We start from the raw sequence: 52,529 nt of genomic DNA on the forward strand, positions 1-52,529 counted from the left end.
GGTGCGTATCACATCCAGCACGTAAACGGGTATCACCATCGGTTGAAAGCGTGGATGGATCGATTTCATGGTGTGGCGACCCATTACCTGAGGAACTACCTGGGTTGGCGCAGGATGCTGGAGCGCTACGGAAGGGGAGTAAATATCAAAGCGTGTTTGCATGAGGCGCTGGGGCACCCCATGCAACACGTAATTGGGACATAGCCTTTTTTATTCATCGTATCGACGGCCAGAACCTGTTCACGATTTGTCACGAGAGGCTGTCAGCAAGGTGAAGAGCCGCGGAGGAACCGGAGTGTGTAAATACACATGAGCCCCTTGGTTTCACATAAGCGAGCAGCACATGAGCCTTGATCACAGCCTCGCAGTAAGATCGTGAGCGGGTTCTCAGCTGATGCGCTCGATCCGCGCCATATAGAAACCGTCAAAACCGGTCGCGGACGGGCTGACGGTGTGGTCATCCCGCAGACGGTAGTTGTCGTTGGCCGCCAGGAATTTGTCCACCTGCTGGCGGTTCTCCTGGGGCAGGATGGAGCAGGTTGCATAGACCAGCAGACCACCGACCTTCACCATCTGGCTGTAGCGCTGCAGTATCTCTTCCTGCAAGGCCACCAGTACCGGCAGCCGCTCAGCGGTGTCACGCCACTTGGCATCCGGGTTGCGCTTGAGCACGCCAAGGCCCGAGCAGGGCACATCCAGCAGCACGCGATCGGCGGTGCCTTTGAGGCGTTTGACAGTCTTGCTGCTCTCGATGACGCGGGTTTCCACGTTGTGGGCACCGGCGCGGCGGGCGCGTTGCTTGAGGTTTTCCAGCTTCCACTCTTCCACATCCATCGCCAGCAGACGGCCCTTGCCGTTCATCATGGCGGCGATGTGCAGCGTCTTGCCGCCGGCACCGGCGCAGGCGTCGATGACCCGCATGCCCGGGCTGACTTCCAGCGCGGCAGCCACCAGCTGGGAGCCCGCATCCTGCTGCTCGAACCAGCCATCGGCAAAGGCCTTGGTGCGGAACAGGGCGGCGTCAGTGGTGACTTGCAGCGCGGTGGCGACACCTTCCACCGGGATGGTCGAGATGTGTTCCTTGGTCAGCACGGCTTGCAACTCTTCCCGCGTCCCCTTGAGGGTGTTGACCCGCAGGTAACGCTTGGGCATCCAGGCCAGCGCGGCGCGCTCGGCAGGCCAGGCCTCGCCGAGTTGCTCGCTGCCGAGTTTTTCCAGCCAGCTGGGGCAACCGTCCATCAGCACCGGGTTCTTCTTCGCTTCGGTCAGGCGGCGACGAAACGCCTCTTCGTTGAAGCGATCCAGCGTCGGATGGTTGGGTTGAGCTATCTTGTGAAAAGCGTGCCAGCTGTGCAGCAGCGGCCAGACATTCTTCTCGGCCTGACGAACCTGAATGCCGGTCAGGGCGCAATAGAGGCTGAGGCGACGCAGCAGATCGCCAGTGACCAGAGCAATCCTTGCCTGTTCTTGCGGTTTGAGTTCGATGCCGGAGAAGTGACGGGCATAGGCGCGGTCCAGAGTGAGACCCTGGCCCAGCACATCGTCAACGATGGCAACGATCAGGTCCCCGAAACGGGGCAACAGTGGGGATTTGAGCATGAGATTAACCTTGGTCAGATAAAGACGAACCGTCGTCATGGTGACGCAGCTCTAAAACTGATAAATCCGCGCAATGATAGGGGCTAGACAGGGTTGGTGCAACACTCCCCATTCGGGGAATATACAGACGATGGTGCTGGACTAAACGGACCAGCAGGAAAATGATGCCGGTTGCAGTTCAGGTGAGTGCATTTTAAAAGGACTAAAAAGATGCAGTTGATGAAATATTCTCCCTTGGCGCTGGTGGTTGCCAGCCTGATAAGCTCCGGCGGCCTCGCGGCCAAGGAGTGGGACACGGTGGCGGCACGCGCCACTGTGGCGGACGGCTATGAAGTGCGAGCCAACCAGTTCCGGGTGGCCAAGGTGCCCCTCGACTATTTTGCCGGACTGCAGGCCGGGGCACGCCAGCTGACCCTGCCACTGCCGGACGGGGGCGAGGTGATCTTCACCCTGCAGGCCTATGATCTGCTGCCCGCCGATCTCGCCGCCAAGTATCCCGATATCCTGACCTTCAAGGGCCATAACCCTGCGGCGCCGGTGGAGACGGGTCGCTTCGATCTGGGCCCGCAAGGTTTCCACGCCATGTTCACCCATCAGGGCAAGACGGTGTTCGTCGACCCGCTGCGCAATGCAGACGGTTATGCCGTCTATTACCAGCAGGATGCCTACAGCCGGCTGGAGGAGGAGGCAGACAAGGTGATCGGCAGTGATGCCAGCAGGGCGTTGGCGCACAAGGTGCAGGTGGATGGCAACGTGCGCAAGCGTTATGTCATCGCCATCTCGGCGGCCGGGGAGTATACCCAGTTCCACGGTGGCTCCAAGGTGCTGGCCACCGCGGCCATCGCTACCCTGCTCAACCGGGTGAACGAGGTGTACCAGCGGGATGTGGGAGCCGAGTTCCAGCTGGCCAGTGGCAACGACGCCGTTATTTTCACCGATCCAGCAACGGACCCTTTTTACAACGGTGATAACCCTGACTACGTGATCGGGGTTAGCAGCGTCTATGAGGAAAACGACACCAGCAAGAACGTTCTGGTGCAGAGCGACGCCTTCGCCAACGGCGATCTGGGGGCATTTGATATCGGCCATGTGGTCAACACCGGCGGTGGTGGCCTGGCTGGCCTGGGTGTTTTGTGTACAGCTGAAAAGTCTGCTGGCATGACCGGCTCGACCACCCCGGTGGGGGATGCCTTCTTCATCGACTATGTAGCCCATGAGATCGGCCATCAGTTCGGCGCCGACCACACCTTCAACGGCACCACCAACAGTTGTGGTAGCGGCAACCGGGTGGCGGAACAAGCCTGGGAGCCGGGCAGCGGCACCTCCATCATGGCTTATGCCGGCATTTGCGGGGATGAAAACATTCAGCCGCACAGCGATCCCTATTTCCACAGCAAGTCCATTGAGCAGATGCGTGCGCACATGGCGACCGTGCCGGCCTGCGGCACCACCCTCAGCCTCGTCAACAACGCGCCCCAGGCGGCGGCCGGTGCCAGTCATGTCATTCCGGCCAACACACCGTTCGTGCTCAAGGGGGCTGGCGCCGATCTGGACAGCGATCCCCTGACCTACACCTGGGAGCAGATTGATCTGGGGACGGAGTCGAGCAGCCTGGCCACCATGGTGGACGATGGCAGCCGGCCGCTGTTCCGGTTCGTGTCGCCGACCAGCTCGCCGGAGCGGATCCTGCCGAGCCTGCCATCCCTGCTCTCCGGCTCGTTGGCCAAGGGCGAGGCCTGGCCCACCATCAACCGGGATCTCCACTTCCGGCTGACGGTACGTGACGGCAAGGGCGGTGTCGCCAGCGATGACATGAAGGTGCAAGTAGTCAACACCGGCAGTGCGTTCCACCTGACCAGCCCCCTTGGCGTGATGGTGACGCCGGGTGCCAGCCAGGCGGTCGGCTGGGATGTGGCGGGCACCAACGCAGCCCCGATCAACTGCAGCAAGGTAGACCTGTTCGTGACTCAGGACGAAGGGGCAAACTGGGCGACCCTGGCCACCAGCCAGCCCAACAGTGGCTCGGCCACCGTTACCCTGCCGGCCAACCTCACCAGCAGCATCAGATTGAAAGTGGCCTGCAGCGACAATATTTTCTTCGCCCTCAGCCCGCTCAAGTTGCCTGTGGTGCAAAGTGGCGGCAGCTCGGGCGGTGGTGGTGGCGGTGCGCTCGGTTTCTGGGCCCTGGCGCTGCTCGGCTGGCAACGGAGGCGGGCATGAGAGTCACCGGCTTGCTGCTGTTCACGCTGCTCGGGGGCTGTCAGGCGGATGCCGACACCCTGGAGCAGGCGATCAGCGCCAGCCTTGCCAAGCAGGATTACCGACTGATTGTACGGGCCGGGCGCGGCGAAGTGGCGCCCGGTATTGCGGCAGGTGAGCAGGAAGCGGCCAAGGCGCGCTGTGGCGTGCGCTATCTGGAGGGGTTGGGGGATGTCATCAAACCCGATCAGAAAGAGGCCCAGGCCAAGCTGAGGGCCTATGCGGCAGAGTATAACCAGCGCATGCTGTCACATTGCCCACCGGCCGCCGGCAAGAAGCAATAAGTCTGAAGTCGGGGATTGGCAACAAAGGGAGGCGCAAGCCTCCCTTTGTTGTTTGGCACCGCCATTTGGCCGCCCTGAGGCTTGTACCCATGGCGTGCTCGTCGCACAATGCCAGCACGCATGGCCGCATCGGCGGCAAGAGAGAAGGAAAATCAAGATGATGGATGTGGCTGATCTGCGCCGTGAATATACCCGGGGCGGATTGCACCGGGCCGATCTGCCGGTCGAACCCCTTGCGCTGTTCGAGAAGTGGCTGGCCCAGGCCTGCGAGGCCAAGTTGACCGATCCCACCGCCATGGTGGTGGCGACCGTGGATGCCGACGGGCAACCCTGGCAGCGTACCGTGCTGCTCAAGCACTACGATGCCGAGGGCATGGTGTTCTACACCAACATGGGCAGCCGCAAGGCGCACCAGCTGGAGGGCAACCCCCGCATCAGTCTGCTCTTCCCCTGGCACACCCTGGACCGCCAGGTGCACGTGACCGGCCGGGTGGAGAAGATGAGCACCTTCGAGGTGATGAAGTACTTCCACAGCCGCCCCAAGGACAGCCAGATAGCCGCCTGGGTTTCCAAGCAGTCGACCCGCATCTCGGCGCGCGGTGTGCTGGAGGCCAAATTCCTCGAGCTCAAGCAGAAGTTTGCCAACGGCGAAGTGCCGCTGCCGAGCTTCTGGGGGGGGTATCGGGTACGGATAGACACGGTCGAATTCTGGCAGGGTGGCGAGCATCGTCTGCACGACCGCTTCTACTACAGCCGGGAAGGGGAAGGCTGGCACATAGAGCGGCTGGCGCCCTGATCCCCCGTTTACCCTCTGCAACCCTGTGCTGACAAGGAGTCTGTATGCGTCTGTATGGCGATCTGAGATCCGGCAACTGCTACAAGGGGTGGCTGCTGGCCCGCTGGCTGGCATTGCCTCTCGACTGGATCCCGGTGGATATCCAGGCCGGTGACACCCAAACCCCGGCCTTTCTGGCCATGAATCCCAACGGCAAGATCCCGGTGCTGGCCATTGATGACGGCGATGCGCTGGCGGAATCCAACGCCATCCTCTTCTATCTGGCGCAGGGCTCGGCGCTCTGGCCGGCGGAGCCGCGTCAGCAGGCCGAGGTGCTCAAGTGGCTGTTCTTCGAACAGTACAGCCATGAGCCCTACATCGCCGTGGCGCGCTTCATCGTCCATTATCTGGGCCGCCCCGAGTCTCAGGAGGCGCGACTCGACGGCCTCAAGGCCGGTGGCGAGCGGGCGCTGGCGGTGATGGAGCAGCAGCTGAAACAGAGCCCCTACCTGTGCGGCGAGGCACCGACCATCGCCGATATCGCCCTCTATGCCTACACCCATGTGGCGGAGGAGGGGATATTCTCGCTGCAGGGCTGGCCCGCCATCCAGGCCTGGATTGCCCGCATAGAAGCCCATCCTCGCCACCTGAGCCTGCTTGCGGCCTGTCAGGCCGGCTGATGGAGCTGCTGATCGAACGGGCGCTGTGGCAACCCCATTGGACCCAAGTGCTGCAGGCCTGGCAGCGGCAGGGCCATCGCTGGCAACTGCTGCTCAGCAAGGAGGCAGAGTCCCATCTGGCAGAGGAGGATGATCTCTGGTCCACCTGCCGACCCGATGGCCTCCTTTCGGCTACTTCGCTGCTGGCCGCCTGGCTCGACGGCGATCTGAGCGCGGATGTGCAGGCGGACCCCAGCCGCCAGATCCTCATCAGCGCCTCGGCCTCCCTGCTGACCCTGGCCAGGGAGAGCGGTCTGCTTACCCTTGGCCCGCTCGGGGCCGATCTGGTGCTGACCGCGGACGACGACATGGGCGCCGTGCTCAAGCGGCTGCTCGCCCGCCGTTTGACCGTGCCCCTGCTGCGCGAGCCCGCTGCTGCGTCCTCCTCTTCTGCGCTGGTGCTGCGGCCGCTGCTGGCCGACGACGAGGCCGAGGTGGTGCGCTACTGCGGCGACGAAGCGCTCTCCCGCTATACCCTCAACATTCCCCACCCCTACCCGCCGGAGGGGGCCCGTGACTGGCTCGTCGGCAGCTGGCGCAAGGCGGCGCTGGGGCTGGGCTGGAGCTGGGCCATGACGCTGCCACAGGAGGATGAGGTGGCCCCGCTGGTCGGGGTGATCTCGCTGCACTGGAACGGCGAGCTGGCCTGGTGGGTCGGCGTCCCCTGGCAGAATCAGGGACTGGCCACCCGGGCGGCGCAACGGGTCAAGTCCTTTGCATTCGACACCTTGCAGCTGCCGGCACTGACCGCGCGCCACATGCCGGGCAACCTCGCCTCCGGCCGGGTGATGGCCAAGCTCGGCATGCATTATCGCGGGTTGCGCGGCCGAACCGCCCAGCAACCGTGCGAGGTGAGCTATTGGCGACTGGACAGGGCCATCCCCCTGCCCGAACCTGTGACCCGGCAACTGGCACCTTGGCTGGTGGACGAGTGGGTGGCCGTGGCCATCCTGCAGGGTGCCGAAGCACAGGTCGGGTTGGGCCATGGTCGCCCGTGGCAGCTCACCCTGTTTCTGGATGAGCAGGGCCCCGATCCCGTCTTGCCGAGCGTAGAGTCTGCGGATGAGACTCGGCTCGATGTCATCTGTTATCCGCTCGGTGAGCTGGCGCAGGCCGAACCCGAGCGGCTCCCTCTGCTGGGGGGCGTGCTGCTCAAGGACAGGGACGAGCAGGGGCTTGCCTGCCTGCTGCAACTGGCCGGCCTGCGGCGCCAGGGGCCCGTCCTGCTCACCCGCGCGCAGCGACAGCAGCGGCTCGGCTGGATTGGCAAGATGGCGCGTCGCGCCGGCCTGCCCGCGACCGGGGCCAGTGCTGGAGACGCTGTGGCGGGGCGCTATCGCCAGCTCTGGCTGCTGGTGGAGCTGCCTGCCCTCATCGATGAGCTGGCCGGGCATTGGCATCAGGGACCCGAGCATACGCTGGCCCGGCTTGAGCAAGACGATACCGGGCTGTTTGCGGCCTACCGCGAGGCCATTGGCACTCTGACGCCGGCGGCCTTGCTGGGGTTGCTGCGGCAACTTGCGGCTCGTTTTCCTGAGTCCACCCTCCCATTTCTGGACAAAGGTGCTCAGGCTGACCGGCACTTTGTGGAATAATGCCCGCTCTGCTGTACGAGGAGTAACGCTGTATGCTGAGAACCGAGCGCCCCGGCGACATGTTGCCGGTCTATGAACTGGTGAGCGCCGCCTTTGGCCGTTCCGATGAGGCCGAACTGGTCAACCGCCTGCGCGAGTGTGGCGCCGCCGTGGTGACCATGGTCGAAGAGGAAGAGTACGAGTTCATGGGGCATCTGATGCTGAGCCCGATCACCATTAACGGCCTGGAAGGGCCCTGGCTCGGTCTGGCGCCGGTAGCCGTGCATCCGGACTGGCAGGGGCAGGGCATAGGCTCGGATCTGGTGCGTGAAGGGCTGGATACGGCGCTGGAGATGGACTGGAAGGCGGTGGTGGTGCTCGGCGACCCGACCTATTACGGCCGCTTCGGTTTTCGTCCCGCCAGTGAGTTCGGCCTGCACTGCATCTACGAGGTGCCCGCCGAGTGCTTTATGGCGATGGAATTGCAGGAGGGAGGCCTGGCTGACGTTCAGGGGGAAGTACTCTACCACCCCCTGTTTGATGAGCTGCCTGACGAAGTGGCGGAAGAGTCACACTCATAATGAAAAAGCCCTCATCGAGGGCTTTTTCATTTCACCATGTCGTCCCTGACAGCGGCCGCTCAGGCGACGACGTCGAGCAGGGTTCCCTTGCGTTTGTCTTCACCAAGCATGCTGCCCATCTGCTGACCGAGCGGACTCTGCTGGAATTGCAGATAGTCGGCGAGGTCCTGCTGGCGCTGGTAGCGATTTTCCATCCGGTAGATGTCGGTGGCGCTGGGGGCGGTTGTTTCACTGGTCTCCTGCCCGCTTGCTTGCAGGTAACGCTCCACCACGGCTTTGTCCTGCTGGTGGGCGGTATAGGAGACAGCCATGGTTCTGCGGGCGGTGGCTTTCTCCTCGCTCTGTGCCTGCACCTCATCCTTCTTGTCCAGCGCCTGGTTGCGGGCCTGATTGATCTGCTCCGGCGTTACCTCTGGGTAGGAGGGATATTTGCTGTAATCGGGCAGTGGCATGGGTTGGGTGCTGATCCGCATGGTGACGCTTCTCTTTTGAACAGGGACGAACGCATGATACTGGTCCTGTTTCGCTCAATAAAGCAGCATTCACGGGTTCGTCAAGAGTGGGTTCAGCTTCGCGAGTCGATTGTTATTTGAACGCCTGCCAAGTGACAAAAAAGGCGCCATCAGGCGCCTTTTTTGTTTCTGTCAGTCAGCCAAATCAGCCGAAGAACCAGTAACCACGGTTGACCAGCCGGGTCAGCAGTTGCAGGAAACCGGCCTGATCGGCAAGCTCCACCATGTCGGCCTGAGTAATGATGTCCCTGTCACACAGCAGGGAAATGGCGGCTGCATCTTCGCTTGGCAGAGTCCAGGCTTCGCCGTCGATGTAGCAGGTACGGCTCTCGCCGCTGAACCAGACGGTGCGCAGGCCAGGCACCTTGATGGCTGGCTCGCCCTGGGTCAGCAGGTCGGCGACTTCCTCGGCGCTGTAGTCAGGCTCGACCGGATTGACGTCCAGATCGTGTTTGGCTTCGGAGATCATGGTGCCGAACCACTCTTTGAACAGGGTCTCGTCATCAAGCGCCTGCTGCATCAGCTCGCGCAGACGGTGCATCTCATGGGGCAGGATCTCGCCGTGGCGGGCGCGGGGCTTGAGATCCCCATCGCCGTAACGCTCGGTGCGCACCTCGTTGTCGATTAGGTGATCGGCAAAGGAGGAGATGAGCGCCTTGGCATCCGGCGCCCGGAAGCCCACGGAGAAGTTCATGGAAGGCTCGATGGCGTAGCCTTCGTGGGGGAATCCAGGCGGAATGTAGAGGATGTCGCCCGGCTCCATGATGACGTCGATGATCGCCTCGAACGGTTCGCAGTGCAGCAGCGCAGCGTGGGCGGCAAACTCGTTGAGCGGCTTGGCATCGCCGACGCGCCAGTGACGCTTGCCCAGGCCCTGGGTGATGAACACATCGTAGTTGTCGATGTGGGGACCGACACCCGCATGGGGGGTGGAGAAGCTCACCATCACATCGTCAAAGCGCCAGCCCGGAATGAACTGGAACGGCAGTGCCAGCTCGTTGACCTCGGGGGCCCAGTGGTTGCAGGCCTGCACCAGAATGGTCCAGTTCTCTTCGCCCAGATGGTCGTAAGATTCGAAGGGGCCGTGGGCCGCTTCCCACTTGTTGTCGAAGCGGGTCACCAGACGGGACTCGATAACCTCTTCCATGGCCAGACCCGCCAGCTCGTCCGGGCTGATGGGATCCTGAAAATTCTTGAAGCCGCCCTTGATAAGGAGCGGGCGCTTCTGCCAGTAATGCTCGAGGAAGTGAGCGATATCCAGATTGAGTTCGTACATAGGTCTTCTCGTCAAAGGGTTCGACAAAGGTCAAGAGAGGTCTTGCCAGAGGCGGCTGCCGGCCTCGGGCAAGCCCTCTTGCAAACTGTGTATAGGGTGTCACATAAAATAACCGGGGCCCTGTTGCAGATCATGCACAGGGCCCCGGTAACGTCATTTATCCGCTTATTTCAGCAGATCAACCAGACGCTGAGCCTGACCGATATAGTTGGCCGGGGTCAGTTTCTTCAGCTCGACCTTGACCGCTTCCGGCAGTTCGAGGGTATCGATGAAGGTACGCATGCCTTCGGCATCGACGCGGCGGCCACGGGTCAGCTCTTTGAGCTTCTCGTAGGGCTTCTCGATGCCGTAACGGCGCATGACTGTCTGGATCGGCTCGGCCAGCACTTCCCAGTTGGCATCCAGATCGGCGGCCATGGCACCGGCGTTGGCTTCCAGCTTGGAGATGCCCTTCAGGGTCGCCTGATAGGCAATCAGGGAGTAACCAACCGCCACACCCAGGTTGCGCAGCACGGTCGAATCGGTGAGATCTCGCTGCCAGCGGGAGATGGGCAGCTTGGAGGCCAGGTGCTGGAACACGGCGTTGGCCAACCCTAAGTTGCCTTCGGAGTTCTCGAAGTCGATGGGGTTGACCTTGTGCGGCATGGTGGAGGAGCCGATTTCGCCCGCCACTGTGCGCTGCTTGAAGTGACCCAGCGAGATGTAGCCCCACACGTCCCGGTCGAAGTCGATCAGGATGGTGTTGAAGCGAGCCATGGCGTCGAACAGCTCGGCGATGTAGTCGTGCGGCTCGATCTGGGTGGTGTAGGGGTTCCAGTTCAGGCCGAGCGAAGTGACAAACTCCTCGGAGAACTGGTGCCAGTCCACTTCCGGATAGGCGCTGACGTGGGCGTTGTAGTTGCCGACCGCACCGTTGATCTTGCCGAGGATCTCCACCGCCATGATCTGCTTGAACTGGCGCTCCAGGCGATAGGCGACGTTGGCCATCTCCTTGCCCATGGTGCTCGGGGTCGCCGGCTGGCCGTGGGTGCGCGACAGCAGCGGCATGTCACGGTACTCATGGGCCAGACGCTTGAGCTCGCTGATGAGCTTCTCGCAGTAAGGCTTGATGACCTCGTCACGGGCGGTTTTCAGCATCAGACCGTGGGAGTTGTTGTTGATGTCTTCCGAGGTGCAGGCGAAGTGGATGAACTCGCTGACGGCCGCCAGCTCGGGGTTCACTTCGACTTTCTCTTTGAGGAAGTACTCCACCGCTTTCACATCATGGTTGGTGGTGCGCTCTATCTGTTTGATGCGGGCGGCGTCACTCTCGTTGAAGTTGAGGACTATGCCGTCGAGCAGGGTGTTGGCGGCCGCGCTCAGGGCAGGGACTTCCGGGATCCCGGCGTGGCTGGCCAGTTTCTGCAACCAGCGCACCTCAACTTCGACGCGAAAACGCAGCAGGCCGAATTCGGAGAAGATAGGGCGCAGGGCATCGGCCTTGTCGCCATAACGACCGTCAATCGGGGAAACAGCAGTCAGCGCGGACAGCTCCATGGGGTGAACTCCTGATGTTTGGTGTGGGGGATTCGTATCCACTCGCGCTCCGGTTGGGGGCTTATCAAGGCTGATGTGCGGCTGTTCACCTTGTTGTTGTCCCCCTGCTCGAGCGCGAGCCAATGATTAGTAACGCTTGGCCAGCTCCACCATCTTCTTGCGAGCGAAGATGATCTGGGTGCGGCTGCCACCGAGCTGGCGCCACAGCACGCAGGCACGGATACCCGCCAGCAGCAGGGCGCGCACCTTGTGCTGCACCAGCGGTTGCTGCAGGAACAGCGGGGTGCCCGCCACCTGGATGCGCGGCCCGATGGGGCTGATGAGATCGCTGTAGATACTCGCCATGTTTGCCAGGATCTGCTCGTCGAGCAGATCGAAGTGCTGTTGCTGGCGGCCAATCTGGCTGATCCGCTCACCCAGCATGTTGAGGATGTCCTTGCGCTTGGCCAGCTTGCGCTCCAGCGCGATCAGGCTGACCACGTAACGGGTCAGCTCGGCGTTCTTCTGGCTGCCGTCGGCGCCCAGCTGTTCGACCAGGGCGCGATAGCCATCACGAATGGCCAGGTGGTTGCCGAACACCTCCAGCGGCTGCTTGGGATCGGTCACCAGCACGCTTTGCAGGCTCTCGCGCAGCGAGGCCTCATCACAGCTGCCGTCGCGGGCCACTTTCTGTACCAGATAGGCTGCCTGGCAGATGCCGGCAAAGGCCATGGTTCTGTCTTGAAATTTGTCGCTCATATGTTCACGGCCCTGTTTCGTTCATTCACTGGCTGATACCGCAGCAGGCCATGATCCGGCCTTGGAATTTGTCAGTCATCTATCGTTGCTTTGTGCTGTTCGTTCAAACAGCGCCATTCTCGTTATTCAGTAGCGAGCCGTTTGGTATCGCTGCATCAATCAGAGCCTTCTCCCACGGGGGGAGAAGGGCGTCAGGTGCGCGGGCGCCTGGCCGGTTTACACCGGATGGCTGAAACGCTGCTCTATGATGCCGCCGCCCAGACACACTTCCCCGTCGTAGAAGACGGCGGACTGGCCAGGGGTCACGGCGGCCTGTTTCTCGTCGAAGATGACCCGTATGGTCTCATCGTCGATGGGCTGAATGAGGCAGGGAATATCCTGCTGGCGGTAGCGGGTCTTGACGGTGCAGCGGCGCGGGGCGCGGATCGGAGTGCGATCCACCCAGTGCAGCTGGCTGGCAACCAGACCGTCGGAGTAGAGGCGGGGATGCTCGCCCTGCGCCACCACCAGCACGTTGCGCTCGACCTCTTTGTCGACCACGTACCAAGCCTCTTCGGTGGCGTCTTTGCGACCACCGATGCCGAGCCCCTTGCGCTGGCCCAGGGTGTGATACATCAAGCCCTGATGCTCGCCGATCACCTTGCCATCCACGGTTTCGATGGGGCCGGGCTGGGCGGGCAGGAACTTGGCCAGGAAGTCCTTGAATTTGCGCTCACCGATGAAGCAGATGCCGGTGGAGTCTTTCTTCTTGGCGGTGATGAGATCCAGCTGTTCGGCGATGCGGCGCACCTCCGGCTTCTCCAGATCCCCAACCGGGAACAGGCTCTGACCCACCTGCTTTTCGCTCAGTGTGTAGAGGAAGTAGCTCTGATCCTTGTTGGTATCGAGACCGCGCAGCAGGCGCGGGTGGCCTGTGCTGTCGTCACGGCGCACATAGTGGCCGGTGGCGATGTAGGTGGCACCCAGCTCTTCGGCGGCAAATTCGAGGAACGCCTTGAACTTGATCTCCTTGTTGCACAGGATATCCGGGTTCGGGGTGCGCCCCGCCTTGTACTCTTCGAGGAAGTGCTCGAACACGTTGTCCCAGTACTCGGCGGCGAAATTGATGGTATGCAGCTTCATACCCAGCTTGTCGCAGACGGCCTTGGCATCAGCCAAATCCTGGGAGGCAGAGCAATACTCGTCCGTGTCGTCTTCTTCCCAGTTCTTCATGAACAAGCCTTCGACCTGATAACCCTGCTGCTGGAGCAGGTAGGCCGAGACGGAAGAATCCACGCCGCCGGACATGCCGACGATCACCTTGATTTGGCTGTTGTCTGTCATTAGTCGAAGTTACCAGTTCGTTTAAACGGGGCGTATTCTACCAGAATTTCGCGCCCCCGGTCACATATCCATGCCAGCGTCCCGTAGTGGGTTGTCGTGGCAGGAAATCGTTTTTCTATTTGTCGGCACCATGATAAAAAAATGGTGCCAAACGACCTCAGATGGCCTGTTCACGATCTGTCACGAGAGGCCGGAAGCTCGGTAAAGAGCAGCGCAGGAACCGGAGTGTGTAAATACACATGAGCTTTCCTGATTACAAACAAGCGAGCAGCACATGAGCCTTGATCACGGCCTCGCAGCAAGATCGTGGGCAGGTTCTCAAATAAAGGCCTTGAGCGCCGACAGTGGCAAGCGGGTGCCGGCCAGATAGTCCTGGATGCACTGCCACACCAAGGGGCTGCGCAGCGCGGGTTTGCACTCGGCTATCTCCTCCAGGGTGAGCCAGTGGCAGGCCAGCACATCGCCGTCAGGATCCTCTGGATGGTGCTGGCCCGGCGCCTTTTCAAGGTCGAAGATGATGGCGGTGCGCACAAAGGTGGCCTCGCTGTCGGCTGGTTTGAACAGATAGGTGCCCAGCCACGCTGTCGGCGTGGCGGTCAGACCCGTCTCCTCTTTCAGCTCGCGGCAGGCCGCTTCAATCAGGTTTTCGCCCGGCTCTACATGGCCGGCGGGCTGGTTGAAGCGGCGCTGGCCCTTGATCTCCTCTTCCACCAGCAGGAAGCGGCCCTGCCAGTGCACCAGGGCGGCAACCGTCAGGCGCGCCTCCATGCGGGCATGGCTGGTGGTCGATTGCTCTGCCTGATTGCTCATCATGACTCCTTGTCGCTGCTGTTGGGATTAGCCGTGCGTGCGGGTCTGCGTGCCGTACCGCGCCCGCTGCTGCGCGGTTTGCCGCCGGTCGGGCTCGCGGTTGAGGTGCGGGGACGCGCGTCCCGTCCCGGCTGGTTTGCCCGCCGTGGTGCGTCGCCTGCCGGTTTGGCTGCGCTGCCCCCCGAGCGGGGAGATGAAGGTTTGCGTTGGCCCCGGGCCGGCGCCAGCTCGGGGGCAGGCAGGGCGCGGCTCTGTCCGGGGGCCAGGCCATCGAGCGTCCAGTCGCCGATGGCGTAGCGAATGAGGCGCAGGGTGGGGTGACCGATGTGGGCGGTCATCCGCCGCACCTGGCGGTTGCGCCCCTCCACTATCTTGATCTCCAGCCAGCGAGTGGGGATCTCCTTGCGCTCGCGAATGGGCGGATTGCGTGGCCACACCGCAGGCTCATCCATGATGCGTGCCCCGGCGGGCAGGGTCATGCCGTCGTTGAGCTCCACCCCGGCGCGCAGGGCGGCCAGCGCATCCTCACTTGGGATCCCTTCCACCTGCACCCAATAGGTCTTGGGGGTCTTCTCCCCCGGCTGGGTGAGACGCGCCTGCAGCTTGCCGTCGTTGGTGAGCAGCAAGAGCCCCTCGCTGTCGCGATCCAGCCGACCGGCGGCATAGATACCGGGCTCGGTGATGTAATCCTTGAGAGTCTCGCGGCCCGCCTCGTCGGTGAACTGACACAGCACCATGTAGGGCTTGTTCAGCAACAGCAATTTGCGATCGGCGGGGTCCACCTGCGGTTTCTGCCCGGCCTGTTCAGCCTCGTGTGCATGCCGGGTGCCGGCGCGTGAGCGGGCAAGACCGGGCCGGTTGGCGTCATCCTGTGCAGTGCGGCCTTGGAGGGAGAGGCGGGGGCGGGCAGATTTCATCGCATGCATACCAAAAACAGGGGATGGCGCAGTGTATCACAGAGGGCTGGGTGGATGGGGATGTGGGAAGCCTCCGGGGAGGGGCTGCTTATTCGCCTAGCTCAATAGTCCTTCGATGACGATGGCCTGACGGGCGGGGGCCGAGCCTGCGTGCAAGAGCGCCGTGCTGACCACCTCGTCCATCATGGCGCGAGCCAGCCGGGTGAGGGGGCGCAACTGCGCGGGGGCGAGCCCGGCCGGAATGGCCAGCAATATGATGGTCTGCACCGGCCCGAGCGCCGATCCCCACTCGATGGGCGCGGCGCAACTGAGCAGCGAGAGTGCGGGCTGGCGGATGGCGGGGCAGATCACGTGGGGCATGGCGAGGCCGGGCCGGATGATGGTGGCGGCGATCTGCTCGCGATCGGCGATGGCCTGTTCAAGCGCGGGCCTGTCGCGCACCAGTTCGGCGGGCAAGAGATCGACCAGCACTGTCAGGGCCAGGGATTTGTCCAGCGATGCCGCCGCGTGCCCCAGCTGGGCGAGGGAAAAACAGTAGTCGGGCTGGGCGAGGCCAAGGCGCTGCTCGGCCAGCGCGGCGGTGGCGGGGCGGCCAAGGGGCTGGCCCAGCTCCACGCACCAGCAGGTGAAGGCCATGTGGGCCAGTTCGGCATCCAGCCCTTCGATCAGCAGCAGACAGAGATCGCCGGGCTGGGTGGCCAGGGTGAGCAGGGAGAGCTGGTTGGTCGCCTCCACCGTCTGGCGACGACTGACGTTGATGAACTGGATATGGGACTTGAACAGTCCGGCCAGCCGGCTCAGCTGCTTGGCCTGGGTGATGGTCAATCCCAGCCGGCAGAAGAAGGTGAGCTCGCGGGTGAGCATTCAGGCGCCGACGGTGGCGGTTTTGAGCACGGCGCTGGCGTCCAGCAGCACGGATTCCAGCGATACCTGGCGGATCTGGCAGCCGAGGAAGCGATCCTTCTGCTCAATCTCGATGTCGGAGGCGATCAGTACCAGATCGGCGCAGGCGATGTCCCGCGCGGTGAGAATGTTCTCCAGTCCCATGGCGCCCTGGGTTTCAACCTTGATCTTCAGCCCCAGCTTGTCGGCGGCTTTTTGCAGCGCCTCGGCGGCCATGTAGGTGTGGGCTATGCCGGTGGGGCAGGCGGTGACGGCGAGGATCTTCATCGGTTCTCGAGGCAAAGGGAAGTGGGCCAACAAGATAGCGTCAAGGACCGGACTTTGCCAAAGGTGCGGGGCAAAAATGGGATCTTGGCAGCCCTGTGGTGCGAGTGTGCACAGGGGATGGCAGCAGTCTGGATTCATCTGCTGACGGTGGGCGCGGCAATAAAAAACCGGCCCCACCAGAAGGCGGAGCCGGTTGCATTCAGTTAACGCGGGTTCAGACGGATTGGGTAGCCAAAGTGGCGGCTTTCAATTCCCGTTTGATTCGGCGGATCTTGCGCTCTTCGGCCACGGCTACGCAGGCCATCAGCACCAGACAGGCGGCGGCTGCGATATCCAGCGCCGCGAAGGTGCCGGCCCAGCCGGTCAGACCGAAGATGGGGGTGCCATCGGCGATCATGCCCAGACCCAGCTTGGCGAAGCTGTCACCGATGAGATAGGCGAAGGTGCCCTTGACGCCATCGGCCACGCTGATGCCCTGCTTGGGTACGAAGCCTACGGCGGCCACGCCGATCAGCAGTTGCGGACCAAACACCAGGAAGCCCAGGGTGAACAGGGAACCCAGGAACATGAACTGGGTGGTGGCATGCTGGTAGAGACCCAGGGTCGCGATGATCAGCGCCAGTGCCACGCAAGCCACCAGACCACGGCGACCGTTCGCCAGATCAGAGAGGTAGCCCCACATCAGGGTGCCGACCAGGGCGCCCACTTCGAAGAAAGTGAAGCCCTGGATAGCGATCTCCTTGGAGAAGCCCAGCTCCTGGTGAGCGTACACGGTGGACCACTGGTCGATGCCGATGCGCACCACGTAGAGGAAGATGTTGGCGAAGCAGAGCAGCCAGATCACCTTGTTCATCAGCACGTACTTGACGAAGATCTGACCCTTGGTCAGCTTCTGCTCTTCGGTGGCGATATCCTCTTCGCTGGCCACCTCGTCAAACAGCTCTTCCACCTTGCCCAGGCCATAGGCTTCCGGTGAATCGCTGCCAAAACGCAGGCCGACAAAGCCGACGACCAGGGCGATGAGGGACGGGAAGATGAACATGCCGAGCACGTTGCCATCGAACAGGTAGTTGGCACCGAACAGTGCCACCCCGGCCGCACCGGCCCCGCCCACGTTGTGGGAGAGGTTCCACATGCCGAGATAGGTGCCACGCTTGTTGCGGGGGGTCCACTTGGTGATGGTGGAGTAGCTGCAGGAGCCACCACAGCTCTGGAAGAAGCCGCTCAGCGCATAGAAGAAGATCATGAAGTAGAGGCTGAAACCCGTGCCACCCATGCTGGCACTGAAGCCCAGCATGCACAGGGCGGAGAGGATCAGCATCAGCGGCAGGAACTGCTTGGTGTTCTTGCCATCGGCGTAGTAGGAGACGACCGTCTTGCCCACCCCGTAGGTGATGGAGAAGCCAAGGCCAATCATGCCGAGCTCGGTCATGGAGAGGCCGTACTCCTGGATCATGTCATTCTGCGCAATGTTGAAGTTCTTGCGGATCAGATACATGGTCAGATAGCCAATAAATACAACCAGATAGGATTGCATAAAGGGCTTGAACCAGAGTTTGCGCCGGGCTGCGACCGGCAAGTCCAGGGTCGGGACCCGCACCTGCTTGAGAAAATCCAACATATTCATCCTCTGCGAGATAGTCGGTATTTCCGCCGCGCCCCTCACTTTTTGGTTGGTGTTAGAGGTCGCGCCACGGAAAGGACAACAGCAAGAGGTTGGACTGTGCACCTCGCTCTTCTGTCGATTGAACCCATGCCCACTCCCTGCGCCATTGCGAGGGTCGGGTAACTACATCAGGTAGCGTGACTTTAATGAGGCGCGGCGCAAATGGCGTGAGAGCCATCCCTAGGGGCATTAGGAAAATTTCCTAGTTTGGCGGGATCCGGTCATGAAGCGTGAAGGGGATCACAAGGTGGCGGCCCACGGCGGCCTGGTTGTGGTGGCGATCTGGCACGCAGGAGAATAGGGGCGGGGAGCAAAAAGTGGGCTGGCCCGGCAGGTCAACGGCCGTACCGGCGCAATATCAGGTGCAATGAAAGAGGCCACCCGCAGGTGGCCTCTTGTCGCATGAGCGCGAGAAGGGGATCAGGCCGCCTTGGCCAGTTCCACCTCGTTGGTTTTCTTCACCCGCAGTTTTTTCAGGGCAACCGCCACCACGCCGGTGACGATGGCGCCACAGATCATGCAGAGCAGCGCCAGCAGCGGCTTGTTGACCGCACCCAGCAGGGCAACGATGGGGCCACCGTGGGCCACGCTGTTGGTGATGCCGAACAGGAAAGCCATCACGGCGGCTGTCATGCTGCCCAGCACGTTGGCCGGAATGACGGCGAGCGGATCACGGGCGGCGAACGGGATCGCACCCTCCGAAATCCCCACCAGACCCATGGCACCGGCGGCTTTGCCCGCCTCGATTTCGGAAGCGTCGAAGATGCCCAGCTTGCGACCGAGTACGGTCGCAAGCGACATGCCGAGCGGCGCGGCCGGGATGGCGCAGGCCATGGCCCCCATGAACTGGGTCTGGCCGGAGGCTATCATGCCCACCGAGAACAGGAAGGCCACCTTGTTGACCGGGCCGCCCATATCAAAGCCGGCCATGCCCCCCAGCACTATGCCCAGCAGCACCAGGCTGCCACCGCTCATGGAGAGCAGCATGGCGTTCAGACCCGTCATCATGTCGGCGATGGGCGCACCTATGATGAAGATGAAGACGGCTGCGATAAACAGTGATCCGACGATGGGCGCGATCAGGATCGGCACCAGTGGCTGTACCATCTTGTGGTACTGGCGGGTGGCAATCCAGCGCACCAGATAACCGACCAGCAGGCCCGCTATGATGGCACCGATAAAGCCGGTACCGGCGTCGGCGCCGTAGAAGCTGCCGTTGTTGGCGATCCAGCCGCCGATAAAGCCCGGGGCCAGGGCCGGGCGATCACCGATGGCGTAGGCAATGTAACCCGCCAATATGGGGATCATCAGGGTGAAGGCGGCCACGCCCACGTTGAGGATCTGGTTCCACATGCTCCCTTCCGGGATCTGCATGCCGCTCGGGGTCGGGTTGCCGCCGATGGCCAGCGCCAGCGCAATCAAGAGACCGCCGGTCACCACGAACGGGATCATGTGAGAAACGCCGTTCATCAGGTAGCGATAGAGGTCGGAACTGCCGCCCGTGCTCTTCTCTTCACCCTTCTTGTCTTCTTTGCCAGCCACATAGGCCGGCGCCTTCAGCGCCTGCTCGATCAGTCCCTTGCCATCCTTGATGGGGGCCTTGACGCCTGTCTTGATGAGCGGCTTGCCGTTGAAGCGGGCCATGTCCACCTGCTTGTCACAGGCCACGACGATGGCGCTGGCGCGGGCGATCTCGGCCGTGGTCGGACTGTTCTTGACGCCGATGGAACCGTTGGTCTCCACCTTCACCTCGTAACCCAGCTCCTTGGCGGCGCGCTCAAGGGACTCCGCCGCCAGATAGGTGTGGGCGATACCGGCCGGGCAGCCGGTGACACCTATGATGAAGCCTTTGTCGGCAACAGGGGTGGCTTGCTCTTCTTTCTTCTCGAGCAGCAGGGCCAGTGCGGCGGCCGGGGTCTTGGCGGCCAGCAGTTTGGCAATGAAACCTTCTTCAATCAGCTTGGCGGAGAGCTCGGCCAGCACCTCGATATGGTGGTTGGCGCCACCGGCCGGGGAGGCAATCATGAAAAACAGCCGGGAGGGCTTGCCATCCTCGGCGCCGTAGTCGATACCGCTGCGGCTGATGCCGATGGCCACCGCCGGTGTGCTCACCGCCGCGCTCTTGGCGTGGGGCAGGGCAACGCCCTCCTCGAAACCTGTGTTGTCCAGCGCTTCCCGGGCCCACAGATCCTTGATGAACTGTTGCTCATCGCTGACCTTGCCCTGCGCGACCAGCAAGCGGGCCATCTCGCTGAAGACCTCTTCCTTGCGCGTGGCCTTTAAATCGAGCGCGATCAGCTGCTCGTTGATAAGGGTGGTGATCATGGTGTTCTCCCCGCTCCTCGATGGAGCCTGTTGGCATGCCGCCCGTGCTGGCACGGCATGCAGACAAAATTGACCTCACTATTATCGCGCCGGGGAGCAAGCGACCCTATCGGACAAATGTGCGAATGACTGGATTTTTGTGCGCCATCGGCCTGAGTGTGACCCTGATCGCAAAGTGGGGGAACAAGAAAAATGGGGACAAGTCGAATTACCTGTTATTTTATTTTTGTTATAAATCAATAAATTGTAATTTTATGGACGTGTGTGCTCTGAACGTGTATCGAGTATTTGCTCAAGCAAAGGTCAACATCTGCCTGTAAATTTGTGAGGTGAAAATAGATGGCGATATGTGAGCCAGCGCACACAAATGGCGGTGGCTGGAGAAAAATAAGAGGAGAGCAAGAGAGGAAAAACTGGAGAAATGGGCTTGCCAGAAGAGGGGGGCGAAAGCCAGCTTGGCGAGGCTGCTATACCATATGTGCGACCGAATCGAGCCAGTGCGGAATCTGTTGCCGATACCAGTTCAGGTACGTCTGGGCCTCCGGTTTATTTCTTCTTAGCAACAGGTTGGAGACTTCAATAACTAGCCAGCACTTCGCAATGATGAGATGGCGTAGCAGCAGGTCGCCAGAGAGAAGCGAACTGTGGCGCAGGTAGTGTGCAATGATGGTTTCATACTCCGCAAGTGAACCCATTCTCGGTACCAGCGGGGCCAGGTCGATGGCCGGGCTGCCATAACCAAATCGCTCCCAGTCAAACAACACCAGCTCGCCATTGTCGCGGGTGCCCCAGTTGCCCTCGTTGGTATCCCCCGAGATCAGAGTTCGCTCCGTGAACAGCTCACAGCCAAGCTGCTGAATATGGCGGATCGTCTTGCTGGCTGACTCAGGCAGGCAAAGAGCAGAGAGAGCAGCATCGGTATCGGCGATCGACCAGTGGTGTGATTTCACCGCAAAGTCGGGCTGATACTTGGTGTTATGCAGGCTGGCCAGCTGGATAAAGGTCTGCTCGTTGTGGTGCAGTTGCGCGAGGGTGACCGGATGAGGAATCTGTTCAAGAAAAAGGGTCTCACCTTCGACCTTGAGCAGGGCCGGCGTGTTGACCCCGTGCAAGTGCGAAGTAGCTTGTCGGTAGAAATTGCACTCGACCGGCGATGCCCTGCTTTTTCTGATGCAAGGAGTGCCATCCAGCACATGGATATTTACGGAGGCACCTCCCATCTTTGCCAGCTCGTGTTGCATCATCCAGTACCCCCGTTAGCTGTGAGCGGCCAGTTGCGTGAGATAGCTATTTACCTCTGCGCGAATCGTGAAATGGTACTTGTCGTTTGGGAATCGATCAAATAGCTCGCGATGGAAGTGGCGGGAGCTTTTGCCAGCTCGCTGCCCATATTCCGATGCCCACACCAGCAGTTGTTGAAAGTTCTTTTCCGCTGCCACTGCATCCCGTTGTCTGGCGCTTTGTGATCCGCGCGATAGCAGTGAATTCCGGCATACCGACCAGTCGAGATCCAGAAATAGCAGGGTATCGGCGGCAGCAAGCAGTTGCTCGGCCAGGGCGCCAAATACCCCTTCGACCACCCATGATCGCTCTTGAGCAAGTGTTTGAATGGCATGGTCAATCTCATGCTGGGGCCGTTTTTGGTTAAAGCCGCCCGGCTGCCAGACAATGGTATCCAGATTGACCTCGTGGATAGTTAACCCCTCAGCCAATCGAGCCGCCAACCAGCTCTTGCCCGATCCAGAGTTGCCAATAATCAGAATTCGTTTCATCTATGAGATCTCTTTTTTGGAACAGATATCTGGAGGCTGGAAAGTAGAGATGATGACGCGAATGTCCGAATACGCTTCTCTATTCGAACCTACGTTCTGTAGCTTCGCTTATGTGGAGCTTGGCAGAAGTCACAACTAACAGTTCATGTTATTTTCAATCTTTTTTTAATTTAAAACGGGCTATAACGCACTTTCACTCATGTTTTTTATATCTTCCGTAAGTTGGTTAGGTGTATTAGATATGATATCTAGTTCTTTTAGACTTAACCGAGTTGAGATATCGTTGTATCTTAACTCAAACTCGTTAAGGATTTGCTTCCAAGTTTTAACTATTATTCTATAATTACCGGTCTTTTGAACCAGTCCTGTTTCACCATGCATTTTATTCGACTCTAAATCGGACCTGAGATCCGCAGCAATGATATGACTTTCAGAAATTTCATTTCCTACTAAAACAAAATCCCAAAGTGAGTGTTCGTCTTGGAACTGCGGTTCATTAGCAATTAAATTCTTGTATTTTTTAATTTGCTGTAACTCTTGGTCACCAAGCTTTATACTAGGGCGTTTCAGTTCAATAACGACATGATGAAAATACTTCCTGTCATCATCACCGATTCGAAATCCTTTTTGAGCTATAAAAATATCCATTTCTTTATTTTTATCTGGATGCGTAATTGGTTTTCTATCGTAGTAATTATCTTTATTATGGAATTTTAAAAATTGTCTTAATGCTTGTTCGAACTTATCTTCTTCAGAGGTAAGAAGATAATATTTTTCTCCAAAGAGCCAAAGGTTTGACTCAATACATTTTTGAATATGAGGGACTTCTAACGCAAAGCGCTAATGCTGATAAATTAGTGATTTGAAATTTTGAATTATATCAAGACGATCTTTTACATGTTCGGCAGTTCTAGTAATATTTTCTAAGGTAGTACGTTGCAATAATTTTGAAATTCTGCACATGTCATCTTCAGAAAGTGAAACAACGCCATCTAGAACATCAAAAAGCTCCGACATTCTATTTGATTGAACTATTCTATCTAGTAATTTTATCAATATCTTCTTTTGAGACTTATTTAGCTGTTTAGAGAATACAGATGGTTCTGCCTCATAAATAGTTTTAATTGTTGCAATGAGTTGTTCTCTATGGAATTGATTTATAACAATGTTGTCTCCTTTCATTTCTGGGAAGACACCTTCAGACAAATACTGCTCGATTAAAATGTCGGCAGCGTTGTTTCTAAATTTAATATACTCTTGTCTTAATTTTCTTTTAGCCGTTGTTAAAAGCTCAATAAAAATATCTGACTCTGTGTTTTTTTCTCCAGAAAATAAATCTGCACTACCGCCAAAATCATCAAACCAAGTGGATGATACATATGCTGAGCAGAAGAATCCTTTAAGATTTAGATCTGATAGTTCTTTATGTATAATATCTTGAGATGAATTGATAAAGTAAATTAACGATTTTTCATTATTTTGCTTTTCATCCCAAAAAATTGACTTAATATCGAACGTAAAGTCTGAGATGGTTTCAGTTACAAGTAAGCTGTTGAACTTTGAGCGTTCTAAGGAAAGACCATTAATGGATATATCCAATGTTTTATTTGATATTAAAAGCCAAGTGAACTCATTCTTTAGATATGGAACTATTGTGTCATTGAAATAATTAAAATCAATTTTCTTAATGTGCTCAAAGCGTACAGTTGTCCCTGTTTTTTGAGGCTCACAATCTAGATGAGATATTTTAGGTTCATATTGACTCAGGCGTCCTGAGTCTATAGTAAACTCAAAAGATTTTTTACCATTACTTGTTTCCCAAGTTGCTTTTTCACAAAATTTAATAAAGCTAAAACGTCCTCGGCCTTTTTTGCCTCTAGTGGTGGGCTTTGAAATGTTTTTCTTTTTAGAGTCAAGGAATAGATCTAGTGTATTGTCGAGATCATCGATATCTATACCATCGCCATCATCAAGAATAGTGATTGAAGACATGCCTTGAATTGCATTTATTTCAGTTGTGATAGATATTCTTTTTGCATTAGCATCGAAGCCATTCCAAATGTATTCTGATATAGCCTGTTCAGGGCTTATATTTGTAATTTGACTTTTTATACTCTGATCTGTTGTTTTTAAATATCTTGCATTCATTTTATTTCTCCACAGATCCTGTATTTATATACCAATAAGTAAAGTCATTTTCGCTTGGTGAAATATGATTGGTTTTTCTCGATGTGTATATAAGGATAAACTATTAATTACTCTAAAAATTAGACTGGATTTAGCGACTCCTAATAATGATGGCAAACATCATAGTTATTAAAGCCATCCATATGCTGACTGCTAAAAACATGGGGAGTGAGCCCATGTGCCAGTTTCTGCTTTTAGAGTTCCCTCTTATAGAGCCGAGTTGTAGGGGAGAAGCTCGGCGCCATTCCACGCTACCGCCCGTGGATTACAGCCTCCAGCCTGCTGCGGTCATCCGGCGATGTGGTGGATGGCGAAACGGCTGCACAGGGTTATCTCTGCAAGAGTGGTTGCCAAGTGGAGCATATTAATCGAGAGAGGAGCAGGGTAAAACCGCCGTCGGGCAAAAACCTGCCAGAGATCAATAAATTACTTATTAAGTGGCTGCTATCTGACCGCTTGGTAAAGTGACCGCAGGTAGAACTCAATCCCTTGTCGGAGACTACAGCCACTCAATACTCCAGAAACTTCTCCCCGCAGCGCTCGCAGATCAGGTGCTTTACATGGGTGGTCTGGTAAGCCAGCGTTTCGCCAAATGCCCAGTTGGTGAGGGTGCTGGCGCGAAAGGCTTGCCAGAAGGCCTTGCGCGGCTCTTTGGGCATGATGTCCTGGCTGTGATCGCGGGCGACCAGTACCACGATATGGCGGGTGCGCTCCCTGCATTTGTCACAGCGATGGATTTCACTTGGCGGGTTCTGGTCGTGCAGGCTGGTCATGATGACGCTCGTGCAGGCTTGTGAAGATAGTGGGGCGCCCATCATATTCCTCTCCACTTGGCTCTCAACCCCCTCGCCAGAGGGAGTTTGCCAATCGGGATCGGGATCACCTTTTCGGCAACCGGGGTCAGTCAGGGGACTGCGTCCTATCTCTGCTTGTCAGATAGGGACGCTGGCATCGCTGCGCCGTTCCAGTGCCCGTTCCACATAGAGATAGCCGATGCCCATCACCTGTTGGGCGCGGTTGAGCGTGCCGACGCGCAGTTGGGTTGCATTGACCGCATCGCTGCAATCGAACGGATTGGCACCGGTCTGGTGGATGATGGTCTGCAGCCAGGTTTCACCAAAGCCGCAGCTGCGGCCATAGAGCCAGATGCGGTTGATGTTGAGGATATTGAGGAAGTTGTAGAGGCTCAGGCCAATGGCGCGGGCCCCTTCGTCCACCAGGGCGCGGATCATGGCATCTCCCTGATGGTAGAGCGCGAGCAACTGGGCCGTATCCAGCTCCACACCCACCAGCGCCGGGTTGTCGGCACTGGCTTGCTGCTTGAGAAAGACCCGGGCCCGTTTTTTGATGGCAAACAGCGAGGCGACCGTCTCCAGGCAGCCGTAGCGGCCGCAGGCACAGGCGCTGCCGTCCGGGTTGATGATGGTGTGGCCTATCTGGCCGCTGCCAAACAGGGCGCCCCGATAGATCTGGTCGTTGATGATAAAGGCGGAGCCGATGCCGTAATCGACGTTGATGACGCAAAAATCCCCGTTTCCTTCCCGGCCCTGCCACTTCTGGGCCAGCGCCAGCATGATGCAGTCGTTATCCACCATCACCTCGCAGCCGAGGCGCTCTTCCAGCAGGTACTTGAGCTCGACCGGTGCGTGCCAGGGGGCTTGCGGCATGGTCTGGGAGACCCCGGTGGCCGGGTTGACCTGACCGTGTACCGCCAGCGCCAGCCGGATCGCCAGCCCCTTGTGGCGGCGTTTGTGCTGATAGTAGTGCGCTTCAATCAGGCGCAGCAGTTCATCGGGGGTCTGCGGGGCTATCTTCTGGCCGCTGAACTCATCCAGCGGGGTGATCAGGTTATCCACCAGTATGCTCTCCAGACTGGTGGGGCTGATGTTGAGGCAGAGGATGGCCCTCTGGCCGCTGGCAATGCGGTAGCTGCCGCCATTGATGCCGCGTTGGGAGAGGTTCTGTTCGCTGTGGCTGATGGCGCCGTCGGCCACCAGCTCGTCGAGGATCTTGCTGACCGCCGGGATGGAGAGCTCGCAGTGACGGGCCAGGGTGGACTTGCTCGCCTCCTTGAGTTGGTAGAGCAGTGCCAGCAACACCTGCTTGTTGTGGTGGCGTACCTTCTGGTTGTTCAGGCCGATGATCATCAGTTCACTAAACTCCGCTTACTGTATTGCGTGATCTTTAAGCGAAAATCGCTGTAATCACCATTCTAAACTGGCCTCATCGAAACGTTTACTAATAAATGTTAAATGAGGCGAGATTGATGAGAGCTGATGTAAGAGTCTGGGTCGAAGCCGTCACCCTGCCGACCTACGAGGTCGGTGCCGAAGATCCCAACCCCATGTTTCTCGAGAAGCGGGTCTATCAGGGCTCCTCGGGTGTATAGACTCTAGTGGATTGATCACTGGGAATGGTTAGGGAATAAGTGGGATCGTGAGGGAATGAGTGGGATCGGAAAACCAGAAGCTGCGCGGCCTGTAGAGCAATAGAAACTCTGCAGGCCGTTTTCGTTGGTACTGACCCACGAAATGATCAAAGGATCCAAAAGCGGCGTAAAATCGCGACTGAATTGATCACTGTCGATTTTGTGAATTGGCATTTAAATGAGGTTTAAACACGAGTCTTGGCACTGCCTGATGCCAGCATCTTCTGATACTCATACTTTGAAACCTGCCGAACCCCGCAGGTGCACCCATCGCTATTGGGCGGGAAGTGCTGTTCCCACCATGGGTCATCCACAGAAAGCACCACGCCATCCCACTGTAGATGAAGCTGACAGGCATCAAGGCGCGGGCCAAGCTGATACAGCAGGTAGGGCATAGCCCGCTTAGAGCGCTGGATACGCTGCCACTGGGCGGCAGCTCTCTCGGTCTTCTTGTCCATGTCACTCTCCTACGTCGTGGGAGATATGGACGACCTGTCCGATAACTTCGAAGGTGTACTGCTCGTCCTTCGGTACCTCGATCGGCTGATAGTGCTTGTTGTCGCTCAGCAGCAGCCAAGCGCTCGGCAGCACCTGCAGGCGCTTGACCCATAGCTGGTCATCATTGCGCACCACGTAGATGTGGCCGTCAACCGGGCGCGTTCTGCCCAGGTGCACGACCAGGGTGTCGTTGTTGCTGATGGTGGGCTCCATGCTGTCGCCTTTGCTCCAGACAATCGCCAGCTCCTTCTCAGCAAAGCCACGCCACTTCAGCCACTTACGGCGGAACGCAAGGTAGCGGCATGGTTCAAGTTCACCCTGCGTTAGTGCTCCATGCCCAGCCGATACCTGGATTCTATAGCCAGGGATCATGGCAAACTCTTCCATCCACTTCACCATTTCATCGGTGCTGTAATGTGCAGGTATCTCGCAGACCTGTGCCTCATCCTGCTTAATGTGACCACGGCCCGTCGCCAACCATTCAATGCTAGCCCCGGTTGCATCTGCCAATGTGACTAATGAGTCGAGGGTGGGCAGGCTTACCCCACTCAGGTAGTTGTGCAGCTTCGAGTATGAAATCCCAGTCTCGCGGCTGAACTTCCTGCCGTTCCCAACTCCAACCAGTTGCTGCAACCGTTCTGAAAAACCAGTTCCTTTTCCTGTGTCTGGCAAAGGAACTGTGTTCCTTTTTTCCTCCTTCGGTTCCTTTTCATCGTAAGTCATTGTTCTTTTTCCTATTTATCTCTCGTTTGTAACTCTGGATTATTTTCATTAAAAGGAACTGAAAGGCCTTGATCTGTTCCTTTTGTTGATCAACAATTGTCACCAATGTTGGTAACTGAGTTGGTTTAATAAAATGAATAATGCCAAATCTTCACAGATTAGCCCAGAAATAGGAACAGAGATTTCTGATTGGCACCGCGCTGATGTCATTGCCGCGCTCAAAAAACGCGGAATGAACATCACAGCATTGAGCCGCGATAACGGTCTAGCTGCTGGGACGCTGGCCAATGCACTCCGTGCTCCCTGGCCAAAGGGAGAGAGGATCATCGCTGATGCTCTGGGGTTAGAGCCGAGAGATATATGGCCTACTCGTTACCCACAACTGCAGCAAGCAAGCTGAGGGGGTGGTGATGGATTGGTTCATTGCATCTGAATTGGCCGAGGCTGCATTGCCGGGTATGCCAAGCACTGCCAGAGGAATGCTCAAGAGCTTGAAGAAGCTTGCCGAGTGTTCACCTGACAAATCCCGTCAGCGCGAAGGCAGCAAGGCTACTGAATACCACATCAGCATTCTGCCACCGGTCGTCCAAGCCGCCCTGCTGCGCAAGGCTGGCAAGGTCAAGGTCGGTGGTATGACGCTGGATCTGCCAAAGCCCCAGGCGCCGCGCTACTGCAAAGATCAGCTGTGGGCCAACTGGAAGAAGGCCAACGAAAAGGCGCACGCCAAAGCCATGGCCCGTGCGGCTGCCGTCAAGGCGGTGCATGCCCTGGTTGCCAGCGGCAGCACCCTGATGCAGGCCTACCAGCACATATCAGACGAGTTCGACATCGCCCTGCCGACCCTGCGCCGCTACTGCGCCATGGTCAAAGGCTTTGACGATAGCGACTGGCTGGCCGTGCTGGTGCCCAAGCAGCAGCAAGCCGCCACCGAAGGCCGCGCCGTTCGTCTGGCCGCTGTCAGCGATCAAGCCTGGGATTTCTTCAAAGTCGATTATCTGCGCAGTGAGCAGCCGAACGCGGCCAGCTGCTACGAACGGCTCAAGGTCGCAGCCAAGGAACACGGCTGGACGTACCCAAGCCTGGATAGCCTGATGCGCCGGCTGGATCTGGAAGTGCCCCACGCCCAGCAAGTCATGCTGCGCCAAGGTGAGCACGCCATGATGCAGCTCTACCCGCCGCAAGAACGCACCATCGAAGACCTGGACGCCATGGAGTGGATCAACGGCGACGGCTACCTGCACAACGTCTTCGTGACGTGGTTCAACGGTGAAGTGCTGCGCCCGAAAACATGGTTCTGGCAGGACATCTACAGCCGCAAGATCGTGGGCTGGCGCACTGATATCAGTGAGAACACCGACAGCATCCGCCTGTCCCTGATGGACGTGTGCAGCAAATACGGCATCCCGCGTGAGATCACCATCGATAACACCCGCGCCGCGGCCAACAAGTGGATGACCGGGGGCGTGCCGAACCGCTACCGCTTTAAGGTCAAGCCAGATGACCCGCTCGGCATGATCCCCATGCTTGGCATCAAGCTGCACTGGTCCAGCGTGCTGCTGGGCAAGGGCCACGGTCAGGCCAAGCCGATCGAGCGTGCCTTTGGTAATGGCGGACTTGAGGAATACATCGACAAGCACCCGGCGCTGGAAGGCTGCTACACCGGCCCTAACCCCATGGCCAAGCCCGATAATTATGGTGAACGGGCGGCGGATGCAGCCGAGTTTCTGCGCATCGTGGCCGAAGGGGTCGCCATGTACAACGCCAAGGTTGGGCGCCAGACCGAGGCCTGCCGTGGGGTGATGAGCTTTGACCAGGCATTCGAGCAGAGCTACCGCCAAGCGACGATCCGCAAAGCCAGCGCCGAGCAGCTCACCATGATGCTGTTGCAGTCAGAGGCCTGCCGCGTCAGCCAGCACGGCACCATCACACTGGAATCGGGCGGCGCCATCGCCAACCGCAGCAACCGTTACTTCCACGCCGATCTGGCCGAGTACGTCGGGCAGAAGGTGGTGGCGCGGTTCGACCCGCAGCGCCTGCACGAGGCGGTGGTCGTCACCACCCTCAACGGCCTGCATATCTGCGATGCACAGTGCCTAGAGAAAGTGGCTTTCGGCGATACCCAGCAAGCCCGCGAGCACAAGCGCAAGCGCACCCAGTTCGTCAAATCGAACAAGGCCGCCGCGCTGGCCAAGCAAGGCATGTCAGCCCTCGAAGCTGCCGCCCTGCTGCCCAGCATCACAGACGAAGAAGCACCCGAAACCAAGGTGGTGGAAATGGTGCGCCCGATCAGCCACGGCAATGCCGCGCTGGCCGTGCAACCGTTGGCCCAGAACGCCCCCACACCCAGCAGTCAACCCGAACCCGTCATCGACTTTGAGGCCCGCTTTCAAGCAGCCGCCGAAGCCATGGCTGAAAAACAGAAAAACCGGTTTTAACCGGCCTTTAAACCACAAAAAAAGCGGCCTTGTGGGCCGCGATAAGGGAGTTACTTGACATGACAAACGTAGTCACTTTGGACCAAAACGGCAACAGCCAGGACGTACTGGCCCGGGTCAGGGCCCTGCTGGAGCAGAGCACCGTCACCCAGGCGCAGGTTGCCAAAGAAGTGGGGATCTCCCCGACCACCGTCAACCAGTTGCTGAACGGCAACTACAAGGCGGATCCGGTGGCCATGGTGCAGAAGCTGGCCAACTGGCTGACCGCCCGCGACCAGCGTGCCGATGCCCCCCGCGATCCCGGCTTTGTGCTGACCGAAACCGCCAAGCAGATCCGCGCAGACATGACCTATGCGCTGACCACTCAGAGCATCGTCATCATTCACGGCTCGTCTGGCGTGGGCAAAACCACCGCCCTGCGCGAGTTCCAGCGCAACAACAACAACGTCTGGGTGATCACCACCAGCCCGAGCCGCGCCACCATGACCGAGTGCATGTATGAGCTTGCCATGGAGCTGGGGATGGAGAACGCCCCCCGCCTGCGTGGCCCGCTGGCCCGCGCCCTGCGCCGCCGCTTGCTCAACACCAAAGGCCTGATCGTGGTGGACGAAGCCGACCACCTCGATCGCGCCACCCTCGAAGAGCTGCGCATTCTGGTGGAAGAGGTCGAGGTCGGCATGGTGCTGGTCGGCAACAGCCGGGTTTACACCCAGCTGACCGGCGGCCAGCGCTCTGAGGACTTCGCCCGTCTCTATTCCCGCGTGGCCAAGAAGCGCGCCCTCACCAAGGCCAAGAAAGCCGACGTGATGGCAGTGGCGGATGCCTGGAACATCGACGGCGCGGCCGAGCGGGATCTGTTGCTGCGGATCAGTGAACGCCCCGGTGCCCTGCGACTGGTCAGCAAGAACCTGAAACTGGCGGTGATGTACTCCGGCGGCGAGCCGCTGACCGAGGCCATCCTGCGCCACGCCTACAACGAGCTGGAGGGGGAGTGATGGAAAAGTGCCGAGTAGAGGGAATGCGCGTCATCCCATGTGAATTTCTGGCTAAGGCCAGCCAAGGGAACTTCGCAGGAAGGCGTGGAGGCGGTGTTTTTGAATGGCATTTCGCCCCGATGAAAGGCCCGTCAAAGGAGATGCGCCGGATGTTCGGGTTAAGAAGTGGCGAATACAAAGACGGCCTGATTTTTAACTACTGCCCATTCTGTGGCGGTGACCTAAAGGCAGCTCAGCCATCGCATCAGGAGGGAGCGTGATGAACAAATGGCGTCAATCACCCTACCCAATACCGGAACAACCATGGACGCATATCAACCTGCTCAGCGGTAGCAAGGGCCGCGTGGTTGAGCATAGCGATGGCGAAGTGGTTATCGAAGACGAAAAGCTCCAGCGCCAAAGCTACGACCTAGACCGGCTGCACCTCACCTGGGCGCCGTTGAACAGTGATTCACAAGGAGAGCAAGCATGAACATTCGAACCAAAAGCATCGGCGTGATCACCCAGCGAGTGATGGCAGAACTGCGCAAGAAAGGCTGCCAAGTGCTGGCCGTCAAGGCCGCCCAGGTACGCCCCATGATCGAGATTGCCTACCCCAGCCCCGAGCTGCAGTGCAACGCCATCGAGATCGCTGAGCAGGTGAACGGCCTGCGCCGCCGCGCCTACGTAGCCCGCCTCGGTGGCTGCATCGTCCACTGGCATGACGAGCCGTGCCGCGATGACTTCGAACTGACCGGCAACATGACCGCCGTCGAGTACCTGCACCATCGCGCCGCCGGCTTTCCGGGTTAGGGGTTGCCATGCAAAAACAAGTCATTCCCTGGCACCAGATGACCACCAATCAAGCCATGAGCTGGCTGGTCGTAAATGACCCAGAAGGTAACTGGATGACGCTAGGCGCCAACCAAAAAAAACTTCAAGAGGCAGTCGGAGACAACCTTCAAAGCTTTGGTGAAGAAACCCAATCAGGCGATGTAATCGCAACATTTTAAGGAAGCACAGCAATGACCAACCAAACCGACACCTTGCACCGCAATGCCCAGGGCCACCTGGTACCAGAAAGCCTGATCAAGACCATTGACCTGATCCGTGATGGCGTGGTGCGCAAGCAAGTCGCTGCGGCACAAGCCCTGCAGCTGCAAATGGCCGCTGCCAAGGTGCAGATGCAGCGGGAGCTGGAAGACTATCTGGACCTCAGCGCCCAGGAATACGGCGTCACTTACGGCGGCGCCAAGGGCAACATCACCCTAACCAGCTATGACGGCTCAATGAAAGTAGAGCGGGCCATCGGCGAGCACCGGATTTTTGATGAACGGATCCAGGCTGCCAAGGCGCAAATCGACGCCTGCATCGAACGCTGGTCAGAGGGGGCAAGCGCCAATCTGGTGGCCATGGTTGACCATGCTTTTCGCGTCAACAAACAGGGCCGTATCGACGTCAATCAGGTACTGAGCCTGCGCAATCTGGCTATCGAAGATGACGAGTGGAAGGCCGCTATGGATGCCATCGCCGACGCCATCACCACCGTCAGCAAGAAAGAGTACATCCGCCTGTACCAGCGTGAGCCGTCTGGCAAGTACGTGGCGATCAACCTCGACTGGGCAAAGCTGTGAGGTGCGCCATGAAAATGACCACCATGACCCCCGAGTTTCTGCAGCAACTAATGCTGGCCACCCTACTGGCAGACCGTTGCGACGAGAACGGCACCGACTATGAGGAAGGCACCTATGAGCATGGCGTACGTGACGCCCTGCAGTGGGTGGTCGGATTGATGGATGCGACACCGCACAACGCGGAGGAATACACAGACCTGTCGATGCCTCTGGCCGCTGCTGAGGAATACCTCGCCGACCGTGGCGGCATGGAGCTGCTGCGGGTGTGGAACCAGGTGGATGTGAAAAGTGGCTGCAAGACCATGGGCCCTACCTGCCGTGGCTGCCCTGACTGCGGGCCGGTGATGGGGCATGAAACCTATCAAGCGATGTTTGGCAAGCAACAAGATGGAGTTTGAAACCCGCTATGGCCCGCTGTACGTCACCCGCCACGCCGTCGAGCGTTGGGTGCAACGTACCGGCCGCAGCGAACTAGACATGCTGGGCGCCCTGTCACGGGCTTGGCGCCCAAGCAAACGACAGCTGCGGCGGATCCGGCAGCGCGAGGCGGGATGGAGCCCGCGCCGGATCCTCGAATGTGACCATGCCTATTTCATCCTGAAAAACGGCTCAATCGTCACCGTCTATGACAAGCACCAAACCGAATGCGAACAGGAGTTACACCATGAGTAATCCGGATTATTTCGTGCGACTTGCAGGTGATCTACAAGCCAAGACAAACCCTAACGGCTTTATGGCACTGGCGGCCCGCGCCGCTGAACTAGAACACGCTGGATGCTACATCCCAGCCCGGGAACTGTGGGTGATGGCTAGGAAGGCGGCCAAGAACGTCATCAACCAGCAATGGGCCCAGCAACGGGCCGATCTGTGCATGACCTGCATCCACCGTTTCGGCAAGCGGGAGGCGTGATGACTATCAGCAAGGAACAGTGGCAGGCCATCGCGGCCGAGCTGAAAGGTGGGTGGGTGCAGGTCAAGTTCAAGCTGCACGGCCACGAGATCTACATCACCCGTGCCCGCAAGAGCGAAAGCACCACAGTGCTGGCCGTGTACATCGATGGCGTCATCAAATCTGACTGGTTTAAATAATTGAACGAGTTCGACCCCGCCGACGAGTTTATGAACAAGGTGGTCAAGCAGGTCTTTTTCCACAAGTTCAAAGCGATGTACAGCAGAAAGCAGTTGGAAACCATGGCCAAACACAAACGCCGCCTTGGCGCCAAACGCATGAAAGAGATGTTTGGAGAGGCGCCTGAAAAAGCAGGGTGGACCTACCTTGCTCCCTACTTCGGCAGCAGCACGGCCCTGGTGCGCCAGTTCAAGAAGATCGACGGGCTGGAGCTGGTCAGCGAACTGAACGAGGTAACCGAATGAGCTTTGAAGTCAGCACCGAAGGCGCCTTCTGGCTGCTGGTCAATGTGATGGCCCTGTTCTATGGGGCCTTCGTTGCCGGTCTGTTTACCGGCCTGTTCCTGGTCAACTGAGGTGCCCGATATGGAAAACGTGAACGCCCTGCTCAACACCAGCGTGGCCGATGCCAAAAGCACTCTGGAGTGCCAGCTGCAGCACAACCCGCAGCAGGCCCTGGACGATGCGCAGCTGGCCATCGACTTCATCAACCAGTACGGCCAAGCTGCCAGCCAGAAATCCAGGCTGGCCATGCTGACCACCATCGTCAACAAGGCGCGGAAAGCGCTGAGAAGTTAAGGGAAAACTCATGGAAAGTATCAAGCGCAGAGTCAGGGTAACGATCGAAAAAGAACTGGAAATAGAGCTGACACCGGCAGTTTTTGGCAGCCAAACAGAGGCTGAGTATCTGACCTCATTCAGACATGACTTGTGGGATGTGAGCAGTATTGAGGACGTAGTGACGTACGCCGCGTCAATGGCTGCTCACTACGGTGCCGGCATGGAGCATGACGGAATCGGGTTAATAGGCGCACCTCACAGTACATACCCGCGAGTACCTGACGTGAAGTTCCATGAGGTTTCCTGTGAGACTGAAACGGAGATCATCTCACCAGATTCCTGAGTAAGAGAAAACGCGAAACGGGGGCTTGCCCCCGTCTACCCAGCGTGGTGGCTGGGTACTGATGAGCAGCCGACCGGGCCCGGTCATATCAACCCAGAGAGGAAGCTATGACCCGAGAAGTGCTGAACAAGTTGTTAAACCGGCTCTATGGCGATCTGACCATAGCGCTGAATTGGAAAGACAAGCTGGTGCTGCAGCGCCGCTTCATTGCCCTGTCCAGGGGCGCAAGAAAGTACCACGCCAACGACATTGCCGGCGATGCCCTGCGCGGCGCAGAGCTGTTGTTGGCAGAGTTGGATGCCGAACGCCAGCAGTGGGATGGCAAGGGGGCCGTATGCACGGTGAGTACACGCCACTGATGAAACCAGGTTTGCTGGCCAAGCGGCTGGAGTCTGGCAAGGCCAGGCTGGATCCAGAGATAGGATTGGAAAAGCTCTGCAGCGGCTGCAACGAATACTGGCCTCAAGACACAGTTTTCTGGTCAGTGTGGAACAGCCCCAGATCCTGCGATGGCCTGCAGCATTACTGCAAGGCCTGCGAGAGTGACATCGCCATCAAACGCTGGAGAGAGAGGGTTGCATGAAGCTGACCGCCTACCAACGCCGTCAAGTGGATTACATGAAGGCGAATCACCCTTGTTACCCCAAACGCAAGACCAAAGGGATGAGCAAGCGGGAGCTAGCTGAGCTGGAGCGTCAAGCCGATGTGGCCGCCATGGCCTGGCTTGATCGCACCGTGCCGCGCTGGCGCGAGGGAAAGCCGCCAAAGGCCAACAAAATTTACGTCGCAGCGCTCTCAGTGAGCGATGCGGATGAGGAGCAATATAATGACGAATAAACATAGCTTGGAAGTAATGGCACAAAAGATTAAGCAGGTTCCTGACTACCGCCACAAGAGCGCGGCCATGCTTGCCGAGGCATTGGGAGAGTGTTCTGAACGGCAGATGCTGAGATGGATCCGCACCTTGATCGATAAAGGACTGATCGAACCACGTTCGCTGATCACTTATGACGGGCTGCTGACGGTGCGCCGCATCCAGCGTTATCTTGCCCAGAATCAGGGAACCGTTTATATGGGGATGCTGGCGAAAGAGGTCTATGGCGCCGGCAACAACTACTCATGGTTGCGCTGGCTGATTGAGAAGGCCGTAGCGGAGGGGTTCGAGCTGGATGTCTCACGCATCAGTAGCGAGACCATCCCTAAACAACTGCGGGCCAAGCGCCGAGAGGTAGAGGGTAAACCCCGTTTTGTGAGCATGGCCGATGTCGATGCCGACCACCGCCATGCCTGGATTGTATTGATGCAGTCCTGGTATCACCTCAGTCCACGCCAGGAGGTATCCCATGCAGCTTGATGCCAAACGCCTGCTGACCCTGGTGCAAGTTGGCCGCCGCGAACTGAGCCTGGATGAAGAGGACTATCGTGCCCTGCTGGAATCGGTCACCGGTGCCCGCTCTGCCAAGGGGCTCAAGGCCGCCCAGCTTGAGGATGTGGTCAAGGCTATGAAGGGCCTTGGGTTCAAGGTCAAGGGGGGATCGACCAGTCGCCGATCCCCGCCCAGCTCTGCCCATGTGCAGGCGCCGGAGGTGCGCAAGTTGCGGGCTATCTGGATCACCATGCATCAGGATGGCTTGCTGCATGACGGGTCTGAGGATGCCCTGGGCAGCTTTATCCGCAAGATGACAGCCAATGCCAACGGCGGCGTGGGCATCAACCGCGCTGAATGGCTTACCTCTGCTCAAGCGGAACGGGTGCTGGAAGCATTGAAAAAGTGGCATATCAGGCTGATGACGGCAGTCATTGAAGCGCGAGGGGAGTCAGTACCGGAGTCCTTGAGCCATCGGCCTGATGCCAAGCCGGGCTATGACCTGATCCGTGATGCTTACGAAAACCCGGGAACGCGGCCAGCGCGGATAACGGTGATCGATGGCAGCAAGCCAGTGAGCGAGATAAACGACAAGGCCCCGTAAGGGGCCTTTGAATTGGTGGGCTAGATCCCGTGGGTTATGATCTCAATATCCAGCCGTCGCTGGATATTGCTTTATCTGGCCCAGGAGGATGTGATGGACAGAGACGAACAGACCATCGATATGTTCGGTGAGCAGCTGGATGCAGCCCTGCTCAGCGATACCATCAACATCATCGAAGATGAGAAAACAGCCCGATGGCCAGAGACCATGCGCGAACTGTACACCCTGTTTTTAAGCACGGTGAGCAAGCATGGCGACTCGCCCGATCTGGCCATCATCCTGCTGGCCGAGCTGTGCCGCGTATATGGCGGGCTGCAATTCTACCTGCCACGGGGTAAGCTGCTGCAAAACACCATCCGCGATCTGCGGGTGTGGTCTGAATTCAAAGGCGATAACACCTTTGAACTGGCGCAGAAATACAAGGTGACTCAGCGCGAGATCTGGCGCATCACCGCCCGCATGCGTAAGTTCGAGATGAAGCGCCGTCAACCGGATTTGTTTGGAGAGCATTGATGAAAGTCTTGATCCTGTCTGCCCTGCTGCTCAGCGCCTCGCTGACCGCCGCCCCTCTTGACGAGGTAAAAAAGAGCTTTGAAGGATCCCATATTCAGAAAAATGATTGGGTGTCTGTTCAGCAGACTGATTATCAGCAGGCTGGTAATGCTGATAAATATCGAATACTTAATGTAAAGCTCGGCTCCAAAGAGGGGATGGTAAAGGTTGATTTCACCAATATTGAAGATGACCATGTTAGTGCAGCCGAAAGCTACTGCTGGAAACTGGCTGGCTTAACGCCGTTAATATTTCCAGAGACATGGAGCGATACCACTCCTGACCAATCAGCATTATCACTCGCATATATAGGCCCGCTGGAAAATGGCGCCACTCGCAAGGCCGTGATTAAAGGGTGGACGTTCATTAGATATCGAATGGAAAACACCATATATTGTTCAGCAAAAGAGGGGGCTTAGGCTCCCTCTTCTTTATTCCGAAAACCAATGACTTCACGCCTTCTCAACTAATTTCACCTCTCTAGCACACTGGATCAAATCTCCTATCTATCCAGGTGTGTCATGTCTTCCATCTACGCGCTTCTCCGATTCGAAGAAGGTTGGCGTTCCAAGCCTTATCGCTGCACTGAAGGTTATCCCACCGTCGGCTTTGGCTTTCGCATCGGCCCTCAGGGCGCCGATATCAAGCTCTATCAGTTCAGCTTGCCGGTGCGAGCTGGCGAGGCGTGGCTCGATAGCCTGATTTCCAATCTGGAAGTAGACATGCGCCGCTATCCCAAGCTGGCCATGGCGCTGCAAGTCTGTGAGCGCGACCCGGCACGGCTGGCAGTGTTGCAGTCGATGGCATACCAGATGGGTGTCAAAGGGCTGGCCGCCTTCAAGAACACCCTGCAGGCGGTGATTGAGCGCCGTTGGAACGATGCCGCCGCTGGCATGCTCAACAGCCGCTGGGCCAAGCAGACCCCCGAGCGGGCCCAGCGTCATGCCATACAGATGCGCACTGGCCTGTGGGCCCCGGAATACGGAGCCTGACATGGGCCGCAACTGGAAGTGGAGCATTGAGCATGGCCGCGAACAGCGGCTCAAGCTGGAACGGGAGTCTGCCGAACAGGGCATCGCCGAGTGCGACATCGATCGCGCCGTGCCGCTGCACAGTCATGACGCCACCATGCAGGGCTACTTCGCCCAGGGCTGGCGCTCGGTCACCCAGGCTGATGTCTATCAGGCCCGCAACCAGCACCGTTTCAAGATCCTCACGACCTGCAATGAAAAGGTGGCCATGCACTGCGCCAACTTGCGGGCCCTCTTTAATAAGGACGCATCATGATCCCGTTAATCCCAGCACTGGCGGCGCTGGCCGTGCAGCAAGGGCCAGCCTTGATCAGGGGTATCTCTGCCATGTTTGGCGGCAGCGATACCGCCAACAAGGTGGCCGATATGGTCGAGCAGGTGTCTGGCATCGGCTTCACTGCCGAACAGCAACAGGCCAACATCGAGCAGCAACTGATGCGCCTGCCACCGGAGGCCATCGCCGATCTGCAAAAGCTCAAGGTGGAGCTGGAGAAAGAGCAGACCCGACGCCTGGAACTGCAACTGGCTGACCAGCAATCTGAGCAGGCCAGCACCCAGCAGACCATCCGCGATGGTGACGGTGCCACCGATACCTATGTGCGCAATACCCGCCCGCTGATGGCGCGCCAGAGCTGGTATGCCACCGCGCTCTATGTGCTGGTATTCGAGGGGCTCAGCGTCGCCGGGTTCGGAGAGGGAGCTGATATATCGGTGATCGCCATGTTGTCATCCCCAGCTTGGGCCTATATGGGCTTGCGCACCCTGGACGGCTTTGCCCCTCACCCCAAGGCCAGTGGCCAGAAGGTTGGCGCGGTCATCACCGGCACTGTCTCCAAGCTGTTGACGAGGGGCAAATGACCGACCTGTTTGATCGCGCCCAGAAACAAGAACAAGAGAACCGCGACCGTGACCTGGCCAACCAGCTCGCCCGGCGCCGTATCGAAACCCCAGACCAGGACGCTGCCGGCAACCGCTTCTGCCTGAGCTGTGGTGAACAGATTGCCAGTGACCGGTTGGAGGCCGCGCCGGATGCTGTGCGGTGCGTCCCTTGCCAGAGCTGGAAAGAGAACGCGGGGAGGCATCGCCATGGAGTTTGACTGGATCCCGAAATGGTGGGGAGTCATAACCACCGGGGTGGCGGTGCTGGCCACCGTCGCCATGTTGTGGCTGAGCAAGACCTTTGCCCGCCGTGAAGAACTGAACAAAGTGAGCATCACCATGGACGAGCTGACCAGCCGCGTTACCAGCCTCGAAAACCGTGTCGACAATCTGCCCACCCAGGAACAGTTCTATGAACTTGGCATTCAGCTAGAAGGCTTGCGGGGGGATATCAAGGCGCTCACTGCCCAGCTCAAACCCACCAATCACCAGATTAACTTGCTGCTCGAACAGCGTTTAAACGAGAAATAAACGGGGGTTATATGTCTTTGAAAGAACTGGTAACCGGTGATCAGCGGCTGGTAATGCTGCGGTCACTCAATGAAATGCCGGGCTATGAGGCCAATGAATCGATCCTTGATTCCTGCCTTGACCAGTACGGCCACAAGATCAGCCGTGATGCGGTGCGAACCCACATCAGCTGGCTGGCAGAACAGGGTCTGGTCACTCAGCGCGAACTGGGCAACACCCTGATCGCCAAGCTCACCGGTCGCGGCATTGACGTGGCCACCGGAGCCGCCACCGTACCAGGTGTCAAGAAACCGCGTCCGGAGTGAGGAGAAGACTATGAGCATTACTATCCCTACTTGGCTTTTGTGGGCGCTTGGCATTCCGCTCGGCTTGCTTGTGCTGGGTGCTGCAGCTATCGGGATCTGTTTTCTGATCAGCTTTTCGAATGTTGGGCGGCGCTGATGAAAGCCCGCCTGCTGGATATAGCCGCCATGATGGCCGTGGGCTACCTGCTGGCGCTGACCATAGTGGGCGATCCAGTCGCCGCGCTCTGGGGCTGCACTGCCCCGCTGATTGACAAACTGCTGGGGTAGTCATGACCACCAAGACCAAGAACACCAAGAGCAAGATCCAGCAGCTGCCTGACGATATCCGCAGCCAGCTGTCGGCCATGCTGCGCTCTGGCTCCATGTCTCAGAAAGACATCCTGGAAGAGGTGAACGCCCTTATCCTGGAATCCGGCCTGCCGCCGGAAGAGCAGATCAGCCGCACCGGCCTCAACCGCTTTGCCAAACGGATGGAGGTAGCAGGCAGCCGCATGGCGCAGGCTCGCGAAGTCGCCGAGGTCTGGACCACCAAGCTTGGCCAAGCCCCCACCTCTGAGGTCGGCAAGATGCTGCAGGAGTTCGTGCGCACCATGGCGTTAGAGACGTCCATGAAGATGATGGATGCCAGCGATGGGGAAGAGGGCAAGATGGTTGACCCCAAATCACTGGGCCAACTTGCCCTGGTGATCCAGCGTGTGGAGCAGGCAGCGATGACCAGCCACAAGGTAGAAAAAGAGATCCGAGCCGCGTTCGCCGCCGAGGTGGCCGCCAAGACCGAGAAGATTGTGAAGAGCGCAGGGTTGACGGCTGAAACCGCCGCCGATATCAAGCGCCAGATATTGGGGATTGCGTGATGAACCATCTATCTCCAGCAGAAAATGACCTTCGCAACCAGTCAGCGGCCGCCATCATCGGCGGCCAGTTCGACCCGAACGAAGTGCTGCTGCCCTACCAGAAGCGCTGGATAGCGGATGACTCCCCCCTCAAGATTGCCGAGAAGTCGCGCCGTACCGGTATCACCTGGGCGGAAGCTGCAGACGATGCGCTGACCGGTTCCATGTCGGCCGCCGCTGGCGGTTGCGACACCTTCTATGTCGGTACCACCAAAGACATGGCTCGCGAGTTTATCGACGCCTGCGCCATGTGGGCAAAGATTTATGACTATGCTGCCAGTGAGGTGAGCGAAGAGGGGCTGGTCGATGAAGACAAAGACATCCTGGTCTATGTCATCAACTTCGCCAGTGGCTTCAAGATCAAGGCGCTCAGCTCGAACCCCAGCAGCTTACGGGGGATGCAGGGCAACGTGGTGATCGATGAAGGCGCCTTCCATAAAGACCTGGCTGCCATCCTCAAGGCTGCGCTGGCGCTGACCATGTGGGGCAGCAAGGTGCGGATCATCTCGACTCACAACGGCATCGAGAATCTGTTCAACACCCTGATCCAGGACAGCCGCGCCGGCAAGAAGCGCTACAGCATTCACACCATCGATATCGAGACAGCCATCCGCGAGGGTCTCTATCGCCGGATCTGCCAGGTCACCAAGAAGGAGTGGGGCCAAGCGCTGCAGGACGAGTGGCTGCGCAACCTGCTCAAAGACACCGCCACCGAAGAAGACGCCCGGGAGGAATACTACTGCGAGCCCAAGAGCGGCGGCGGCGCCTATATCAGTCGTGGCCTGCGTGAACGGGCTGCATGTGGTGATGGCCCTGTGCTGCGCTTCACCGGCTCGGCCGCCTTCAACGCGGCCAGCGAATCGGAGCGCCACGGTGAAATGCAGGAGTGGCTGGAGGCCGAAGCCTTCCCCGAACTGATGAAGCTGGATCGCAGTCACCGCCACGCCCTGGGCGAAGACTTCGCCCGCTCGGGTGACCTGACGGTATTCGCCCCCATTGAGGTGCTGCCCACCACCCGCCGCCGGGTGCCATTCCTGGTCGAGCTCAAGAACGTGCCGTTCAAGCAGCAGGAGCAGGCGCTCTATTTCATCTGCGATCGCCTGCCGCGCCGCGATGGAATCTGGCTGGATGCCAACGGTAACGGTAGCTATATCGCGGAAGAGGCGGCCTATCGCTACGGCCAAGAGGTGGTGAAGGTGATGCTGTCGGTCGGCTTCTATCGCGAGAACATGCCGCGCTTCAAATCGGCCTTTGAAGATGACGAGCTAGAGCTGCCCAGGCACGAAGACATCATCACGGATCTGGGGCAAATCCAGATCTACCGGGGCACGCCCGGCATTGATGACAGCCGCACCCAGGGCAGTGATGGCAACAAGCGTCACGGCGACTCGGCGATTGCCATCTTCCTGGCCTATCTGGCCAGCAGGTCTGAAAAAATCGAATACGCCCTGCACACCATAGGGCGGCCGAATCCAACAACACCAGAGCATTTCGAAAACGTTGCTGAGCGCGATGCGTATGACGATATGCCACAAAGGGCCATGCGTGGCCGAGGAGTATCACTGTGAGCAGCATTCTCGATAGCCGGGGTAACGCCATCAAGCCCGATAAGCCGGCACTGAGTGAAGACATCGCGCTGGCCCACATCACCAGTGTGCGCAACCCGCGCCCCGCCAGCGTGGCCAGCTCCATTACCCCCCATCGCCTGGGGGGCCTGCTGCGATCAGTGGTCGATGGCAGCAACCCCCAGGACTACATGACCCTGGCCGAAGAGATCGAGGAGCGGGATCTGCATTACGCCTCTGTCTTGCGCACCCGCAAGCTGGCTGTGGCTGCGTTGCCGCCCAGTGTCGAGGCCGCCAGTGATGATGCGTTCGACAAGCAGCTGGCCGACGAAGTGCGCCAGTTGATGGAAAGCGACCAGATCCCCGAGCTGTTCTTTGACCTGCTCGATGGCCTGGGCAAGGGCATGGGGGTGTGTCAGATCCTGTGGGATACCAGTGGCGGCCGCTGGACGCCAAACGATTACAGCTGGGTGGACCCCCGTTATCTGCGCCCAGATGCAGACACCCTGAGCAAGATCCTGCTGATTAGCGATGACGCCCCCCAGGGCAAGCCGCTGGAACCCTACAAGTTCATAGTGCACCTGCCGCGCACCAAGTCAGGCAGCATCTGGCGCAACGGCCTGACCCGGCTCTGCGCTGTCATGTACATGCTGAAAAGCTTCACTGTGAGGGACTGGTGGGCGTTTGCCGAGGTGTTCGGCATCCCTATCCGGGTTGGTAAATACGGGGCCAACGCGACCTCCGACCAAATCACCACCCTCAAGAACGCCATCGCTACCATCGCCAGCGACGCCGGTGCGGTGATCCCCGATTCGATGATGGTGGAACTGGTCGAGACGGCCAAAGGCAATGGCGGCGATACCCTGTTCGAGAACATGGCCCGTTGGGCTGACGAACAGACCAGCAAGGCGGTGCTCGGTCAGACCATGACCACCGATGATGGCAGCAGCCGCGCCCAGGCGACGGTGCATAATGAGGTGCGGCTGGATATCGCCAAGTGGGATGCCCGCCAGCTCGAAGCCACCATCAACGAGTACCTGGTAAAACCCTTCATCGTGCTGAACTGGGGTGTGCAGAAGGCCTATCCCCGCGTCTGTATCCGGGTACCGGAGCCGGAAGACCTCAAGCTGCTGGTCGAAAGCCTGATGCCGCTGGTCGATCGCGGCATGAAGGTGAGCGAGAGCGAGTTGCGCGACAAGTTCGGGCTGGCCGATCCGAAAGAGGGTGAGGCCATGCTGCAGCCACTGACGGTAATGGAAGCTGCCGTCTTGCCGCAGCCGCTGGCCCTTAACCGCCAGCAAGGCCAGCGCTTGGCCATCAACCGCATCCAGCAGCCCAGTGAGCAGGCAATCGATCAACTGACTGAAGAGGCCATGAGCGACTGGGTCGAGGTGGGGGGCGAGGACTTCATGAATCCGATCCTCGAATTGGCGGCCAAGGCCACCACCTTCGAAGAGTTCAATGCCGGACTGCTGGCGCTGAAAGAGACCTTGAGCGCCGAGCAGTTCACCCCGCAGCTGGCTGATTACCTGTTCCGGATGCGCGGCATGGGGGATGTGCAGGATGCCTGAACCCAAGGCCTCGGCCTTTCCGCCTAAAGAGGCGCTCGACTGGTTCAAGAAGAAGGGGCTGCAGCCCGGCTTTGACTATAGCGACGTGTGGAAGGAAGAGCACAGCAACGCCTTCACCGTGGCCAAGATGCTCAATGCCGATCTGCTGGTCGAGGTACGGGCCCTGGTCGAGCAGGCGCTGGAACAAGGCCAGACCTTTGCCCAGTTCCAGGCGGTCATCAAACCGCTCCTGGTAAAGTCAGGTTGGTGGGGGATCCAGACCATGGATGATCCGCTGACGGGCGAAACCAAGCCGGTACAACTGGGCAGTGAAGGGCGGTTAAAGACCATTTACCGCACCAACATGCGCACCGCCCGCGCCGCTGGCCAGTGGCAGCGCATCGAGCGCACCAAGCGGGCCATGCCTTACCTGGTCTATCAGATCGGCCCTGCCCGCGAGCACCGCGCCCTGCATGTGAGCTGGAACGGCATCACCCTGCCAGTGGATGATCCCTGGTGGCAAACCCATATGCCGCCCAATGGCTGGGGCTGCCATTGCCGGGTTAGCCAGATCAGCAAGTTTGAATACGCCAAGCTGCAGGGGGATAGCAGTATCAAGTTCGCTGCCCCAAGCGATGGCAGCAAGGAGTGGGTGAACAAGCGCACCGGTCAAGTGGAGGTGCTACCGAGCGGCATCGAGCCGGGATGGAACTACAACCCGGGCAAGGCTCGCGAACAAGCCCTGAAAGCCGACTTGGCAGCCAAGGAACAAACATTGCGTCAGACGCTCTCAGCGCCGCTATGAACGATTTCGGCTACCAGCGTATGAATGAAATGCCCTGCGTTGAATCTGGCGCTGTTTAAAGGTGGTTTAAAGATGGTGTGGGGTGGCGGCGCCGCCGTGATTTTTGCCCCATACTGCCATCACTTCGCATCACCCTCTTCTCGCCAATCAGGATCCTGTGTACCCTGTTGATGTCCGGTCATCGCCGTTCATCCTCGCCTTGTTCAGATAATCACCAGTCGGCTCGCCGGCACCGATAACCCCCAGACCCTCCCCCCTTTCACAGCGAAAACCGTCATTACAGGCCGCCCCTCAATTCGGCCCATTATCGATTCGTCCAAACAAACCCACTCAACCCAAGCCACCTGGCGGGAGGTTGTTATGTGACGGAGCGATCATGCCCAAAACCTATCTTGCCCTTTGCCATGACTTTTCCCGCCAAGAAGTGCGTGACGAAAAGGTCTGGTTGCCGTTGATCCCGGCTGGTGAGTTCGAAGGCAATGATGGGCGCCGCTGGAACAACGCCAATCCAGATGAAGTGGTGAAGGCGTTTAACCGAAAGCGACCGTTCGACATTGAACATGCTACCCACATCCTCGGCCCACAAGGCCAGCCTGCCCCAGCAATGGGATGGATTAAGGCGCTGCAGAACGTTGGCGGTGAGGTATGGGGGCAAGTCGATTGGAATGAAGAGGGGCAGCAGTTAGTTGATGCCGAGAAATATGCCTATTACTCCCCGACGTTCACTTATGACACTGAAGGAGTTGTGCGCGGCATTGCCAGTGCGGCCCTTACCAATGAACCGAATCTTGACCAACTCCCTGCCCTGAACCGTGAGAAAACTCCAATGCCATTGCCCGTTGAACTGACCCAAGCACTGGGTCTGGGTGCTGATGCGGATGTCGCTGCCGCGATCACTGCTATCGGCTCCCTCAAGTCCGAGCACCAGCTCGCCATGAACCGTGTTGCCGCTGGTCCTGACCTGACCAAGTTCGTCCCGAAAGAGACCTTTGACTTGGCCATGAACCGTGCCACCAAGGCCGAAGCCCTGGTGAAAGAGACCGAAGAGGCCAAGCTGGCCACGCTGGTTGATGGCGCCATTGCCGAAGGCAAGATCGCCCCGGCCAATAAAGAGATGTTCCTGGGCATGTGCCGCGCCGAAGGTGGCGTGGAACAGTTCAAGCAGTTCGTGGCCAGCGCACCGGTCATTGCCGATGCCAGCGTGGTGAAAACCACCACCGAGCAGGTTGGCGCCCTGAGCACTGATGAACTGGCACTGTGCCGCAAGATGGGCCAAAAGCCCGAAGAGTTCCTGGCTGCCAAGCAAGCCATGAAAGCCAAACGAGGGGAGTAATCCATCATGGCATTTACCGAAGCCCAAATTCTGGAGGCGTTGACCGTCTCCATGTCTGCCGCCTATACCCGTGGTCTTGGCACCATTGCTCCGCAGTGGAATCGCGTGGCCACTCAGGTTCCCAGTTCTGGATCCAGCAACTTCTACGGTTGGCTGAAAGATCTCCCCTCTATCAAGGAGTGGATAGGCAACCGTCAGCTGGTTGAGCTTGGTAGCCATGGCTATCAAATCCTCAACAAGACCTTCGAAGCCTCTATCGTCATCAAGCGTGAAGACGTGGAAGACGATCAGATCGGCAAATACTCCATGAACGCCGAAAACTTCGGACGTGAAGCTGCAGTGTTCCCCGATCAGAATGCTTACGGGTTACTGGCTGCTGGTTTCACCACCCTCTGCTATGACGGTCAGAACTTCTTTGATACTGACCATCCGCTGGACACTACCCCGGCCACCACCTTCTCCAATGTAGTAGGTGACCCGAGTACCGATACCGGCCCGGCATGGTTCCTTATCGACGATATGCAGGTGGTCAAGCCCATCGTGTTCCAGGAACGTCGCACTTTCGACTTCCAGACCCTGAACGCCACCAGCGAATACACCTGGTTCAATAACAAGTTCGCGGCTGGGGTAGATGGTCGCCATGGCTATGGCTTTGGCCTTCCGCAGACTGCTATCGGCTCCAAGGCTGTGCTGGATGAAGCCAACTTCGAAGCGGCCAAGAACAAGCTGGCCAGCATGAAGAAGTCCAATGGCACTCCCATCGGCATCAAAGCCCGAGCTCTGGTCGTCGGCGTGAGTAACGAATCTGCAGCCCGCAAGCTGATCAAGCGCGAGTTCCTCGAAAATGGGGAAAGCAACATCTACTTCAACAACGTCGAGATCGTGGTTAGCGAATACCTGCCGTAACCGGTCATCTGATGTAACCCACCCGGTCGGGGTGGAGCTGGCAACACCATAGCGTCGAAGCCCCGACTGTTTATCCAACCAGGAGAAGCCCATGGCCACGACCACCAAGACATTGAGCGCCACTGCCTGGGTGCTGGTATCCGTAGTGGGTAGCGGCACCATGGAGAATCAGACCGGTCAGATCGTGCTCTACCGCGCCGATGCGTCGCTGCCTGACCCCGGAGTGAAGGTCGGCCATCACCTCGGCCGTGAACAGCGCGAGGCCTGGAGCTTTGACCCGCCCCAGAACCTCTACGCTCGGCTGAACCTGCCTGGCAGTGGCGTTCTGGTTGTGACCGAGGGCTAAGCCATGCCGACTGCAAAAGCGTTCGTGTACCAGGCGCCCAAGCGCAAGAAGAGCGAAGTCTATTGGTCTGGCCTGTCTGGTCCTGCTGCCTTGCTGGCAGCAGATACCGACCGGGATTTGATTGCCTGGTTAAAAGGCCTGCCAGCGCCGCAGTTCGGCACCCTGGCCCCGTTCTTCAACACCACCAGTGACAAGCTGAACGCCTTCAACAGCGACAGCAGTCTGGCCTTCAAGCTCAATCTGGTGGGCAGTTGGTCTGGCGGTTCGTCCAACCGGTCTATGCAGTTGGACTTTGTTGGCACCAATGGCAACCGCCTGGTGGCGAGCAGAGATGTGGCAGTGACCAGTGATGTGGTGACCTTGGCCACCTTCTTCTCGATTGATGCAGGCGGCGGCATTGTCACCAACGGTACCAAGCCGGTGATCCGCTCGAACAACGGATCATTTGCGACCACGGCTGTGTTGCTGATCGCCGAGCAGGCAACCAGACAAACCCTGATATCGGCGGTGTAAACCGCCTTTGTTGACCCTTTACAGGAGCATTGATATGGCACCCCGTAAGCCAACGATTAAAGCCGTTACTGACAAAAGCGAGCAGCTGGCAGCTGCAGCAGTGGGCGCAGGTACCGAGCCGGTATCAGCGCAAGCCGAACCGAAGAAAGATGGCGTGTTGGTAGACCCTGACGCCGAGGCCGCCCGCCTGGAGGCGGAACAACAGGCCTCCGAAGAGGCGCGACTGGCCGCCGAAGCAGAAGCTGCTGAATCCACCCGTCTGGCCGCTGAACAGCGGGCAGCTGAGAAACAGGTAACTGAACAAGAGATCAATCAGCTGGCGACTGATATCACCTTGAAGGCGCTTGGCCTTGATCCGGTTCCACAGCAGCAGGCAAGCGCCGACTGGCTGCTCGGTCAGTTCGACGTCAAGGCCAAGTCGCCGGCTGGCTTCTGGCGCTGTGGCATCCACTTCCTGCACTCCAGTACGACCCGCGTGTTTGTGGTGGAAGATAAGGCCGATGTGCCACACGACCACGACTGCGAGATCCCGTGCTGCTACCTCACTCAGGAAGAGGCCAAGCGCGTGTATGGCGAACCCTGGCTGAAAGTGCTTATCGATAGCGAAGTTATCAAGGACTAAGCCATGGCCATCTACGCGACGAAGCAGGACCTGATCGACCGTGACGAGGGCATGCTCTACAACTTCGCCCTAGACCGCTCGACCGACACCCTCAACGACACCTGGATCGATGAGGCATTGGCCACCGCCGATGACGAAATCAACGGCTACCTGTCTCGTCGCTTTGTGCTGCCGCTGCCGACCGTGCCTGACCTGCTCAAACGTCAGGCTATTGTCATCGGCTTCTATTGGCTCGGCGATCGGGATAACCAGGTCACCGACCTGCTGCAGGACCGTTACGACAGAGCCATCGCCAAGGTGAAAGAGATCGCGGCCGGCAAGGTGGATCTGGGCCTGCCCACCCCCGACATGCCGCCAGAGGGTAGCGTCGGCAAGGTGGAGCTGGTGCAGGACAACGAGCGCCTGTTCACCCGTAACAGCCTGAAAGGCGTGCTCTGATGGCGATCTCGGTTGAGGTCACGACTCGGGGCGAAGAGCTGGCACGCTATCAGCGTCTGCTCGATACCCTGGGCCGCAACGACTACAAGGCCGAGCTGCTCGAAAGCATCGGCGCAGTGGTTGAAAGACAGACCCGCCGCCGCATCAGCGATGAGAAGACAGCGCCGGATGGTACGCCATGGGCGCCCTGGTCTGCCGCCTATGGCAAGACCCGCCACGGCAACCAGAGCCTGCTGCAGGGTGATGGCGATCTGTATGACAGCATCGAGTACCAGGTGCAGCGCAACCAGGTGCGTGTCGGCTCTGCCTTGGCCTATGCCGGGGTGCATCAGGATGGATTTAGCGGGTCAGTGCAGGTGCCTGCCCACGTTCGCCGCATCAGTCAGGCGTTCGGCAAGGCGCTCAAGTTCCCGGTCTATCAGTCGGTCGGCAGCTTTACCAGGATGATGGAGATCTCCCAGCGCGAATATCTGGGCCTCTCCAGCGATAACCAGACCGAGCTGCTCGCCGTGATTGGCGACTTCTGGCAAGACGTGATGAAGGAGGCAGGCCTATGAGCCGCCCGGATTTTGGCACCATCGGCAGTACCGTCAGCGCCTGCGAAGGTGTGGTGCAGTATCTCAAACCTTATCTGGAAGCTGCCGGCCCAGGCGCGGACCGGGTGATTGACCGGGTGCAAACCATCGAGCGCCATATCGGCCGCTTCAACGAGCCGGACGATATCAAACGCTGGATGGGGAATCGCGATGGCGGCATCCGCATCGCCGCGATGCGGGTGGTATCGATGCGCCGCGAAGGCTACCTGATCGGCACCATCGAATTCTCGGCCTTTGTGTTCTGCGCAGACCAGTTCGGCTATGCCAAAGACCAGCGGGCTGAAGTGATCGCATGTCGGCTGGCCACGGCCCTGATGTTGACCGGCGGCTGGCGTGGCACCGATGCCAGCAAGGCCCCCGAGGGGGTGCGGATGGATAACCTCTACACCACCGGCATCGACAAGCTGGGGCTGTCCATCTGGTCGGTGACGTGGCGGCAAGACTGGCCGCTCGATAACCCCATCGACCCTGCCACCCTGGACGACTTCTTGCGCTTCAACTTCAAGGCCGAGCTGGCTGATGGCGCACCTGTTTGCGAGGCCGATATCACCCTGCCAGGGCCTACACCATAGGAGCAACCGTGGAACTTTATCTCAAACCGAAAGAGGGGCTGACCATCCGCAAGCCGGATGGCAGCAAGCTGGCTGCAGAGGGTGAACGTGTCCCTCGCACCAGCTTCTGGCTCAAGCGGCTCGCCGATGGTGATGTCGTCAATGTGAAACCGGCCGCCAAGGCCACCAACAAGAAAGCGGAGAAGTGACCATGGCTCTCGGAACCATCCCCAATGACGTGCGCGTGCCGCTCGTCTACATCGAGATCGACAACTCGCAGGCCCTGAGCGGCAACATTGCCCAGGACCAGAACGTGCTGCTGTTTGGCCAGATGACCGATGCCGGCGCCGATGCGGGCACCGCCGCCCCGCTGACGGTCACAGAAGTACCGGTCAGCGAGTCAGCCATTGATGCCCTGTTCGGTGTCGGCTCCATGATGGCGCTGGCCGCCAAGCGTTATCGCAAGGCCAACAGCTACACCCGCACCTTTGCGCTGGCCTGTGGTGATATCGCCGCTGGTGCAGCCGCTGCCGGATCCTACAAGTTCGGCGGCCCGGCTACTCAGTCCGGCACCCTTTACCTGTTGATCGCCGGTCAGGCTCTGCAGGTCGGCGTGGCTGCCTCGGCAACCGCTGCCACTATTGCCACAAATGTGGCCGCAGCCATCAACGCCAAGAAGAACCTGCCGGTGACGGCTGTCGTGGACGGTACCGATACCGCCAAGATCAACATCACTGCCAAGTGGAAGGGCTTGACCGGCAATGACATCGACCTGCGTCATAACTACTACGCCGGCGAACAACTGCCGCCCGGGGTGAGCATCACCACTGTGGCCATGACCGGTGGATCTGGCGCGCCCGATATGGCCGCCCTGATCGCGGCTATGCCAGACGAGTGGTACAACCACATCATGATGCCGTTCAACGACACCGCCAGCCTCAACACCCTGCGTGACGAGCTGCTCGAACGTTGGGGGCCGCTCAAGATGAGCGAGGCCATCGCCTATACCGCATTCCGTGGCACCTATGGCGAGACCATCACCTTTGGCGAAGGTCGCAACGACTTCCTGCTCTCCTGCATGGGTACCAGCAAGTCACCGAGCCCCAGCTGGGAGTTTGCTGCCAGCTATTGCGGTATCGCGGCCTATCACCTGGCCATCGATCCGGCACGGCCGCTGCAAACCTTGGCACTACCCGGCATTCTGGCGCCGGCCAAAGCAGACCGTTTCGCCTTCGACGAGCGTAATAACCTGCTGAAATCCGGTATCGCGACTTACCAGATCCAGCCCGGCGACGTGGTGGCCATCGAACGCGAGATCTCGATGTACCAGGAGAACGCCTTTGGTGACCAGGATCCGTCTTACCTGGACATCACCACCCAGGCCACCCTGGGCAAGATGCGTTACGACATCAAGGTAATGGTTACCAACCGTTACCCGCGCCACAAGCTGGCCGATGACAACGTGCTGGCTCAGATTGACCCGGCGCAACCGACAGTCACGCCCAAGCTGATGGAGCAGGCGATTCTGGAAGTATCCCTCGGCTGGGTGACCAGCGGTCTGATGGAGAACTTTGACTTGTTCAAAGAGACCCTGGATGTCACCCGCGACACCAGCGATCGCAACCGCCTCAACTGCGTCTGTCACCCTGACGTTGTCAACCAGCTGCGCGTCTTCGCAGCCCTGATCCAGTTCAAACTGTAAGGAGAACACCATGGGAATGATCCTGGGTGAAGTGACCATTCGCGCGAATGGCAAGCAACTGAAAACCAAGGGCGGTGCCACGCTCAACCCGGGCGGCTACAGCCGCACCCAGCACACCGGTCAAGGTAAGGTATGGGGCAAGAGCAAGAAGTACAGCCCGCCCAGCATCGAGCTGGTGATCGTCGCCGATGAAGATGTCGATGTCATCGAGATCAACGCTATCGAAGATGCGACCCTCACCTGGGAAGGCGACAACGGGGTCAGCTACATGATGACCAAGGCCAGTACCAATGAACCGGCCAGCCTGCGTGAAGACAGCGGCGATATCGCGGCCACCTTCTTCGGCGACAAAGTAGTGGGGATCTGACCATGGCCCGGATCACCTTCCAACTCGAACATGGGATCCCGGGCAAAGGGAGCGACGATAAGTCGCTCCTTTATCGTGAAGTCGGTCTGCGTGAACTGACGTCAGCCGATCTGATCGATGCCCAGCTCGAAGCCGAAAAAGTGGTGGTGCAGAACGGAAAAGCGGTCGCCTATACCAGCGACGTGCTTTATGGCCTGAACCTGCTTTGCCGCCAAGTTGAATATATCGGCGAAATAAAAGGCCCGTTGTCTATGCAACTGCTTAAGAAATTGCATGTCGATGATTTCGGTTTGCTGCAAAGCAAAGCCCAAGAATTGGATCTGGCAT

Annotated in this window: 71 protein-coding genes, 1 other RNA gene and 1 pseudogene (1 of these 73 running past the window's edge); 53 read left to right on the forward strand and 20 right to left on the reverse strand. The window is 58.7% G+C overall.

Translation table 11 applies throughout. From position 1 onward, the window contains the following. A pseudogene (locus ACW5XD_RS18220) lies at positions 1-204 on the forward strand (IS1595 family transposase); the annotation flags it as partial. A gap of 183 nt (positions 205-387) precedes the next feature. Here the strand turns inward: ACW5XD_RS18220 and ACW5XD_RS18225 are convergent. Beyond that, entirely contained in the window at positions 388-1,599 is a 1,212-nt protein-coding gene (locus ACW5XD_RS18225) for an RsmB/NOP family class I SAM-dependent RNA methyltransferase (protein WP_456496090.1), read from the reverse strand. 210 nt (positions 1,600-1,809) lie between these two features. On the opposite strand from ACW5XD_RS18225, the gene ACW5XD_RS18230 reads away from it, so the two are divergent. The 6 genes from ACW5XD_RS18230 to ACW5XD_RS18255 all read left to right on the forward strand — a co-directional run bounded on the left by ACW5XD_RS18230 (position 1,810) and on the right by ACW5XD_RS18255 (position 7,791). Continuing rightward, complete coding sequence (locus ACW5XD_RS18230) at positions 1,810-3,819, forward strand: reprolysin-like metallopeptidase (RefSeq protein WP_456496091.1); 2,010 nt, start codon at positions 1,810-1,812, stop codon at positions 3,817-3,819. After that, positions 3,816-4,142, forward strand: coding sequence for a hypothetical protein (locus tag ACW5XD_RS18235; protein ID WP_456496092.1), 327 nt, complete (start codon positions 3,816-3,818; stop codon positions 4,140-4,142). Before ACW5XD_RS18230 ends, ACW5XD_RS18235 begins: the two co-directional genes overlap by 4 nt. Before the next feature lie 157 nt (positions 4,143-4,299). Beyond that, the gene (gene pdxH / locus ACW5XD_RS18240; protein ID WP_456496093.1) at positions 4,300-4,938 is read left to right on the forward strand and encodes a pyridoxamine 5'-phosphate oxidase; all 639 of its coding nucleotides are present in this window, start codon (positions 4,300-4,302) and stop codon (positions 4,936-4,938) included. Positions 4,939-4,982: 44 nt separating this feature from the next. Further along, positions 4,983-5,597 (forward strand): glutathione S-transferase family protein, encoded by a 615-nt coding sequence (locus ACW5XD_RS18245; RefSeq protein ID WP_456496094.1) that lies wholly within the window; start codon positions 4,983-4,985, stop codon positions 5,595-5,597. Further along, complete coding sequence (locus ACW5XD_RS18250) at positions 5,597-7,231, forward strand: GNAT family N-acetyltransferase (protein WP_456496095.1); 1,635 nt, start codon at positions 5,597-5,599, stop codon at positions 7,229-7,231. Before ACW5XD_RS18245 ends, ACW5XD_RS18250 begins: the two co-directional genes overlap by 1 nt. 32 nt (positions 7,232-7,263) lie before the next feature. Beyond that, positions 7,264-7,791 (forward strand): GNAT family N-acetyltransferase, encoded by a 528-nt coding sequence (locus tag ACW5XD_RS18255; protein ID WP_456496096.1) that lies wholly within the window; start codon positions 7,264-7,266, stop codon positions 7,789-7,791. A gap of 59 nt (positions 7,792-7,850) precedes the next feature. Here the strand turns inward: ACW5XD_RS18255 and ACW5XD_RS18260 are convergent, their stop codons facing one another. The 17 genes from ACW5XD_RS18260 to ACW5XD_RS18340 all read right to left on the reverse strand — a co-directional run bounded on the left by ACW5XD_RS18260 (position 7,851) and on the right by ACW5XD_RS18340 (position 26,170). Then, a complete protein-coding gene (locus ACW5XD_RS18260) occupies positions 7,851-8,264 on the reverse strand; it encodes a hypothetical protein (RefSeq protein WP_456496097.1) in 414 nt (137 codons plus the stop codon). Positions 8,265-8,448: 184 nt separating this feature from the next. Further along, positions 8,449-9,579: a ribosomal protein uL16 3-hydroxylase gene (locus ACW5XD_RS18265; protein WP_456496098.1), complete on the reverse strand. Its 1,131-nt coding sequence runs from the start codon at positions 9,577-9,579 to the stop codon at positions 8,449-8,451. 165 nt (positions 9,580-9,744) lie between these two features. Next, on the reverse strand, positions 9,745-11,115 hold the full coding sequence (purB, locus tag ACW5XD_RS18270; protein WP_456496099.1) for an adenylosuccinate lyase: 1,371 nt from the start codon (positions 11,113-11,115) through the stop codon (positions 9,745-9,747). A gap of 126 nt (positions 11,116-11,241) precedes the next feature. After that, positions 11,242-11,853 carry a high frequency lysogenization protein HflD gene (gene hflD, locus ACW5XD_RS18275; protein WP_456496100.1) on the reverse strand — a complete coding sequence of 204 codons (612 nt, stop codon included), beginning with the start codon at positions 11,851-11,853 and terminating at the stop codon, positions 11,242-11,244. A 216-nt stretch (positions 11,854-12,069) separates the two neighbouring features. After that, complete coding sequence (gene mnmA / locus ACW5XD_RS18280) at positions 12,070-13,176, reverse strand: tRNA 2-thiouridine(34) synthase MnmA (protein ID WP_456496101.1); 1,107 nt, start codon at positions 13,174-13,176, stop codon at positions 12,070-12,072. 318 nt (positions 13,177-13,494) lie between these two features. Beyond that, the gene (locus ACW5XD_RS18285) at positions 13,495-13,986 is read right to left on the reverse strand and encodes an NUDIX hydrolase (protein ID WP_456496102.1); all 492 of its coding nucleotides are present in this window, start codon (positions 13,984-13,986) and stop codon (positions 13,495-13,497) included. Beyond that, on the reverse strand, positions 13,986-14,903 hold the full coding sequence (rluE, locus tag ACW5XD_RS18290) for a 23S rRNA pseudouridine(2457) synthase RluE (protein ID WP_456496103.1): 918 nt from the start codon (positions 14,901-14,903) through the stop codon (positions 13,986-13,988). Before rluE ends, ACW5XD_RS18285 begins: the two co-directional genes overlap by 1 nt. A 96-nt stretch (positions 14,904-14,999) precedes the next feature. Next, complete coding sequence (locus tag ACW5XD_RS18295; protein WP_456496104.1) at positions 15,000-15,767, reverse strand: PTS sugar transporter subunit IIA; 768 nt, start codon at positions 15,765-15,767, stop codon at positions 15,000-15,002. Beyond that, positions 15,768-16,073, reverse strand: coding sequence for a PTS fructose transporter subunit IIB (locus ACW5XD_RS18300; RefSeq protein ID WP_456496105.1), 306 nt, complete (start codon positions 16,071-16,073; stop codon positions 15,768-15,770). A gap of 214 nt (positions 16,074-16,287) precedes the next feature. After that, the gene (uhpT, locus tag ACW5XD_RS18305) at positions 16,288-17,694 is read right to left on the reverse strand and encodes a hexose-6-phosphate:phosphate antiporter (protein WP_456496106.1); all 1,407 of its coding nucleotides are present in this window, start codon (positions 17,692-17,694) and stop codon (positions 16,288-16,290) included. A gap of 465 nt (positions 17,695-18,159) precedes the next feature. After that, positions 18,160-20,064, reverse strand: coding sequence for a fructose-specific PTS transporter subunit EIIC (locus ACW5XD_RS18310; RefSeq protein ID WP_456496107.1), 1,905 nt, complete (start codon positions 20,062-20,064; stop codon positions 18,160-18,162). Between the two features lie 467 nt (positions 20,065-20,531). Next, entirely contained in the window at positions 20,532-21,308 is a 777-nt protein-coding gene (locus ACW5XD_RS18315) for a phosphotransferase family protein (RefSeq protein ID WP_456496108.1), read from the reverse strand. Positions 21,309-21,320: 12 nt separating this feature from the next. Beyond that, positions 21,321-21,836 carry an AAA family ATPase gene (locus tag ACW5XD_RS18320; protein ID WP_456496109.1) on the reverse strand — a complete coding sequence of 172 codons (516 nt, stop codon included), beginning with the start codon at positions 21,834-21,836 and terminating at the stop codon, positions 21,321-21,323. A gap of 180 nt (positions 21,837-22,016) precedes the next feature. Beyond that, the gene (locus ACW5XD_RS18325; RefSeq protein WP_456496110.1) at positions 22,017-22,484 is read right to left on the reverse strand and encodes a hypothetical protein; all 468 of its coding nucleotides are present in this window, start codon (positions 22,482-22,484) and stop codon (positions 22,017-22,019) included. Between the two features lie 192 nt (positions 22,485-22,676). Continuing rightward, on the reverse strand, positions 22,677-23,984 hold the full coding sequence (locus ACW5XD_RS18330) for an ATP-binding protein (RefSeq protein WP_456496111.1): 1,308 nt from the start codon (positions 23,982-23,984) through the stop codon (positions 22,677-22,679). Between the two features lie 548 nt (positions 23,985-24,532). Next, the gene (locus ACW5XD_RS18335) at positions 24,533-24,796 is read right to left on the reverse strand and encodes a hypothetical protein (RefSeq protein WP_456496112.1); all 264 of its coding nucleotides are present in this window, start codon (positions 24,794-24,796) and stop codon (positions 24,533-24,535) included. Between the two features lie 159 nt (positions 24,797-24,955). After that, positions 24,956-26,170 carry an ROK family protein gene (locus tag ACW5XD_RS18340; protein ID WP_456496113.1) on the reverse strand — a complete coding sequence of 405 codons (1,215 nt, stop codon included), beginning with the start codon at positions 26,168-26,170 and terminating at the stop codon, positions 24,956-24,958. A 119-nt stretch (positions 26,171-26,289) separates the two neighbouring features. Between ACW5XD_RS18340 and ACW5XD_RS18345 the strand changes: the two genes are divergently transcribed. Next, positions 26,290-26,412: a hypothetical protein gene (locus ACW5XD_RS18345; protein ID WP_456496114.1), complete on the forward strand. Its 123-nt coding sequence runs from the start codon at positions 26,290-26,292 to the stop codon at positions 26,410-26,412. 224 nt (positions 26,413-26,636) lie between these two features. Here the strand turns inward: ACW5XD_RS18345 and ACW5XD_RS18350 are convergent, their stop codons facing one another. Next, entirely contained in the window at positions 26,637-26,909 is a 273-nt protein-coding gene (locus ACW5XD_RS18350; RefSeq protein WP_456496115.1) for a phage head morphogenesis protein, read from the reverse strand. A gap of 1 nt (position 26,910) precedes the next feature. Beyond that, the gene (locus tag ACW5XD_RS18355) at positions 26,911-27,672 is read right to left on the reverse strand and encodes a LexA family transcriptional regulator (RefSeq protein WP_456496116.1); all 762 of its coding nucleotides are present in this window, start codon (positions 27,670-27,672) and stop codon (positions 26,911-26,913) included. A gap of 133 nt (positions 27,673-27,805) precedes the next feature. On the opposite strand from ACW5XD_RS18355, the gene ACW5XD_RS18360 reads away from it, so the two are divergent. From ACW5XD_RS18360 to ACW5XD_RS18580, 45 genes are all read left to right on the forward strand, one after another. Beyond that, positions 27,806-28,072: a helix-turn-helix domain-containing protein gene (locus tag ACW5XD_RS18360; RefSeq protein ID WP_456496117.1), complete on the forward strand. Its 267-nt coding sequence runs from the start codon at positions 27,806-27,808 to the stop codon at positions 28,070-28,072. A 10-nt stretch (positions 28,073-28,082) separates the two neighbouring features. Then, positions 28,083-30,107 (forward strand): transposase domain-containing protein, encoded by a 2,025-nt coding sequence (locus ACW5XD_RS18365; protein ID WP_456496118.1) that lies wholly within the window; start codon positions 28,083-28,085, stop codon positions 30,105-30,107. Positions 30,108-30,166: 59 nt separating this feature from the next. Continuing rightward, the gene (locus ACW5XD_RS18370; protein ID WP_456496119.1) at positions 30,167-31,102 is read left to right on the forward strand and encodes an AAA family ATPase; all 936 of its coding nucleotides are present in this window, start codon (positions 30,167-30,169) and stop codon (positions 31,100-31,102) included. Positions 31,103-31,361: 259 nt separating this feature from the next. Then, a complete protein-coding gene (locus ACW5XD_RS18375) occupies positions 31,362-31,574 on the forward strand; it encodes a hypothetical protein (RefSeq protein ID WP_456496120.1) in 213 nt (70 codons plus the stop codon). Continuing rightward, a complete protein-coding gene (locus ACW5XD_RS18380; RefSeq protein WP_456496121.1) occupies positions 31,571-31,894 on the forward strand; it encodes a hypothetical protein in 324 nt (107 codons plus the stop codon). Before ACW5XD_RS18375 ends, ACW5XD_RS18380 begins: the two co-directional genes overlap by 4 nt. A gap of 8 nt (positions 31,895-31,902) precedes the next feature. Beyond that, positions 31,903-32,094 (forward strand): hypothetical protein, encoded by a 192-nt coding sequence (locus ACW5XD_RS18385; RefSeq protein ID WP_456496122.1) that lies wholly within the window; start codon positions 31,903-31,905, stop codon positions 32,092-32,094. 12 nt (positions 32,095-32,106) lie between these two features. Beyond that, a complete protein-coding gene (locus ACW5XD_RS18390; protein ID WP_288030105.1) occupies positions 32,107-32,715 on the forward strand; it encodes a DUF3164 family protein in 609 nt (202 codons plus the stop codon). Positions 32,716-32,723: 8 nt separating this feature from the next. Next, positions 32,724-33,113 carry a hypothetical protein gene (locus ACW5XD_RS18395; RefSeq protein ID WP_456496123.1) on the forward strand — a complete coding sequence of 130 codons (390 nt, stop codon included), beginning with the start codon at positions 32,724-32,726 and terminating at the stop codon, positions 33,111-33,113. Then, positions 33,103-33,387 (forward strand): hypothetical protein, encoded by a 285-nt coding sequence (locus tag ACW5XD_RS18400; RefSeq protein ID WP_111588176.1) that lies wholly within the window; start codon positions 33,103-33,105, stop codon positions 33,385-33,387. The genes ACW5XD_RS18395 and ACW5XD_RS18400 overlap by 11 nt, the downstream gene beginning before the upstream one ends. Further along, complete coding sequence (locus ACW5XD_RS18405) at positions 33,380-33,625, forward strand: ANR family transcriptional regulator (protein WP_456496124.1); 246 nt, start codon at positions 33,380-33,382, stop codon at positions 33,623-33,625. Before ACW5XD_RS18400 ends, ACW5XD_RS18405 begins: the two co-directional genes overlap by 8 nt. Beyond that, on the forward strand, positions 33,625-33,804 hold the full coding sequence (locus ACW5XD_RS18410) for a hypothetical protein (protein ID WP_456496125.1): 180 nt from the start codon (positions 33,625-33,627) through the stop codon (positions 33,802-33,804). The genes ACW5XD_RS18405 and ACW5XD_RS18410 overlap by 1 nt, the downstream gene beginning before the upstream one ends. After that, entirely contained in the window at positions 33,805-34,089 is a 285-nt protein-coding gene (locus tag ACW5XD_RS18415; protein WP_456496126.1) for a hypothetical protein, read from the forward strand. It begins immediately after the preceding gene. A gap of 120 nt (positions 34,090-34,209) precedes the next feature. Beyond that, the gene (locus ACW5XD_RS18420; RefSeq protein WP_456496127.1) at positions 34,210-34,422 is read left to right on the forward strand and encodes a hypothetical protein; all 213 of its coding nucleotides are present in this window, start codon (positions 34,210-34,212) and stop codon (positions 34,420-34,422) included. Positions 34,423-34,432: 10 nt separating this feature from the next. Continuing rightward, entirely contained in the window at positions 34,433-34,747 is a 315-nt protein-coding gene (locus tag ACW5XD_RS18425; RefSeq protein ID WP_456496128.1) for a hypothetical protein, read from the forward strand. Between the two features lie 10 nt (positions 34,748-34,757). Then, positions 34,758-34,822, forward strand: an RNA gene (locus ACW5XD_RS18430) — hammerhead ribozyme type II. 32 nt (positions 34,823-34,854) lie between these two features. Further along, the gene (locus ACW5XD_RS18435; protein WP_456496129.1) at positions 34,855-35,106 is read left to right on the forward strand and encodes a hypothetical protein; all 252 of its coding nucleotides are present in this window, start codon (positions 34,855-34,857) and stop codon (positions 35,104-35,106) included. 220 nt (positions 35,107-35,326) lie between these two features. Next, a complete protein-coding gene (locus ACW5XD_RS18440; protein ID WP_456496130.1) occupies positions 35,327-35,584 on the forward strand; it encodes a hypothetical protein in 258 nt (85 codons plus the stop codon). After that, positions 35,574-36,101 (forward strand): hypothetical protein, encoded by a 528-nt coding sequence (locus tag ACW5XD_RS18445; protein ID WP_456496131.1) that lies wholly within the window; start codon positions 35,574-35,576, stop codon positions 36,099-36,101. Before ACW5XD_RS18440 ends, ACW5XD_RS18445 begins: the two co-directional genes overlap by 11 nt. Then, entirely contained in the window at positions 36,091-36,717 is a 627-nt protein-coding gene (locus ACW5XD_RS18450) for a gp16 family protein (RefSeq protein ID WP_456496132.1), read from the forward strand. The genes ACW5XD_RS18445 and ACW5XD_RS18450 overlap by 11 nt, the downstream gene beginning before the upstream one ends. Before the next feature lie 36 nt (positions 36,718-36,753). Further along, positions 36,754-37,230 (forward strand): Mor transcription activator family protein, encoded by a 477-nt coding sequence (locus ACW5XD_RS18455; protein WP_456496133.1) that lies wholly within the window; start codon positions 36,754-36,756, stop codon positions 37,228-37,230. Next, on the forward strand, positions 37,230-37,688 hold the full coding sequence (locus ACW5XD_RS18460; protein ID WP_456496134.1) for a hypothetical protein: 459 nt from the start codon (positions 37,230-37,232) through the stop codon (positions 37,686-37,688). The genes ACW5XD_RS18455 and ACW5XD_RS18460 overlap by 1 nt, the downstream gene beginning before the upstream one ends. A gap of 102 nt (positions 37,689-37,790) precedes the next feature. Next, complete coding sequence (locus ACW5XD_RS18465; protein WP_456496135.1) at positions 37,791-38,261, forward strand: glycoside hydrolase family protein; 471 nt, start codon at positions 37,791-37,793, stop codon at positions 38,259-38,261. 1 nt (position 38,262) lies between these two features. Next, complete coding sequence (locus ACW5XD_RS18470) at positions 38,263-38,556, forward strand: hypothetical protein (RefSeq protein WP_456496136.1); 294 nt, start codon at positions 38,263-38,265, stop codon at positions 38,554-38,556. Continuing rightward, positions 38,553-39,158, forward strand: a complete 606-nt coding sequence (locus ACW5XD_RS18475) for a hypothetical protein (protein ID WP_456496137.1) — start codon at positions 38,553-38,555, stop codon at positions 39,156-39,158. The genes ACW5XD_RS18470 and ACW5XD_RS18475 overlap by 4 nt, the downstream gene beginning before the upstream one ends. Beyond that, positions 39,155-39,397 (forward strand): TraR/DksA C4-type zinc finger protein, encoded by a 243-nt coding sequence (locus tag ACW5XD_RS18480; RefSeq protein ID WP_265432832.1) that lies wholly within the window; start codon positions 39,155-39,157, stop codon positions 39,395-39,397. The genes ACW5XD_RS18475 and ACW5XD_RS18480 overlap by 4 nt, the downstream gene beginning before the upstream one ends. After that, the gene (locus ACW5XD_RS18485) at positions 39,387-39,710 is read left to right on the forward strand and encodes a DUF2730 family protein (RefSeq protein ID WP_111588190.1); all 324 of its coding nucleotides are present in this window, start codon (positions 39,387-39,389) and stop codon (positions 39,708-39,710) included. The genes ACW5XD_RS18480 and ACW5XD_RS18485 overlap by 11 nt, the downstream gene beginning before the upstream one ends. A gap of 11 nt (positions 39,711-39,721) precedes the next feature. Next, positions 39,722-40,015 (forward strand): VpaChn25_0724 family phage protein, encoded by a 294-nt coding sequence (locus tag ACW5XD_RS18490; RefSeq protein ID WP_456496138.1) that lies wholly within the window; start codon positions 39,722-39,724, stop codon positions 40,013-40,015. A 10-nt stretch (positions 40,016-40,025) separates the two neighbouring features. Continuing rightward, positions 40,026-40,151, forward strand: coding sequence for a hypothetical protein (locus ACW5XD_RS18495; RefSeq protein ID WP_456496139.1), 126 nt, complete (start codon positions 40,026-40,028; stop codon positions 40,149-40,151). Continuing rightward, positions 40,151-40,282 carry a hypothetical protein gene (locus tag ACW5XD_RS18500; protein WP_262411711.1) on the forward strand — a complete coding sequence of 44 codons (132 nt, stop codon included), beginning with the start codon at positions 40,151-40,153 and terminating at the stop codon, positions 40,280-40,282. The genes ACW5XD_RS18495 and ACW5XD_RS18500 overlap by 1 nt, the downstream gene beginning before the upstream one ends. A gap of 2 nt (positions 40,283-40,284) precedes the next feature. Next, positions 40,285-40,869, forward strand: a complete 585-nt coding sequence (locus ACW5XD_RS18505) for a DUF3486 family protein (RefSeq protein ID WP_456496140.1) — start codon at positions 40,285-40,287, stop codon at positions 40,867-40,869. Continuing rightward, positions 40,869-42,476 carry a terminase large subunit domain-containing protein gene (locus ACW5XD_RS18510; RefSeq protein WP_456496141.1) on the forward strand — a complete coding sequence of 536 codons (1,608 nt, stop codon included), beginning with the start codon at positions 40,869-40,871 and terminating at the stop codon, positions 42,474-42,476. The genes ACW5XD_RS18505 and ACW5XD_RS18510 overlap by 1 nt, the downstream gene beginning before the upstream one ends. Continuing rightward, complete coding sequence (locus tag ACW5XD_RS18515; RefSeq protein WP_456496142.1) at positions 42,473-44,044, forward strand: DUF935 domain-containing protein; 1,572 nt, start codon at positions 42,473-42,475, stop codon at positions 44,042-44,044. The genes ACW5XD_RS18510 and ACW5XD_RS18515 overlap by 4 nt, the downstream gene beginning before the upstream one ends. Further along, the gene (locus ACW5XD_RS18520; RefSeq protein WP_456496143.1) at positions 44,037-44,828 is read left to right on the forward strand and encodes a phage head morphogenesis protein; all 792 of its coding nucleotides are present in this window, start codon (positions 44,037-44,039) and stop codon (positions 44,826-44,828) included. Before ACW5XD_RS18515 ends, ACW5XD_RS18520 begins: the two co-directional genes overlap by 8 nt. A 376-nt stretch (positions 44,829-45,204) precedes the next feature. Continuing rightward, entirely contained in the window at positions 45,205-46,161 is a 957-nt protein-coding gene (locus ACW5XD_RS18525) for a phage protease (RefSeq protein WP_456496144.1), read from the forward strand. A gap of 6 nt (positions 46,162-46,167) precedes the next feature. Beyond that, positions 46,168-47,067 (forward strand): Mu-like prophage major head subunit gpT family protein, encoded by a 900-nt coding sequence (locus tag ACW5XD_RS18530; RefSeq protein ID WP_456496145.1) that lies wholly within the window; start codon positions 46,168-46,170, stop codon positions 47,065-47,067. A 91-nt stretch (positions 47,068-47,158) separates the two neighbouring features. Further along, the gene (locus ACW5XD_RS18535; RefSeq protein ID WP_456496146.1) at positions 47,159-47,413 is read left to right on the forward strand and encodes a hypothetical protein; all 255 of its coding nucleotides are present in this window, start codon (positions 47,159-47,161) and stop codon (positions 47,411-47,413) included. A gap of 3 nt (positions 47,414-47,416) precedes the next feature. Beyond that, positions 47,417-47,926, forward strand: a complete 510-nt coding sequence (locus ACW5XD_RS18540; RefSeq protein WP_456496147.1) for a tail needle knob protein — start codon at positions 47,417-47,419, stop codon at positions 47,924-47,926. A 34-nt stretch (positions 47,927-47,960) separates the two neighbouring features. Continuing rightward, a complete protein-coding gene (locus tag ACW5XD_RS18545) occupies positions 47,961-48,548 on the forward strand; it encodes a hypothetical protein (protein WP_456496148.1) in 588 nt (195 codons plus the stop codon). A gap of 3 nt (positions 48,549-48,551) precedes the next feature. Next, entirely contained in the window at positions 48,552-48,986 is a 435-nt protein-coding gene (locus ACW5XD_RS18550; RefSeq protein ID WP_456496149.1) for a gp436 family protein, read from the forward strand. Next, entirely contained in the window at positions 48,986-49,543 is a 558-nt protein-coding gene (locus tag ACW5XD_RS18555; protein WP_456496150.1) for a phage virion morphogenesis protein, read from the forward strand. The genes ACW5XD_RS18550 and ACW5XD_RS18555 overlap by 1 nt, the downstream gene beginning before the upstream one ends. Further along, complete coding sequence (locus tag ACW5XD_RS18560; protein WP_456496151.1) at positions 49,540-50,154, forward strand: hypothetical protein; 615 nt, start codon at positions 49,540-49,542, stop codon at positions 50,152-50,154. Before ACW5XD_RS18555 ends, ACW5XD_RS18560 begins: the two co-directional genes overlap by 4 nt. Before the next feature lie 8 nt (positions 50,155-50,162). Then, on the forward strand, positions 50,163-50,342 hold the full coding sequence (locus tag ACW5XD_RS18565; RefSeq protein WP_264098352.1) for a DUF2635 domain-containing protein: 180 nt from the start codon (positions 50,163-50,165) through the stop codon (positions 50,340-50,342). A 2-nt stretch (positions 50,343-50,344) separates the two neighbouring features. Continuing rightward, a complete protein-coding gene (locus ACW5XD_RS18570; protein WP_456496152.1) occupies positions 50,345-51,835 on the forward strand; it encodes a phage tail sheath subtilisin-like domain-containing protein in 1,491 nt (496 codons plus the stop codon). A gap of 10 nt (positions 51,836-51,845) precedes the next feature. After that, positions 51,846-52,202, forward strand: coding sequence for a phage tail tube protein (locus ACW5XD_RS18575; protein ID WP_456496153.1), 357 nt, complete (start codon positions 51,846-51,848; stop codon positions 52,200-52,202). 2 nt (positions 52,203-52,204) lie between these two features. Beyond that, positions 52,205-52,529, forward strand: the 5' portion of a protein-coding gene (locus tag ACW5XD_RS18580) for a phage tail assembly protein (protein WP_456496154.1). Its footprint extends 47 nt past the window's final position; the window shows 325 of its 372 coding nt (coding positions 1-325); its start codon is at positions 52,205-52,207; the stop codon falls past the right edge of the window.

Source organism: Aeromonas enterica (genome assembly GCF_054052465.1).

Bases quoted from the DNA above. Each gene is read 5' to 3' on its own strand.
- ACW5XD_RS18320 (WP_456496109.1), bottom strand. From the start codon at position 21,836: ATGAAACGAATTCTGATTATTGGCAACTCTGGATCGGGCAAGAGCTGG.
- ACW5XD_RS18360 (WP_456496117.1), top strand. From the start codon at position 27,806: ATGAATAATGCCAAATCTTCACAGATTAGCCCAGAAATAGGAACAGAG.
- hflD (WP_456496100.1), bottom strand. From the start codon at position 11,853: ATGAGCGACAAATTTCAAGACAGAACCATGGCCTTTGCCGGCATCTGC.
- ACW5XD_RS18310 (WP_456496107.1), bottom strand. From the start codon at position 20,064: ATGATCACCACCCTTATCAACGAGCAGCTGATCGCGCTCGATTTAAAG.
- ACW5XD_RS18295 (WP_456496104.1), bottom strand. From the start codon at position 15,767: ATGCTCACCCGCGAGCTCACCTTCTTCTGCCGGCTGGGATTGACCATC.
- ACW5XD_RS18260 (WP_456496097.1), bottom strand. From the start codon at position 8,264: ATGCGGATCAGCACCCAACCCATGCCACTGCCCGATTACAGCAAATAT.
- ACW5XD_RS18355 (WP_456496116.1), bottom strand. From the start codon at position 27,672: ATGACTTACGATGAAAAGGAACCGAAGGAGGAAAAAAGGAACACAGTT.
- ACW5XD_RS18435 (WP_456496129.1), top strand. From the start codon at position 34,855: ATGACCCGAGAAGTGCTGAACAAGTTGTTAAACCGGCTCTATGGCGAT.
- ACW5XD_RS18480 (WP_265432832.1), top strand. From the start codon at position 39,155: ATGACCGACCTGTTTGATCGCGCCCAGAAACAAGAACAAGAGAACCGC.
- ACW5XD_RS18335 (WP_456496112.1), bottom strand. From the start codon at position 24,796: ATGACCAGCCTGCACGACCAGAACCCGCCAAGTGAAATCCATCGCTGT.
- ACW5XD_RS18555 (WP_456496150.1), top strand. From the start codon at position 48,986: ATGGCGATCTCGGTTGAGGTCACGACTCGGGGCGAAGAGCTGGCACGC.
- ACW5XD_RS18530 (WP_456496145.1), top strand. From the start codon at position 46,168: ATGGCATTTACCGAAGCCCAAATTCTGGAGGCGTTGACCGTCTCCATG.
- ACW5XD_RS18475 (WP_456496137.1), top strand. From the start codon at position 38,553: ATGATCCCGTTAATCCCAGCACTGGCGGCGCTGGCCGTGCAGCAAGGG.
- ACW5XD_RS18425 (WP_456496128.1), top strand. From the start codon at position 34,433: ATGGAAAGTATCAAGCGCAGAGTCAGGGTAACGATCGAAAAAGAACTG.
- ACW5XD_RS18450 (WP_456496132.1), top strand. From the start codon at position 36,091: ATGCAGCTTGATGCCAAACGCCTGCTGACCCTGGTGCAAGTTGGCCGC.
- ACW5XD_RS18225 (WP_456496090.1), bottom strand. From the start codon at position 1,599: ATGCTCAAATCCCCACTGTTGCCCCGTTTCGGGGACCTGATCGTTGCC.
- ACW5XD_RS18395 (WP_456496123.1), top strand. From the start codon at position 32,724: ATGAAAATGACCACCATGACCCCCGAGTTTCTGCAGCAACTAATGCTG.
- mnmA (WP_456496101.1), bottom strand. From the start codon at position 13,176: ATGACAGACAACAGCCAAATCAAGGTGATCGTCGGCATGTCCGGCGGC.
- ACW5XD_RS18445 (WP_456496131.1), top strand. From the start codon at position 35,574: ATGACGAATAAACATAGCTTGGAAGTAATGGCACAAAAGATTAAGCAG.
- ACW5XD_RS18470 (WP_456496136.1), top strand. From the start codon at position 38,263: ATGGGCCGCAACTGGAAGTGGAGCATTGAGCATGGCCGCGAACAGCGG.
- ACW5XD_RS18245 (WP_456496094.1), top strand. From the start codon at position 4,983: ATGCGTCTGTATGGCGATCTGAGATCCGGCAACTGCTACAAGGGGTGG.
- ACW5XD_RS18385 (WP_456496122.1), top strand. From the start codon at position 31,903: ATGCAAAAACAAGTCATTCCCTGGCACCAGATGACCACCAATCAAGCC.
- ACW5XD_RS18420 (WP_456496127.1), top strand. From the start codon at position 34,210: ATGGAAAACGTGAACGCCCTGCTCAACACCAGCGTGGCCGATGCCAAA.
- ACW5XD_RS18345 (WP_456496114.1), top strand. From the start codon at position 26,290: ATGAGAGCTGATGTAAGAGTCTGGGTCGAAGCCGTCACCCTGCCGACC.
- ACW5XD_RS18285 (WP_456496102.1), bottom strand. From the start codon at position 13,986: ATGAGCAATCAGGCAGAGCAATCGACCACCAGCCATGCCCGCATGGAG.
- ACW5XD_RS18460 (WP_456496134.1), top strand. From the start codon at position 37,230: ATGAAAGTCTTGATCCTGTCTGCCCTGCTGCTCAGCGCCTCGCTGACC.
- ACW5XD_RS18490 (WP_456496138.1), top strand. From the start codon at position 39,722: ATGTCTTTGAAAGAACTGGTAACCGGTGATCAGCGGCTGGTAATGCTG.
- ACW5XD_RS18330 (WP_456496111.1), bottom strand. From the start codon at position 23,984: ATGAATGCAAGATATTTAAAAACAACAGATCAGAGTATAAAAAGTCAA.
- ACW5XD_RS18250 (WP_456496095.1), top strand. From the start codon at position 5,597: ATGGAGCTGCTGATCGAACGGGCGCTGTGGCAACCCCATTGGACCCAA.
- ACW5XD_RS18520 (WP_456496143.1), top strand. From the start codon at position 44,037: ATGCCTGAACCCAAGGCCTCGGCCTTTCCGCCTAAAGAGGCGCTCGAC.
- ACW5XD_RS18545 (WP_456496148.1), top strand. From the start codon at position 47,961: ATGGCACCCCGTAAGCCAACGATTAAAGCCGTTACTGACAAAAGCGAG.
- ACW5XD_RS18340 (WP_456496113.1), bottom strand. From the start codon at position 26,170: ATGATCATCGGCCTGAACAACCAGAAGGTACGCCACCACAACAAGCAG.
- uhpT (WP_456496106.1), bottom strand. From the start codon at position 17,694: ATGTTGGATTTTCTCAAGCAGGTGCGGGTCCCGACCCTGGACTTGCCG.
- ACW5XD_RS18485 (WP_111588190.1), top strand. From the start codon at position 39,387: ATGGAGTTTGACTGGATCCCGAAATGGTGGGGAGTCATAACCACCGGG.
- ACW5XD_RS18560 (WP_456496151.1), top strand. From the start codon at position 49,540: ATGAGCCGCCCGGATTTTGGCACCATCGGCAGTACCGTCAGCGCCTGC.
- ACW5XD_RS18405 (WP_456496124.1), top strand. From the start codon at position 33,380: ATGAGTAATCCGGATTATTTCGTGCGACTTGCAGGTGATCTACAAGCC.
- rluE (WP_456496103.1), bottom strand. From the start codon at position 14,903: ATGAAATCTGCCCGCCCCCGCCTCTCCCTCCAAGGCCGCACTGCACAG.
- ACW5XD_RS18550 (WP_456496149.1), top strand. From the start codon at position 48,552: ATGGCCATCTACGCGACGAAGCAGGACCTGATCGACCGTGACGAGGGC.
- ACW5XD_RS18365 (WP_456496118.1), top strand. From the start codon at position 28,083: ATGGATTGGTTCATTGCATCTGAATTGGCCGAGGCTGCATTGCCGGGT.
- ACW5XD_RS18350 (WP_456496115.1), bottom strand. From the start codon at position 26,909: ATGGACAAGAAGACCGAGAGAGCTGCCGCCCAGTGGCAGCGTATCCAG.
- ACW5XD_RS18440 (WP_456496130.1), top strand. From the start codon at position 35,327: ATGAAGCTGACCGCCTACCAACGCCGTCAAGTGGATTACATGAAGGCG.
- ACW5XD_RS18235 (WP_456496092.1), top strand. From the start codon at position 3,816: ATGAGAGTCACCGGCTTGCTGCTGTTCACGCTGCTCGGGGGCTGTCAG.
- ACW5XD_RS18230 (WP_456496091.1), top strand. From the start codon at position 1,810: ATGCAGTTGATGAAATATTCTCCCTTGGCGCTGGTGGTTGCCAGCCTG.
- ACW5XD_RS18500 (WP_262411711.1), top strand. From the start codon at position 40,151: ATGAAAGCCCGCCTGCTGGATATAGCCGCCATGATGGCCGTGGGCTAC.
- ACW5XD_RS18495 (WP_456496139.1), top strand. From the start codon at position 40,026: ATGAGCATTACTATCCCTACTTGGCTTTTGTGGGCGCTTGGCATTCCG.
- ACW5XD_RS18570 (WP_456496152.1), top strand. From the start codon at position 50,345: ATGGCTCTCGGAACCATCCCCAATGACGTGCGCGTGCCGCTCGTCTAC.
- ACW5XD_RS18380 (WP_456496121.1), top strand. From the start codon at position 31,571: ATGAACATTCGAACCAAAAGCATCGGCGTGATCACCCAGCGAGTGATG.
- purB (WP_456496099.1), bottom strand. From the start codon at position 11,115: ATGGAGCTGTCCGCGCTGACTGCTGTTTCCCCGATTGACGGTCGTTAT.
- ACW5XD_RS18535 (WP_456496146.1), top strand. From the start codon at position 47,159: ATGGCCACGACCACCAAGACATTGAGCGCCACTGCCTGGGTGCTGGTA.
- ACW5XD_RS18465 (WP_456496135.1), top strand. From the start codon at position 37,791: ATGTCTTCCATCTACGCGCTTCTCCGATTCGAAGAAGGTTGGCGTTCC.
- ACW5XD_RS18255 (WP_456496096.1), top strand. From the start codon at position 7,264: ATGCTGAGAACCGAGCGCCCCGGCGACATGTTGCCGGTCTATGAACTG.
- ACW5XD_RS18505 (WP_456496140.1), top strand. From the start codon at position 40,285: ATGACCACCAAGACCAAGAACACCAAGAGCAAGATCCAGCAGCTGCCT.
- ACW5XD_RS18375 (WP_456496120.1), top strand. From the start codon at position 31,362: ATGAACAAATGGCGTCAATCACCCTACCCAATACCGGAACAACCATGG.
- ACW5XD_RS18325 (WP_456496110.1), bottom strand. From the start codon at position 22,484: ATGGATATTTTTATAGCTCAAAAAGGATTTCGAATCGGTGATGATGAC.
- ACW5XD_RS18540 (WP_456496147.1), top strand. From the start codon at position 47,417: ATGCCGACTGCAAAAGCGTTCGTGTACCAGGCGCCCAAGCGCAAGAAG.
- ACW5XD_RS18510 (WP_456496141.1), top strand. From the start codon at position 40,869: ATGAACCATCTATCTCCAGCAGAAAATGACCTTCGCAACCAGTCAGCG.
- ACW5XD_RS18410 (WP_456496125.1), top strand. From the start codon at position 33,625: ATGACTATCAGCAAGGAACAGTGGCAGGCCATCGCGGCCGAGCTGAAA.
- ACW5XD_RS18265 (WP_456496098.1), bottom strand. From the start codon at position 9,579: ATGTACGAACTCAATCTGGATATCGCTCACTTCCTCGAGCATTACTGG.
- ACW5XD_RS18575 (WP_456496153.1), top strand. From the start codon at position 51,846: ATGGGAATGATCCTGGGTGAAGTGACCATTCGCGCGAATGGCAAGCAA.
- ACW5XD_RS18455 (WP_456496133.1), top strand. From the start codon at position 36,754: ATGATCTCAATATCCAGCCGTCGCTGGATATTGCTTTATCTGGCCCAG.
- pdxH (WP_456496093.1), top strand. From the start codon at position 4,300: ATGATGGATGTGGCTGATCTGCGCCGTGAATATACCCGGGGCGGATTG.
- ACW5XD_RS18370 (WP_456496119.1), top strand. From the start codon at position 30,167: ATGACAAACGTAGTCACTTTGGACCAAAACGGCAACAGCCAGGACGTA.
- ACW5XD_RS18400 (WP_111588176.1), top strand. From the start codon at position 33,103: ATGGAGTTTGAAACCCGCTATGGCCCGCTGTACGTCACCCGCCACGCC.
- ACW5XD_RS18315 (WP_456496108.1), bottom strand. From the start codon at position 21,308: ATGATGCAACACGAGCTGGCAAAGATGGGAGGTGCCTCCGTAAATATC.
- ACW5XD_RS18300 (WP_456496105.1), bottom strand. From the start codon at position 16,073: ATGAAGATCCTCGCCGTCACCGCCTGCCCCACCGGCATAGCCCACACC.
- ACW5XD_RS18390 (WP_288030105.1), top strand. From the start codon at position 32,107: ATGACCAACCAAACCGACACCTTGCACCGCAATGCCCAGGGCCACCTG.
- ACW5XD_RS18525 (WP_456496144.1), top strand. From the start codon at position 45,205: ATGCCCAAAACCTATCTTGCCCTTTGCCATGACTTTTCCCGCCAAGAA.